The organism is Micromonospora sp. NPDC003816, assembly GCF_042874705.1.
In the GTDB taxonomy this organism is placed as follows: Bacteria; Actinomycetota; Actinomycetes; order Mycobacteriales; family Micromonosporaceae; genus Micromonospora.
Genome location: NZ_JBIANP010000001.1, coordinates 1,152,613 through 1,209,519, shown reverse-complemented (window position 1 = coordinate 1,209,519; position 56,907 = coordinate 1,152,613). Strand labels below are relative to the sequence as shown.

The window sequence follows — 56,907 nt, the reverse complement described above, 5'->3', positions numbered from 1 at the left end:
GACGCCCGGGGGGCGCTCGCGGCGCTGCCGCACCGTGTCGGCGTCGCCCGAGCCGACCTCGCCGAGCACCGCGGCGAGGAACGCCGCCGGGTCGGCGGTCGTGCGGGCGTCGGCCCGCAACTCGTACAGCGGGACCCTGCTCTCGATCGGGTCGGGTCCCACCCAGCCGATCCACGCGTCCTCGGCGGGCTGTTCCACCGCGGGCATCCACGGCACCGGGTGGTCCAGTACGACGACGACGTCGAACTGGTCCAGCGGCGCGCTGGTGTGCCACGGGTTGTCGTCGGGCAGGTTGACCCGGTAGCGGGAGGCGCGCACCTCCACGCCCAGGGTGTCGGCCAGTTCGGCGAGCAGCCGCACCGCGCGGGGGTTCTCGCCGACCCGGTCGGTGACCACCACCGGGCGGCGGGCGGTCCGCAGGCGGCGGGCCACCTCGCTGACCATGCCGGGGTCGCCGGGACCCAGGGTCGGCACGCCGAGCGCCTGGGCGCTGGGCACCCGGTCGCCGACGGGCACCGGGTGGCGTCCCACCTCCTCCGGCATCGCCAGATAGACCGGCCCGCGTCGGGGTGCCAGCGCGACCTGCAGGCCACGCGCCACGACCAGGGCGGCGTCGTCGAGGGCGGAGAGCTTGTAGTCCCACTTGACGTACTGGCGCACGATCGCGCCCTGGTCCCAGCGCTGCTGCTTCCAGAACACCGGCGAGGTACGCGATTCCGCGCGGGTCGGCGGATACCCCGACATGATCATGATGGGGTGGTCGCCCCACATGGCGTTGTGGATCGCGCCGCCGTGGTGCAGCAGACCGAGGTCGGCGTGGGCGGCCGTCATGCTGGGTCCACCGGAGACCATGGTCTCGCCCATCGCGGCGGTCAGCGCGACGTGCTCGTGCGGACAGGTGATGATCTCCGGGGTCGGCTCGCCCTTCTGGCGTGCCTGCGCGCCGGCCTCCTGGAAGGAGGTCAGCTCGGAGCCGCTGTTGAACCAGAGCCGGCGCACCCCGCTGGCGGCCGCCGCCGCGAGGACCGCGGCGGCGCCACCGACGGCGGCCGGGTCGGCCGTCACAGCTCCCTCGCGCGGGCGAGGTAGTCCGGGTAGATGAGCTTCTCGATCGGCGCGGCGGAGTTGACCAGCTTGGCCTTGACCAGGCTCTCCTGGCCGGTGAGCCAGGTCTGCGGGTTCATCTGCAGGGTGTTCTCCGGGCCGGCGGCCTGCCAGCTCTCCACCAGCAGGGGCAGCTCGGCGCGGGCCTGGGCGGCGTCCGCCTCCGGGTTGTACTTGCGCAGGTCGTTGATGACCTGCTCCCAGTTCTCCTCCTTGCTGGCGTAGTCGATGGCCTTGAGTACACCGGCCAGGAACCGCACCGGCATGTCGCTGTCCGACTCGACCATCTTGAGGCTGGTGTTGTACGAGTCCGAGGGCATCGGCGCGTGCTCGTCGGTGCTGAAGAAGACGACCTCGCCGATCTCCTTCTGGATGGTGGCCCGGTCGGTGTTGACGCAGATCCAGGCGTCCACCTCGCCCCGGCGCGCCAACTCGTACGCGGCGGTGCCGACACCGGTGACCGGACGCTGCACCGACCCGGGGTCGATGCCCGCGTTGATCAGCATCACGTCGAGCAGGTTCTCGGTGGCGCCGCCGGTGGAGACGATGCCGCAGGTGCGTCCGGCGAGCTGGGCCGGGCTGCGGATCGGGTCGTCGGGCAGGGACACCACCTCGAACTGCGACTTCTGCCGGACGCTGGCGATGCTGACGAACGGCGCGTCCTCGTTGGCCACCGCGATGATCGCGTTGATGCCGTTGGCGCGGGTCATGTCCGCCGAGCCGCCGAGGACGGCCTGGATGGCGGTGGCGGTGCCCTGCCCGCCCTTGATGTCCAGGTTGAGGCCGTGCTCGGCGAAGTAGCCGCGCTCCTTGGCGACCATCGTCTCCACGAAGCTCAACGTCAGGCCGGAGGCGGTCATGTACGAGCCGTTCAGGCTGCCGTCGGCGTTGACCTGGTTGTCGTCGCCGCCGCAGCCGCTGAGCATCAGGGTCATGCCGCCGGCGGTGGGCAGCAGCAGCCCGGCGGAGGCGCCGAACCGCAGGAGCGAGCGCCGGGAGACCGGCGCGCCGAAGGAGGGGTTATGTGTCACGGAGGACTCCCGGGGCGAGGAAGGTACGGATGGGTGACGGATTTGGGCAAGGAGAGGTCCGCCAGTGCCGCGTCGCGGCGCCGACCGGGTCGTGTGGTGTGTCAGGTGAGAGCCGGGCCGTCGGTCAGGGGCGGCGGCGCGGCTGCACGGACTCGTGCCAGGGGATCAGCAACCGGCGAGCGCCGGTGACGATGCTGTAGAGGGTGAAGCCGAACAGGGCCATGATCAGGATCGCGCCGAACAGCTTGTCGACCTGGAGGTTGTTCTGCAGGTTGACCGCGTACCGGCCGAGGCCCTTGTCACCGCCGAGGTACTCGCCGACGATCGCGCCGATGGTCGCCTGGACGACCGCCAGCTCCATGCCGGCCAGGATGAAGGGCATCGTGTACGGCAGGTCGGCCTTCCAGAACCGTGTCCACCGCGACGCCTTGAGCGTCGTCATCAGGTCGTGCATGGAGCCCGGCACCGACCGGACACCGAACGAGGTGTTGATCAGCAGCGGGAAGAAGGCCAGCAGCGCGGCGATGACCACCTTGGAGGAGGGGCCGAAGCCGAGCCAGAGGATGAACAGCGGCACCAGCGCGACTTTCGGCACCACCTGGGTGGCGACGATGAACGGCCGGACGATCCGGTCGAACAGCGGCGACTTGCCGATCATCAGGCCGAGCCCGACGCCCAGCACGATCGCCAGCGCCAGACCCATCATGACCTCGTAGAAGGTCGTCCAGATGTGGGTCCGCCAGACGAACGGGTCGACGATCTGCTCGCTGAACGCCTTGAACACCGCCTCCGGCGGCGGCAGCACGAAGCGGGACAGGTCGGTGACCTCGACGTAGATCTTCCACGCCACGAGGAACAGCGCGATCAGCAGGGGGCTGGTGTAGAAGGACAGCCACCGGTTGTTGCGCAGCCGCTCTTTCCAGGTCGGCGGTGGTGGCTTCAGCAACTCTTCGGCGGAGGGTGTCGGCGCCGGCTGGCGCTCTTGAGTGGCAGTCACTGTGCGGCACCTCGGTATGCGGTCAGGCCGAGACGGCGGATCGGTTGTCGGGGTCCTGCACCGCGCCGATCTGTCGACGCAGCTCGGCGGCGAGATGGCGGAACTCGGCGGTCTCGGTCATGTCGATGGTGCGCGGCCGGGGCAGCGTCACCTCGGTGATGGAGTGGATGTGGCCGGGCTTGGTCCCCAGCATCACGATGCGGTCGGCGAGGAACACCGCCTCGGAGACGGAGTGCGTCACGAAGACGACCGTCTTGCGGTTCTCCAGCCAGATGCGCTGCAGCTCGGAGTTCATCATGTCGCGGGTCTGCGCGTCGAGCGCGCCGAACGGCTCGTCCATGAGCAGCACCTGCGGGTCGTGTGCCAACGCGCGGGCGATGGAGACCCGCTGGCGCATGCCGCCCGACAACTGGTGCGGGTGCTTTCCCTCGGCCTCCGGCAGGCCGACGAGTTCGAGCATCTCGCGGACCCGCGCGGTGCGTTCCCGGCGGCCGACGCCGGCCATCTCCAGCGGCAGGGCCACGTTGGCGGCGGCGGTCCGCCAGGGCATCAGGGTGGCCTCCTGGAAGACGAAGCCCAGAGGGCGGTCGCCGTCGGACCGCGTGCCGTGGTCGAGGCTCACCCGGCCGACGGTCGGGCTCTCCAACTGACCGATGATGCGCAGCAGGGTGGTCTTGCCGCACCCGGAGGGCCCGAGCAGCACGACGAACTCGCCGTCGGCGATGTCGAGCGAGACGTCGCTCAGGGCGAGCATCGACTGCCCGCCGGCGCCGGCGAAGACCTTGCTGACGCCCTCCACTTTGATCGCACTCATGGGCTACCCCTGTCACCGACCGGCCCGCGTTTGATCGCGAGATTGTTCGCTTGTGCAGTACGCCGTTCTGTTGGTGCGAACGTAAGCTATGTTCGGCGGCAAGGTCAATGGCCTGTAGGACCCGACTCGGCATCATCGATCCGGATCAATCCCCTGATTTGGGAGAAAACCTCATGAAGTACCCCCCGTGGCGGACCGCGGTGCTGGTCATCGACATGCAGAACGACTTCTGCTCCCCCGCCGGGGCCATGGCGACGCTCGGCGCCGACGTCGGTGTCAACGCCGATCTGGCCCGCCGGCTGCCCGGATTCCTGGACCCGGCGCGGACCGCCGGCTGCCTCGTCGTCTGGGTCCGGCAGGCCGCCCACGACCAGCTCGTGTCACCGGCCCGCCGGGCCCGCGCCGAGGCGATGGGCCGCAGCCCGCTCAGCGTCTGCGAGGCGGGCTCCTGGGGCGCCGAACTGGCCGACGGGCTACGCCCCGCGCCCGGCGACTGCCACCTGGAGAAGACGCGCTACAGCGCCTTCGTCGGCACGCCCCTGCACAACCTGCTGCGGGCACACGAACGCGACCACGTGGTGGTGGTCGGCACGGCGGCCAACGTCTGCGTCGACTCGACCGTGCGCGAGGCGTACATGGCCGACCTGGCCGTCACCCTGCCGACGGACATGGTCGGCTGGACCCGCCCGGACCTGGCCGAGCCGGCGATCCGCAACCTCGGGTTCTACTTCTGCGAGACCACGACCTCGGCCGAGCTGCTGTCGGGCTGGTCGGCCGAGGCACGGGCCACCTGACGGCGAGGACTGCGACGCTTGGCCGGTGGCGCGGCCTCGGCCGACTCCGGGGCGGACTGGTAACCCAGCTCGGCGCTGACCTGGCGGGCCGCGTCGGCCACCAGATCGCCGTACTCGGTCAGCAGGCGCGAGGAGAAACGGTCCTGCGGGCCGCAGAGCGACAACGACCCGTAGACCTCGCCGGAGGCGAGCCGGATGGCCGCCGCCACGCTCGCCGCACCCGCCTGCCGTTCACCCCGGCTCACCGCGTAGCCCTGCCCGCGTACCGCCCGCAGGTCCTCCCAGAGCTGCTCGACGGAGGTGATGGTGGCCGACGTCATCGACACCAGCTCATGCGTGGACAGATACTCGGACACCTCGGCGTCGGGCAACGCCGCCAGGATCGCCTTGGACGACGAGCCGGCGACCAGCGAGTGCCGGGAACCGAGCGTGACCGACATCCGGATCTCGTGCGGCGAGAGCACCTGGTCGGTGTAGACGCGCACCCAGCCCTGCCGCATCGACAGCGTGGCCGTCTCCCCGGTGATCTCCACCAACCGTCGCATGTGCCGGTTGGTGGTCGCCTGCACGTCGATGGCGCGCAGCGCGGCCAGACCGGCGGCCAGCGCCCCCGGTCCCAGGCGGTAGCGCCGGGTCTCCTCGTCGAAGGTGACGAACTGGTTGGCCGTGAGCTCCTTGAGGATGCGGTGGGCCACCGCCTTGGGCAGACTCAGGTCCCGCGCGACGGTGGAGACCCCGACCATCTCGGGGCTGCGTTCGGCGAGCAGGTCGATCACGGCCAGCGCGCGACCCAGGCCGCTCGCGGTGTAACGGTGGCCGTCCGCCGGCTCACTCACCGGCACCGCTGACTCCATTCGACAGTGACCTCTCGTGCGTGCCGTCGGGCGGGCACCGGCGTGCGGCGCCTAGTGCTGGATCCCGAGCATACTGACCCGCCGCAGATACGCTCGGGCCTCCTCGGCGTTGTCGGCCACCGCCCGCAGCCGGACCAGCCGCTCCCGGCGCCCGGCCAGGTCGGCCGCGTCCGCCGAGGTGCGGTTCTCGGTGGTGGTCGGCTGCACGAAGCGCTCGGCGATCGAGCGGCGTCGCTGCGCGTACGCGGTGGTCGCGGTCTCCTGGTCGGACTCGGCCAGCGCGGCGGCCACCGCCATCGCGTCGTGGATGCCGGAGTTCAGGCCCATGCCCCCGGTCGTGCTGCTCAGGTGGGCGGCGTCGCCGGCCAGCAGGACCCGACCGATCCGGAACGAGTCGGCCAGCCGTTGGTGGCTGCGGTACATCTGGTGCTGGTGCAGCGGCAGCAACCCGTCCGGCGGCGTCGGCGAGCCCAGCAGCAGCTCCACGGCGGCCAGGAAGTCCGGGTGCGTGCCGGTCGGCGGTTCGTCGTCGACCCCGGTGTTCGTCGACAGCGCGGCGCGCCAGATGTCCGGGGTGCGGATCAGCGAGAACCGGCCGCGCGGGCCGGACCAGTAGCCGACCTCGCTCAGGTCGGGCACCGCGTCCTCGAACCGGAACGGCGTGGCCACCACCAGGCTCATCGACGGGTACGTGAAACCGGGGAACGGCACGTCGAGCAGCTTGCGGGCGATGCTGTGCGCCCCGTCGGCGGCCACCGCCCAGTGGCACGACACGGTACGCCGCCCGCCGTCGACGGCCACCTCCAGCTCGACGCCGGTGTCGTCCTGGCGCAGCCCGACCACCTCGTGGCCGAAACGCAGGTCCACGTTCGGTGTCTCGGCGACCGCCCGACGCAACTGCCGGACCAGCTTGTACTGCTCGTACTGGAGCCGGAACGGGTAGCGTGTCTCGCCCTCCAGCAGGTCGTAGGAGAACTGGGCGGACTCGGTCAGTTCGAGGTCGCGGTAGTCCAGCCGGCGTACCCGGACGGCCTCGGCGAGCACCGGCGCGGCCAGGTCCAGCTCGTCGAGCAGTTCGAGCGTCGGCGGGTGCACCGTCGAGCCGCGCCACTCCGAGCGCACCTCGTCATGGCCCTGTTCCAGCACGACCACACCGATGTCGTAGCGGGCCAGCGCGAGGGCGGTCACCATGCCCACCGGTCCGCCGCCGAGGACGACGACCGGTGCCTGCACCGAGTGGCTTGGCGGCACGTTCACTCCTTCCGGCCGGCGGGACCGCCGGCGATCTGCGTCGGGGCGGTGCCGTCCAGGACGGCGGCCAGGTGCCGCAGCGCCGGACTCGGCGACTGCGTCGCCAGGTGCGAGGCCCCAGCGGTCCGCAACGACTGCCAGGCACCGGCCAGGTTCGAGGAGAGCACCGGCACGGGTGAGCGCGGCACGACGTCGTCGAGTACGTCCAGGCTCGGCGCGCCGGTGCCGGTCAGCAGCACCGCGTGCCCGTCGGCGGCGGTCGCACCGAGCGTGTCCAGCACGCGGTGCACGGTGTCGCCGACCGTCGTCGAGGAGAGGTCGTAGATGGCGCCCGTGCCGGGCACGGCCACCACCTCGGTGACCGTACGGCCGGTCGTCCGCCAGAACGCCGCCGCCTGCGCGGTGAGCCAGTCCGGGTACGGCGACACCAGGGTCAGTGACCGTACGGCGAGACGGTCGAGCACCTGCCGCACGGCGCTCGCGGCACCGACGACCGGGCTGCCGAGCCGGTCGCCGGCGGTCCGGTCGACGTGGTCGGCGTCGGCGTGCCGGGGCCGGTAGTAGCAGCCGGTGCAGGCGACGTAGGTGGCCCGCAGATCCAGTCCCCGCAGCGTGGCGGCGGTCTCCGGCAGCAGGTCGGCGTACCGGTCGAGCCGGTCGGCGAGGGAGCCGTCGACGACCGGGAGCCGGGCCACGTGGTAGCGCAGCCGTGGCGGCAGCAGGCGGCGCAGTTCGGGCTCGACGGTCGGGTTGGCCGGCGGGACGATGACGCCCAGAGCGGTCTCGACCACGACACCCCCATCAGAATGTTCGACTGAGCCGTACGCCGTTCGACGCACTGGAACGATAGGGGGTGCGGCGGGACGTGGTCAACCCACCTGACGGGCGCGTCCGCGCACGCCAGAGCAGGGGTGAGGACGGGGAGAGGTCAGAGACCGCCGCCGACGCGCAGCACCGCGCCGCTGGTGTAGGAGGCGTCCGGGCCGAGCAGCCAGGCGATGGCGGCGGCGACCTCGTCGGGTTCCCCGGGACGACCCAGCGGGATCCGGCCGGCGGCACGCTCGGGCCGGTCCGGTTGCCCGGAGAGGGCGTGGATGTCGGTGCGGATGATGCCCGGCGCCACCGCGTTGACGCGGATGCCCCGGGGGGCCAACTCCTTGGCCAGGCCGACGGTGAGCGCGTCGGTGCCGGCCTTGACCGCGGCGTAGTGGACGTACTCGCCGGGACCGCCGAGGGTGGCGGCGACCGAGGAGATGTTGACGATCGCGCCGCCGGCCGCCATCCGCCGGGCGGCCTGCTGCGCGCAGAGCACGTAGCCGACCAGGTTGACGTCGACCACCTCCCGCAGGTCGTCCAGGCGCAGCTCGGTGAAGGGGCCGATCGGGCTGGTGACGCCGGCGTTGTTCACCAGGCCGGTGAGCGGGCCGAGGGCCTCGGCGGCGTCGAACAGGGCGGCCACCTGGTCGGGCTCGCGGGTGTCGGCGGGCACCGCGACGGCACGTACCCCGGTGGCGTGCAGCTCGGTCACGACGGCGTCGGCGGCGGCGTGGTCGCGACGGTAACCGAGAGCGAGGTGGTGGCCCACGCGGGCCAGCCGCCGGGCGGTGGCCGCGCCGATGCCGCGACCGCCGCCGGTGATGACGGTGACCGGTGCCATTGATCGTCTCCCCTGCCCCGAGCCGGTGTCGGCGACGTTACCGGGGCGCTGACCGGCGCCGGTAGCCGGGTGTGGCCGAGGACACGGCCGGTGATGGGGCGTGGCATACGCTCTCGCCGACGACGGTGTCGAGTGAGGAGCGCACATGGCGGGTGTGAGTGTCGGGGAACTGGTCGAGGACTTCGCGCTGCCGGACGAGACCGGCCGCCTCCGACGGCTGTCGGAGTTCCTGGCGGACGGGCCGGTGGTGCTGTTCTTCTACCCGGCCGCGATGACGCGCGGCTGCACCGCGCAGAGCTGCCACTTCCGTGACCTGGCGGCGGAGTTCGCCGCGGTGGGCGCGCAACGGGTGGGCATCAGCCGGGACCCGGTGCAGCGGCAGGCCGAGTTCTCCCGCCGCAACGACTTCGACTTTCCCCTGCTGTCCGACCCCGACGGCGCGGTGGCGGACCGGTTCGGGGTACGACGGCGGCTGCCGTTGGGCGCGTTGAGCACCCGACGGATGACCTTCGTGATCGGCACCGATCGACGTGTCGTCGAGGTGGTGCACAGTGAACTGGACATGAACCAGCACGCGGACCGGGCGCTGAAGGCGTTGGGGGGCTGATCTTCAGGTTGTCGCCGGGGACTGGTATCAAAGCAGGCGACTGAACACGTGTACGACGGATGAGGGAGCGCGATGGGTGTCGCTGGCCAGGGTTTGTCCGATGACGAGGTGCGCGGCATCCGAGAGGCGTTGGCCGCGGGACGCAAGCCGAAGGTGGTGTTCACGGCCTCGGCCGGTCAGATCGCCGGGCAGATCGGCCAGGTGGTCGAGCTGACCGACCCGGCGGTGTCCGACGAGTACGTGGTGGTGCGCTTCGGCCGCGACGAGTTGCCCTTCTCCCCCGGCGACGTGGCGGTGGCGCCCCGGGGTGCCGGCCGCCGACCGGCCGAGCCGAAGGTGGAGCCGGCGCCGGTCGAGCCGCCGGCGGCGGAGCCGGAGTTCGTGCTGGACCGGGTGCCGCAGCCCCGGCGCGAGGAGCCGGGTCGACAGGAGGAGCCGAAGGTGGAGACGGTCGAGTCCAAGCCCGCTGCGCGGCGGCCGGTCAAGGCGGCCAAGCCGAAGGGACCGGCCGGATTGACGGTCACCCTGGCGTACGCCGAGGGCGAGTGGACGGTGGCCGCGCAACAGGGCGGCAAGGTGCTGGCCAAGCCGTACGTGCTCAAGCCGGCCGAGGCGCTGCGGATGGTGGCGCTGGTCGACGTGCCCGGTGTGCACGAGGCGGTGGAGCAGATCCTGACGTCGGAGCGGTCCGAGGCCGAGCGGCAGGCCGAGAAGCTGCGGGCCGAGCTGGCCGAGATCGAGGCCCGGCTGGCGGAACTGCGCGAGGCGGGCTGAGTCCGGTACAGGTGAACGTGGGGCCCGGGACGGCGGTCGTCCCGGGCCCCACGTGTCTGCTCGCCCGGTCAGGCCGTGACGGTGCTCGGCTCGTGCCGGACCGGGAAGTTCACCGAGTTGGCGATGAAACAGACCCGGTGTGCGTGGTCGTGCAGTGCGGTCGCGGTGTCGGTGTCGGCGGGGTCGGCGAGGGTGACCCGGGGACGCAGGACGGCCTCGGTGAAGTGGCCGCTGCCCGTGGCGTTGTCGGTGGTCATGCTGCCGGTGGCGGTGTCGACGTAGTCGGTGACGACGATGCCGTTGTCGGCGCAGAGGTGCAGGTAGGCCAGCATGTGGCACTGGGACAGCGCGGCCAGCAGGAGCTGCTCGGGGTTCCACCGGGTGCGGTCGCCACGGAAGGTCGGGTCGGAGCTGCCGGCGATCGGGGGCGGGCCGTCGGCGGTGACGTCGTGGTCGCGTCGGTAGGCGCGGTAGCCGCTGGTGCCGGTGCCGAGGTTGCCGGTCCAGGTGACGGTGGTGCGGTAGGCGTGCTGGTGGGGCATCAGGTCATGGTGCCGGATCGGCCCGGGACGCGGGGTCCCGGGCCGATCCGGTCAGTGCTGCGGGATGTGCTTGACGCCGATGCGCTTGCGGAAGACCCAGTACGTCCAGCCCTGGTAGGCCAGCACGATCGGGGTGAAGAACACCGCCACCCAGGTCATGATCCTCAGCGTGTAGGGGGTCGAGGCGGCGTTGGTGGCGGTCAGCGTGCCGGCCGGGTCCAGCGTGGAGGGCATCACGATGGGGAACAGAGCGGCGAACAGGGTCGCCACGGCCAGGCCGATGGCCAGCGCGGTGCCGGTGAAGGCCCAGCCCTCACGACGGACGCGGGCGGCGGCGAGACCGCCGAGCAGTGCCAGGGCGGCGCCGGTGGCGAGCACCACGGCGGTGGGGCTGGAGCGGATGGTCAGGGTCCAGGTGAGGAACGCGACCGCCAGCACGGCGCTGACCACGCCGAGGCGTACGGCGAGGGTGGCGGCACGGCCCCGGATGTCGCCGACGGTCTTGAGGGCGATGAAGACGGCGCCGTGGGTGGCGAACAGCGCCGCGGTGGTCGCGCCGCCGAGCAGCGCGTACGGGTGCAGCAGGTCGACCAGTCCGCCGACGAACTCGTGGTCGGCGTCGAGGGGTACGCCGCGCAGGATGTTGGCGAAGGCCACGCCCCACAGGATCGCCGGGATGAGCGAGCCGAAGACGATGGCGTTGTCCCAGCGGCGCTTCCAGGACGCCTCGGGGCGTTTGTGGCGGTACTCGAAGGCGACGCCCCGGGCGATCAGGGCCAGCAGGATGAGCAGCAGCGGCAGATAGAAACCGGAGAAGAGGGTGGCGTACCACTCGGGGAAGGCGGCGAACATCGCGCCACCGGCGGTGATCAGCCAGACCTCGTTGCCGTCCCAGACCGGCCCGATCGTGTTGATCATGACCCGGCGTTCGCGGTCGTCGCGTCCCAGGACGGGTAGCAGCATGCCGACGCCGAAGTCGAAGCCCTCCAGGATGAAGTAGCCGGTGAACAGCACGGCGACGAGGAGAAACCAGATGGTGGTCAGTTCCACGGTGGGGCTCCGGGTCAGTAGGCGAACGCGAGCGGACGGTCCGCGTCGTCGTTGGTGTCGTCGGGTTCCGGGTCGGGCGTGACGTCGGGGACGCCGGCCTTCGCGTACCGGATCAGCAGTTTCACCTCGACCACGGCGAGGACGGCGTAGATGATCGTGAAGGCGGCGAAGCTGGTGAGCACCTCACCCAGGGAGACGCTGCGGGACACGCCGTCGCGGGTGAGCATCTCGCCGAAGACGATCCAGGGCTGGCGGCCCATCTCGGTGAAGATCCAGCCGAAGGAGTTGGCCAGCAGCGGCAGGACCGGCATGACCAGGCCGGCGCGGAGCAGCCACCTGCCGCGCGGCGTACGCCCCCTGCGCTGCGACCAGAGCACGAGCAGCGCGATGGCGGCGGCGGCGAGCCCGAAGCCGATCATGAATCGGAAGCTCCAGTAGGTGACCGGGATGATCGGCGTGTAGCTGCCGGGGCCGTACTGGGCGGTGTAGAGAGCCTGGAGGTCGTTGATGCCGTGCACGGTGCCGTTGGGGTCGCCGGTGCCCAGGTACGACAGCAGGTACGGGATCTTGATGGCGAACAGTTCCCGGCTGCCGTCGAGGCTGCCGATGGTGAGCACGGAGAACGAGGCGGGGCTCTCGGTGTCGTAGAGGCCCTCGGCGGCGGCCATCTTCATCGGCTGCACCTCGGTCATGATCTTGCCCTGGATGTCGCCGGTGATCACCACGACGGCGGCGGCGACCAGGGTGACCCAGGAGCCGAAGCGGGCCGCGAACCGGTACGCCGGGGTGTCCTCGCTGTCGGGGCGGCGGATCAGGTGCCACAGGGCGACCGCCACCAACAGTGATCCGGCGACCAGGAATGCACCGGCGATGGTGTGCGGGAAGGTGATCAGGGCGACCTTGTTGGTGAGCACGGCGACGAAGTCGGTCAGTTCGGCGCGCCCGGTCTCCGGGTTGATCCAGTAGCCGACCGGGTTCTGCATGAACGAGTTGGCGGCGAGGATGAAGTACGCCGACAGGTTGGTGCCGATCGCGGCGGCCCAGATGCTGGCCAGGTGCAGGCGTTTCGGCAGCCGGTCCCAGCCGAAGATCCACAGGCCGATGAAGGTGGATTCGAGGAAGAAGGCGACCAGTGCCTCGATGGCGAGCGGGGCGCCGAAGATGTCGCCGACGAAGCGGGAGTAGTCGCTCCAGTTCATGCCGAACTGGAACTCCTGCACGATGCCGGTGACCACGCCCATCGCGAAGTTGATCAGGAACAGCTTGCCGTAGAACTTGGTGAGCTTGAGGTACTTCTCGTCCCCGGTGCGGTGCCAGAGGGTCTGCAGGATGGCGACCAGGACGGAGAGTCCGATGGTCAGCGGTACGAAGAGAAAGTGGTAGACGGTGGTGACACCGAACTGCCAGCGGGCGACGTCCAACGCGTCCACCTGCGACCCCCAGGGCTGCTGATACTACGAGACGTAGTAAATACTACAGCCCGTCGTACGACGTGAGGTAGGGGCTGGCGACCCGAACCGTCCCGGGACCAATGACCCTGATCACCTCTGCCGTGCGACCCCCCTGTCCGGCACCGGTGGCTCCCGCCGTGCGACCATCACCGGCTGTGGACCACGCCCACTCCCCCTGGCAGCCGCCACTGATCTGGCGTACCGCCCAGTTGCTCGCCCGCGTCGTGGTCGGCGCGCTGGCCCGGCTGGAGGTCACCGGCGACATCCCCGCGCACCTGCGCGACGGGCCGCTGATCCTGGCCGCCAACCACCTCAGCCCGTTCGACCCGATCGTGCTCGCCGCCGCCTGCCGCAGCCGGCGGGTGGCGCCCCGGATCATGGCCACCGGGGGGCTGTTCCGCGCCCCGGTGATCGGCGCCGCCATGCGCCGCGCCGGGCACATCCGGGTCGACCGGGGCACCACCGGCGTCCACCGGGCCCTGGACGACGCCGCCGCCGCGGTCGCCGCAGGCGCGCCCATCCTGGTCTACCCCGAGGGACGGATCGGCCTCGACCCGGGCCTGTGGCCCGAACGCGGCAAGACCGGCACCGCCCGTCTGGCGCTGACCTGCGGCGCGCCCGTCGTGCCGGTGGCGCAGTGGGGCTCGCACGAGGTGCTGCCGTACCAGGCGCCCAAGGGTCTGCTCGGCGGCGTCGCCCGCGCGCTGGTCCGCCGTCCCACCGTCCGGGTGCACTTCGGCGACCCGGTCGACCTGACCGACCTGCGTCCGGGTACGCCCGGCGTCGCCCGCCTGGCCACCGACCGGATCATCGACGCCCTCACCGACACCCTCGTGCCGCTGCGCCGGGACGAACCCGACCGGCCCCGGCACGTCGACCCGGGCCGCCCGGTGGACACCAGCCGCTCCCACCGACGCCGCCCCGCCCCCGGCTGACCGCCACCGCCCGGTGCGCGCCGCTGTCCGGCGGGTGGCGAGGCCGGATCAGCCGGCCTGCTGGATCGCGCGCAACACCTCGGTGACCGCCGAGGCCACCGGCGCGACCGGCGTCGCCAGCGCCGCCAGGCGCTGCAGCAACGCCGTCACCCGCGCCGGTTCCGGATGCGGCCGGGCCAGTTGCGCCCGCAGCTCCGTGGCGACCGCGCGGGCCGGTTCGTCCAACTCGTCCCGGTGCCGGTCGAGCACCTCCACCAGCCGGGTCACCAGCGCCGGGACGTCCACGCCGGGCGCGGTGGCCCAGAGCGCGCCGCCGACCGCCGACGCACCCGGGCCGACGGCCTGGTTACCGACCTGACTGACCCCGCCGGACTGCTGGATGCCGTAGTTCGCCGACGTCTCCGACATGCGCCTCTCCCCTGTGTCTCACACCGGCCGTGGCCGCTCACCGCCACCGGCCGGTGGCGGCTGGCCGTGCTGTTCGGCCCGGGCACCGGACCCCACCGCCTGGTTGCCGACCACGCTGAGGCCGCCGGTCTGGACGATGCCCTGGTTGAGGATCATCGTCTGGCGGCTGCGGAACTCGGCGGTGTCCAGGCCCCGCTCGTCGAGGAAGTCCACGATCGCGGCGAGAACGTGCCGCTCCACCACCTTCAGGTGCTTCGCCGCGTCGAGCACCTGGAAGTAGTTGTGGTAGTCGGTGCCGGTCGCCAACTCCCGCACCCCGACCCGGGCGCCGTGGTCGTACCCGAGGTCCTCACGGGCCAACCGCCGCAGCCGCGCCTGTCGCGCCCGGTGCCGCAGCGCGTGACCCAGGTCGGTCAGCAACCGGCCGGCGGCACCGACGGCGGTCGGCACCAGCCGGTCGGTGGCGACCGCGAGCATCTGCACCAACTGCCGCGCCGACATCCAGTCGGTCAGCCGGTCCACCTCGTGGTACGCCCACCGGGGCGGCTCCAGCACCGTGCGGGCGCACTCCAGATAGAGCAGCTTCCCGTCGGTGGAGAAGTGCAGGAACGTGCCCGCCACCACCTCCGCGCCCCAGGACGGCACCAGCGCGCAGAGGTAGTGCCGGGCCGCGCCCTGCGGGTTCGCCGCCACCTGGCGGATCTCCTCCGGGGTGAAGCGCTGACGCGGCGCCCGTTCCTGGTCCGGCAGCAACCGGTGGTCCCCGGTCAGCAGGTGGCCGCCGACGAAGACCCGGTCCTCCAGCGTCAGCCCGGCCAGCCGGTCCGCCCCCAGGCCGGCGTCGAGCGAGGCCAGCCGCCCGCGTACGTGGTCGATCAGCTCCAGCACGGTGAACGGCGCCGGCTCCGGTCGGCTCAGCCCGGTGACGTGCTCGGCCGGGCGGATCGGTAGCGCGAACGACCATCCGGCCACCGGTGTGCCGTGCCCGACGAACGGCACGTACCCGCCGTAGACGGTGACGTTGCCGTGCTGGGCCTCGTCGACGGCGGCCAGCCGGTCGGCGTAGCGGGACGGCAGGGACACCTCGTCGGGCGCCGTCGCCAGGAACCGGTCCCGCCGCAACCGGGTCAGCAGCAGCCAGCGGGTGCCGTGCAGATGGATCGCGAGTGCCAGGAACGCGGCGATCCCGGCCGGCAACGCCAGCCACGGTCGCCCGACCAGCCACCCGGCCGGGCTGGACTCCACGACGGTGACCAGGTGGAACTGGATCAGCAGCACCAGGGCGCTCAGCGCGACGACGATCATGCCCAGCAGCGGACCGAGCATCCGCTCCCGGGTCGGGCGGAACGGAGTCAGGGAGGTGCCGACCCGCATCGCGCCGATCACCAACAGGGTCCACAGCGGGGCGAGCAGCACCGCCAGGCCACCGAAGACCAACAGCCGCAGGTCCCGGCGACGACGCCGGTGGCGGGCCACCAGGCAGTGCCGCAGCACCGGCGAGACGTCGAAGCCCACCGAGGGCGCCACCGCCCGCAACTCGTCGCCGAGCACCTCGTCGAGCACCCGTTCGGCGAACCGCTCGTCGGTGTGCGCGGCCACGCACAGGTAGCGGGTCGCCTCACTGTGCACCGGCGGCGGCGACGGGCGTTGCCCCGGCACCAGCGGATCCGTCCGTGCGGTCATCCCGGCCAACCCCCGTCCACCCGGCGCGGACGCGCCTCGGATCGTGTCGCGGCCACCGCCAGCAGCGGGCCGTAGAACAGCCCGGCCTGCAGCGCGTCGGTGACCGTCACGCTCATCCACCGCTGCGGGTCGCTGGACAACACGAGATCGTCGGGCACGAGCAGCATGCCGACGAGCGCCCCGCCGAACGCGGCGAGCACCGTGGCCACGCCGACCACGCCGACGACCGCGCACATCCGGTAGACCGCAGACGGCGCGGGTCGGTCCGCCAGCCAGCGCAGCAGCCACACCGTGCCGGCGACGAACAGCAGCGTGCGCAGGTTCTCCGAGATCCAGTAACCGACCATCGGAGGCTGCGCCGGTGCCAGCTCCCACCGGGGCCAGGTCACCGCCCAGAGCAGGACGCGAAGCAACTCCGCCGCCAGCCCCGGCACCCCGTCGGCGGTGGGTAGGTCGGCGGCCCACCCTCGGACCAGTTCGGCGCCCCACCGGCTCCCGCCGGCCACCGCCACCGCCACGAACAACCAGGCGCCGGCGGGTGTCCGGCGCGGCTGCGGCGACTGGTCCGGCGGGGTGACCCGGGGCGGCAGCGGATCGACCGGGTGCGCGGTCAGCGTCGACCGGGGCGCCGTCGGCGGCCCGGGCTGTGGGAACGGCTGCCACGGCATCACTGCCCCATGGTGACCGTCGCGCAGCGCGTTAGGATGATCACTGTCCGGAATCCGGCACCGGCGACGGGCACCCGTCGGTCACCGGTCGGTCGTCCGCAGGCCACCGGCGGCGGGCATACTGCGCTGCGTGCCCTCCGGTCACCCGTACCTCGACGCCCCGACGCCGCTGGCCTTCGCGCACCGGGGCGGTGCCGGCGACGGCGACGAGAACACCACGGCCGCCTTCGCCCGCGCCGTCGAGCTGGGCTACCGGTATGTGGAGACCGACGTGCACGGCACCGCCGACGGCGTCGCGGTGGTGTTCCACGACCACACCCTCGAACGGCTCACCGGGCAGCGCGGCCGGCTCTCCGCGCTGCGCTGGGCCGACCTGGCCACGGTACGCGTCGGCGGGGCCGCCGCCGTGCCCCGCCTGGACGAGGTGCTCGACGCCTGGCCGCAGGTGCGCTTCAACATCGACGTGAAGTCCGACCTGGGCGTGGCACCGACGGTGTCCACCGTGGCGCGGGCCGGCGCCGGTGACCGGGTGCTGCTGGCCTCGTTCAGCGACGCCCGGCTGACCCGGCTGCGCGCCCTCACCCACGGTCGGGTCGCCACCAGCCTCGGCGTACGCGGAGTGGCCCGGCTGCGCTGGTCCTCGCTGACCGGTCGGCCGCTGCGGCTACCGCCGTCGGTGGTGGCCGCCCAGGTGCCGGTGCGCTTCGGCCGGATCCCGGTGGTGGACCGCCGCCTGCTGCGCACCGCCCATCGACTCGGCGTGCAGGTGCACGTCTGGACGATCGACGAACCTGACGAGATGCACGAGTTACTTGATCTCGGTGTGGATGGCATCATGACCGACCACGTCGGCGTGCTGCGCGACGTCTACCGCAGCCGCGGCCACTGGGCCGCCTGAACACCCCGGGCAAAGGACCCCACATGGCCGAGACGGCGACCCCTGCCGCGCAGGACGACACCCCGCAACCCGCCAGTACGCGTCGCGAGCGCACCGGCTGGTACATCTACGACTGGGCCAACTCGGCCTTCCAGACCACCGTCATCACGGTGTTCCTCGGGCCGTTCCTGACCAGCGTGGCCAAGATGGCCGCCGGCTGCGAACTCGGCGCCGACGACTGCAGCGGGTACGTCTACCCGCTGGGCATCAAGGTGGCCGCCGGCTCGTACTACCCGTACCTGATCTCGCTGTCGGTGCTGCTGACCGTCTTCGTGCTGCCGGTGATCGGCGCGATCGCCGACCGGTCGCTGCACAAGAAGCGGCTGCTGGCCGCCACCGCGTTCACCGGCGCCGGCGCGACCATCGGGATGCTCTTCGTCACCGGCGACCGGTACCTCCTCGGCGGCGCCCTGTTCATGATCGCCAACATCAGCTTCGGTGCGGCGATCGTGGTCTACAACTCGTTCCTGCCGCAGTTGGGCGGGCCGGACGAACGCGACGGCATCTCCAGTCGCGGCTGGGCGCTGGGCTACCTCGGCGGTGGCCTGCTGCTGGCGTTCAACCTGGTCGCGGTGCAGTCGTTCGACAACGGCACCCCGGAACGCACCCTCGACCTGGCCCGCTGGTCCATCGTCTCGGCGGGCGTGTGGTGGGCGGTGTTCACCCTGGTGCCGCTGCGCTGGTTGCGCGAGCGTCCCACCGCCGCCGCGGTCGCCGCCGGTCCCGGCGGCAACGTGCTCACCGACGGGTTCCGGCAACTGGGCCGCACCCTGCGGGAGATCAAGGCGTACCCGCTGACGCTGTTCTTCCTGCTGGCGTTCCTGGTCTACAACGACGGCATCCAGACCGTCATCACCCTGGCCAGCCAGTACGGCACCGAGGAACTGCGGCTGGACCAGAGCACCCTGATCGTGACGATCCTGCTGGTGCAGTTCCTGGCGTTCGGGGGCGCGCTCGGCCTCGGCTGGCTGGCCGGGCGGATCGGCGCGTGGAAGACGATCCTGCTGAGCCTGGTGCTGTGGACCGCGGTGATCCTCGGCGCGTTCCGGCTGCCGGCCGAGGCACCGGTGCCGTTCATGGTGCTCGGCGCCGCCATCGGCCTGGTCCTCGGCGGCAGCCAGGCGCTGAGCCGATCGCTGTTCAGCCAGCTCATCCCCGCCGGCAAGGAGGGCGAGTACTACGGCTTCTACGAGATCAGCGACAAGGGCACCAGTTGGTTGGGGCCGCTCGCGTTCGGTCTGGTGTTCCAGCTCACCAACTCCTACCGGGTGGGCCTGGTCTCCTTGCTGATCTTCTTCGTGGTCGGGTTCCTGCTGCTGCTGGCGGTGCCGATCCGGCGGGCGATCGTGGCCGCCGGCAACACGCCGCCACGGGTGCTGTGAGGCACACCGGCGGGCCGTCGGTGGACCGGTGGGCGCCGTCGATCGGCTAGGCTGCCGGTCCGTGACGAGCGCCGGAGACCCCGTACCCACCTGCCTGGCCCGCCCCCGGATGGCCGGTCCGGGCGATCCGTCGGCCGGGTGCGTGGCCGCCCGTGGCGTCGACGGGCGGCCGGCACACGCCGCCGCGCTGCGCTTCTACTGGGGTCCGATGGACTGCGGCAAGTCCACGATGGCGTTGCAGATGAACTACAACCACTCCCGGCAGGGCCGCCGGGGACTGGTCACCACCCGCATCGACCGTTCCCTGGGCCCGCAGGTCACCACCCGCATCGGGCTGGCGCACGAGGCGATCGAGGTCACCGACGCGCTCGACCTGCGCGCCCTGGTCCGCGACGCCTGGGCCGACGGGGTACGGGTGGACTACCTGATCTGCGACGAGGCCAGCTTCTACTCCGTCGAGCACGTCGAGCAGATGGCCGACCTGGTCGACAGCTACGACGTCGACGTGTACGCCTTCGGACTGGCCACCGACTTCCGGTCCTGCCTCTTCCCGGCCGCCCGACGGCTGTTCGAACTGGCCGACTCGGTGGCACGGATCCAGGTCGAGGTGCTCTGCTGGTGCGGCCGGGAGGGTCTGCTCAACGCCCGGGTCGCGGGCGGGCGGATCGTCCGCGAGGGCGAGCAGGTGGTGATCGGCGACACCGTCGACGACGCCGACGTGCGATACCAGGTGCTGTGCCGCCGCCACCACCGCAACGGCGACCTCGGTCCACGCGCCACCGCCTGCGCCGACTCCTGAACCGCCGCCGAGGCGTCGGATAACGAAACGATCACTGCTGCGAACCTTTTCCGGGGGCCTGCCGCTTCTGGTGCGTGACGAGAAGCGCACACGGGCCGCACCGGCCCGCGTACCGGCGGGGGTGCAGGACGGATGAGGTTCGCGTGGCGGCGTGCCCGGGGCACGAGGGGCCTGCTGCTCGCCGCGGCCGGAGCGGCACTGGTGGCGACCCTCGCCCTGACCGGCCTGGCCGCCTACAACCGGGACGTGGTCGACTCGGGCACCCGCAACGTGCTCGCCGAGGCCACCGCGGCGGAACGGTCGCTGCTGGTCCGGGCCTCCGCCGGCCGCACCGCCGACGCGCTGCGCGACCGCGACGCCGCACTGCGCGCCCAGGTCGACACCGACCTGGGCGGGTTGCCCGCGCAGGTCACCGCCGCCGGGTACGCGGCCGGACGGCAGTTGCGCGGCGACACCGGGAACGCCGTCGCCGACCGCACCGGCACCACGTACGCGTCGGTGATGTTCCTCGACGACCTGCCCGCGCACGCCCGGCTGGCCGCCGGCACCTGGCCGCAGGCCGGAGCGGACCCGGTGCAGACCGCCCTCGCCGAGGCGGCGGCCCGCACCCTCCGGGTCGACGTCGGTGACCGCGTCCCGATCACCGACGGGCTCACCGGACAGATCACCGAGGTGACCGTCACCGGGCTGTTCACGCCGCTGGACCCGGACGCCGCGTACTGGCGGCTGGCACCCGAGACGGCCACCGGCGCGTTGCCGCAGTCGGCCACGTACGGGCCGATGACGGTGGCCCGCGACGACTTCGTCACCCACTTCCTGCCCAACGCCTCCGCCGGCTGGCTGGTCGAACCCGACCTGACCGCGGTCGGCCCCGCCGCCCTGGACCAGGTGGCCGAGGCCGCCGGCCGGATCACCACCAGCACTCCGGCCGAGGCCGGACTGGGCGAGTCGGCGATGGCCACCAGCGACCTCGCCACCCTGGTACGCCGGCTGCAACAGGCCACCCTCGTCGGCCGGTCGGCGTTGGTCACCCCGATGCTGCTGGTGGTGGTACTCGGCGGGTACGCGTTGCTGCTCGTCGCCGTGCTGCTCACCGAGCACCGCCGGGGCGAGACCGCGCTGCTGCGGGCCCGGGGTGCCGCCCGGCGGCAACTGGCCGGGCTGACCGCCCGGGAGGCCACCCTGGTCGTGCTGCCGGCTGCGGTGCTCGCGCCGCTGCTCGCCGGGCAGGTGCTCGGGCTCGCCGGCCGCCTGCCGTGGCTCAGCGCGGTGTCGCTGCGGCCGGACGTCGTGCCCGGCGCGACGGTGTGGTTGGTCGCCGGGGCGGCGGCGGCCGGCTGTGCGCTGGCGATGATCGGGCCGAGCCTGCGCCGGGGCGACAGCTACGTCGCCGACCTGGCCAGCCGGTCCCGGCCCCGCCGTCGCGGCATGGTGCAGCGGGCCGGCCTGGACGTGCTGCTGGTCGGGCTGGCCCTGCTCGCCTGGTATCAGCTCAGCCGCTACTCCTCACCGTTGTCCCGGTCCCGGGGCGGTGACCTGGGGGTGGATCCGCTGCTGGCCGCCGCACCCACGCTCGGGGTCCTGGCCGGCGCGGTGCTGGCGCTGCGTCTGCTGCCGCCGCTGGTCCGGCTCGCCGAACGGTGGGTGGACCGCAAACCGTGGACCGCCGTCATGCTCGGCACCTGGCAGGCCGGGCGACGGCCGCACGCCGGCCCGGTGCTGCTGCTGGCCCTCGCCGTCGCGGTCGGCACCCTCGCCTGGTCCCTGGCCGGCACCTCCCGTCGGTCGCTGGACGACCAGGCAGCGCACCTGGTCGGCGCCGATCTGCGCCTCACCGAGGTCAACGGCGCAGCCGCCGCCGAGCGGGCCGACCGACTCGCCGGGCTGCCGGGCGTGCAGGTGCCGCTGCCGGCCTGGCGCGACACGGTACGACTCGGGCCGGCCGCCGCCCCGGCCACCATGCTGGCGGTCGACGCCGACGCCGCCGGCCCGGTGGTGCGGCTGCGGGCCGACCTGGCCGGCGGCTCCACCGCCGACCTGCTCGACACGCTCACCGCCGGCCGGGTCGAGGCTCCCGGCACGGTGCTGCCGGCGGGCACCCGGCGGTTGACCGGCCAGGTGAGCACCCGGATCGCCGACACCGAGACGAACTCCCCGGTGCGCCACCACGTGGTGCTGCTCGACCCGCACGGCACGCACCGCAGGCTGGCACTGGGCTCCGGCGACCGGGACGGCACGCCGCTGCGGTTCGCCGTCGACCTGCCGACCGGTCCCGGCCCGTGGCGGTTGGCCGGTTTCGCCACGGAGACCCTCGGGGCGCCACGGATGAGCCTCGACTGGCGCCTGTCCGACCTGCGGGCCAGCCCGGACGGATCCCCCGGCACCCCGGTCGCGCTGACCGGGGACGGCGCCTGGCACCTGGTCGACCGGACCGGTGCCGCCACCGGGTCGACCGCCTCCGACGCCGGACTGACCGCCCGTTACGCGCGGGACGTGCCGGGCGGCTGGTTCGCCCGCAGTACGCCGGTGCAACTGGCCGTGGCACGCACCGCCGCCCCGACCCGGGTGCCGGTGGTGGCCACCACGGCGGCCCTCGACGCGTTGCGCCTGGACGTGGGTGCGCAGACCCGGCTGTTCCTGGGCGGGGCCGAGGTGGACGTGGTGGTCGTCGACGCCGTGGCGGCGCTGCCCGGTGACACCGAGGCCGCCGCGTTGCTGGTGGACCTGCCCTCACTGGGTGCCCGGCTCTTCCACGACCACGGTCTCGTCCGGTCACCGCAGGAGTGGTGGCTGGCGGTAAGGCCCGGTGAGACGGAGAGCGTGGCCGAGGCCGCCGTCGCGCTCGGCGGCCTGACCGTGCTGGCCCGCGAGGACGTCGCCGCCGAGTTGGCCCGCGACCCGTTCGGGGTGGGCGCGCGAGGTGCCCTCTTCGCCGCCGCGCTGGCCGCGGTGCTGCTGGCCGCCGTGGGCGTGGCCGTGGACGTCAGCGCCACCGCGCGGCGGCGGGCCACCGAACTGGCGGTGCTGCACACCCTCGGCGCCGGTCAGCGCCTGGTGGCCCGCTCCCTGCTGGCCGAGCAGGCCTTCCTCGCCGGGATGGGGGTGCTGGTCGGCCTGCTGGTGGGCGTCGGGGTGGCCGCGACCATGGCACCCCTGGTCATCCTGACCCCGTCCGCCGAACGCCCCCATCCACCACCGCTGCTGAGCGTCGACTGGCCACCGGTGCTCGCCACCGGCGTGGGCCTGCTCGCCCTGGCACTGGCGTTCAGCGCCGCCGTCTCCACCGGCATGCGCCGTCGCCTGACCGTCACGGATGGAGCGACCCGATGACGGGCCGGATCAGGGTGTACGCGGGCCAGGTGGCGCTGCTGGCGCTGTTGGGTCTGGTCGCGGCGATGCTGGTGACCGCCGCGCCGCGCCTCGCCGACGGGTACGCCGACCGGGGGCTGCGCGCCGACGTCGCGCACCTGCCGCACCTGGTCCGTGACATCTCCTTCGGCGTGGCGCGGCCCGCGCCGGCCGCCGCCGGGCAGGCCGAGCTGGACCGGTACGCCGCCGCGCTGCCGCAGCCACTGCCCGACCTGGTGGACCGCCGGTGGTACGCGTCCTCGATCGACCCGGAGCACCTGCTCGCGTACGGCGACGCACCACCCATGGACGGCGGGGCGCGGAAGCTGTTCGGGGTACGCGCCCAGACCGGCGTCGAGGAGGCGGTCGAGGTGACCGCCGGGCGGTGGCCGCGTACGCAGGCGGGCGGCCCGGCGGAGTTGGCGGTGTCGGTGGAGGTGGCCGAGACGCTGTCCCTGCGGCCCGGCACCGACCTGCGGTTCGGGGGCGGGAACCGGCAGGCCCGGGTACGTGTCGTCGGGGTGTTCACGCCGCGCGACGCCGCCGACCCGGTCTGGGACGACCTGCGGCAGGCACTGAGCCCGACCGTGCCGCTGCTCGACGGCGACCCGTACGTGGTGGCGGGTGTGACCGACTGGGCCGGGATGGACGTGGTCTCGGCCGGTGCCGGGGTGCCGGCGGTGAGCGGCTGGCGGTACCGGCTCGACGAACGGCGGTTGGACACCGGGGTGCTCGACGCGGTCACCGCGGCGGTGGCCGAGACCCGCCGCTCCGAGACGGTCCCGGGCGCGCTGGTGCAGACCTCGCTGGACACCGCGCTGGTGCGCTTCGCCGACGCGCTGCGGTCGGTGCGGGCGTTGCTGGCCGTCGTGCAGACCGGGCTGCTCGCCAGCCTGCTCGGGCTGATCGTGCTGGCGGCCCGGCTCGCGGTCCGGCGCCGACGGGCGGAACTCACGCTGCTGCGGGCGCGGGGTGCCTCGCTGGCCACGATCGGTCGCCGGCTGCTCGCCGAGGCGGTGCCGGTGCAGCCGCTCGCGGTGCTGCTGGGTGCCCTGGCCGGGGCGGCGGTGCCGGGCCGCTCGACCGGGGTGCCCTGGCTGGTGCCGGTGCTGGCGGTACTCACCACCGTCGTGGTGCCGGTGCTGGCGGTGCTCGCGTACCGGCGGGTCGGTGTGGTCGCCGGCCGCGCGGACGTGGTGGCGCAGCGCCCGAGCGCACGCCGGCTCACGCTGGAGGCGGGCGTGCTGGTGCTCGCCGGTCTCGGCGTGGTGCTGCTGCGCCGCCGGGGCCTGGACGTGGCCGGCGGCGTCGACGCGTACCTCAGTGCGGTGCCGGTGCTGGTCGCGGTCGCCGCCGCGCTGGTGGCGATCCGGTTGCTGCCGTGGCCGCTGCGGTTGGTCGGCCGCTTCGCCACGCGGTCCCGGGGCGCGATGCTGTTCCTCGGCGTGGCCCGCGCCGGTCGGGGTGCGCCGGTGGCGTGGGGGCCGTTGGCGGTGCTGATCGTCGCGGTCAGCACCGGCGTCTTCGGCGGCGTGGTGACGACCACGGTGGCCGACGCCCGGGACCGGGCGGCGACCCTGAGCATCCCGGCCGACGCCTGGTTGACCGGCTACACCTTCGCCCCGGACGCCGCCGACGAGATCGGGACGGTGCCCGGGGTGCAGGCGGTGGCCCGGGTCTGGGTGGAGTCGAACCGGCGGCTGCTCTCCGAGAGCGGCCCGGGGGCACGTCAGCTCGGTCAGGCCCGGGTGCTGGTGGTGGACGCCCCGGCGTTCGCCGAGGTCGTGGCGCGCAGCGGGGTGGACGTCGACGTGCCGGCCGCGTTGCGCGACGCGGCCCGTGGGGACGGGCCGGTGCCGGCGGTGGTCTCGCCCCGGGTGGCGGCGGAGATCGGCGACGGCGCGGTGGCCGACGTGCAGAGCCGGTGGTACGCCTTCCAGGTCGCCGGCATCGCCGACGCCTTCCCCGGCGTGGGGCCCGGCGTCGAGCGGTTCGTGGTGCTGCCGTGGCAGGCGCTGCCCGAGTACGAGTACACCCCGATCGTGCCCAACCGGTACTTGCTCGCCACCGACGGCGTGGACGAGGCGCGGTTGCTGGCGGTGGCCGACGAGACGCAGCGGCGGCGGCAGTCCGACGTGCTCGGCAGGGAGGTCACGCGGACCCAGGTGCCGGCGGCCCTCCAGACCCGGCAGGCGTACCGGGAGGGGTTGGAGCGTACCGGGGCCAACGAGGTGTTGACCCTGGCGTTCACCGTGGGTGCGGCCGGTGGCACCGCGCTGGCGGTCCTGGCCGTCGGGTTCGCGGTGGTCGCCGACGCCGCCGGTCGGGGGCGGACGCTGTCGCGGCTGCGCACCCTGGGCCTGTCGGCGGCGGGCGGTCGGCGGCTTCTCGTGTACGAGCTGGTGCCGCTGGTGGTGGTTGCGGCGTCGACCGGCGCGGCGGTGGGGGTGGCCCTGCCCCGGCTGCTCGGTCCGACCCTGGGGCTGGCCGCGTTCGCCCCCGGGGTCCCGATCCGCGACCACCTGGATCCGCTGGTCGTGGGCGGGGTGCTGGTGCTGGTGGTGCTCGGCCTGCTGGCCGGGCTGGTGGTGGAGAACCTGGTGAACCGGCGGATGCGCCTCGGTGAGGTGCTGCGCCTGGGAGAGGAGAACCCGTGAGCGAGCGTCAGCGAGCGGATCGTGGACCGGTGTCCCACGCCGGCGCGCGGCGGAGCGGAGAGCCGGCATGACCGTGGTGGAGCCGGGTCCGGATCTGGCGACGTTGCAGCGACGGGCGGCAGAGCGTGCCGCCGCCCGCGCCGGTGGCGCGGACCGGCTACGCGGGCACATCGTCTGCGACGGCCTGGTGCGGATCTTCACCAGTGAGGGCGTGGAGGTCGTCGCGTTGCAGGGGCTCGACCTGGTCGTGGATCGGGGCGAGCTGGTGGCGATCGTGGGTGCCTCCGGGTCCGGCAAGTCCACCGTGCTCAACATCCTGTCCGGGCTGGACACCCCGACCGCCGGGATCGCCCGGGTGGCCGGCTACGACCTGTTGACCATGTCGGCCCGCAGGCGGCTGCGGTACCGGCGGCACACGGTCGGGTTCGTGTGGCAGCAGACCGGCCGCAACCTGCTGCCGTACCTGTCGGCGCGGGAGAACGTGGAACTGCCGATGCGGTTGGCCGGTCGGGGTGGCCGGGCCGGTCGGCGCCGCGCGACGGAGCTGCTGGACATGGTCGGCGTCGGCTCCTGCGCGGACCGTCGGCCGGGGCAGATGAGCGGCGGTGAGCAGCAGCGGTGCGCGGTCGCGGTGGCGGTCGCCAACGACCCGGAGGTCCTCTTCGCCGACGAGCCGACCGGTGAGCTGGACGAGGCGACGGCGGCGGAGGTGTTCGGGGCGCTGCGCACCATCAACGCCGAGTTGGGCGTGACGGTGGTGGTGGTCACCCACGACCCGCAGGTCGCCACGCAGGTCCGTCGGACCGTCTCGATCCGCGACGGGCGGACCGCCTCGGAGGTGCACCGCACCGCGCGGGTCGGCGTCGACGGTGTGGAGGAACTGGTCACCGAGGAGTACGCGGTGCTGGACCGGGCCGGGCGGATGCAGCTGCCCGCCGGGTTCGTCGACGCGTTGGCGCTGAAGGACCGGGTGAAGCTGACCCTGGAGCCGGACCACGTGCAGGTCCGCGCGGGCGACGGGAGGGACGCGACGTGAGCGAGGACCTGGTACGCGTCGAGGGGTTGTGCCGCGACTACGGCAGCGGCGACCGGATGGTCCACGCGGTACGGGACGTGTCGTTGCGGGCCGGTCGCGGTGAGCTGGTCGCGGTGCGGGGCCGCTCGGGTGCCGGCAAGACCACGCTGCTGAACCTGATCGGCGGCCTGGACCGGCCCACGTCGGGACGGGTGTGGGTGGCCGGTCGCGAGGTGACCGCCGCCGGTGAGCAGGAACTGCTGCGGCTGCGCCGGGACACGGTCGGGTTCGTCTTCCAGTCCTTCGGGCTGATCCCGATCCTCTCCGCCGCCGAGAACGTCGGGGTGCCGATGCGGTTGGCGAAGACCCCGGCCGCGCAACGCGAGGAACGGGTGTCGGTGCTGCTGGAACTGGTCGGGCTGGGCGGGCAGGCCGCGCAACGCCCGTACGAGATGTCCGGTGGACAGCAGCAGCGGGTGGCGATCGCCCGCGCGTTGGCCAACGACCCCGAGCTGCTGATCGCCGACGAACCCACCGGCCAGTTGGACTCGGAGACCGGCCGGGCGGTGATGGACCTGCTGCGGGCGCTGGTGCACGCGCGGGGAATGACCGCGCTGGTGGCCACGCACGATCCGACGCTGGTGGAGATGGCCGACCGGGTGCTGGTGCTGCGCGACGGTCGGCTGGTCGAGTCGACCGAGCCGGCCGGGGTATGAGATCAGTACGGGTCGCCGCAGACCCGCCACCCGTCCTCCCGCACCACCGACAGTTCACGTTGCTCGGTGGCGCCGCTCTCGCGGGTCAGCCGGACAGTGACGGTGCCGTGCGGTTTGCCCCGGTCGGTGGCGACCGACACGTCGACGATCTCGTAGTCGCGCACGGTCGGCGGGGTGCGGACCCAACTGGTGAAGCCCAGCTCGCTCCACCGGCTGCGCGAGTCGGCGCAGAGCCGCTCGTACGCGCTGTCGGTGTCGCCCGTGGTCACCTCCCGCAGGAACCCCTCGGCGGTCTCCCGCACCGGGCCGGCGGCCTGGGTGACCACCTGCACGTTCCAGGCGCCGAGACCGGCGACACCGATGCAGCACAGCGCCACACCGGCGCCGGCGAAGACGAGTCCGACCCGGACCGGGTGGCGTCGCCGGGCCGGCCTGCTCCACGGCTGCGCCTCGCCCACACCATCCGACCGTAGAGAATCGGGCGCGTCGGCGGGCGGAAAGCCGTCCGGTGCCGCGTCAGGTCCGGCGGCGGGCCCGGGCGGCCCAGATGGCGTACGCGGGATCGCGGTCGAGGTTGTGCCGGTCGCGGTCGTAGCGTCGGGTGGTACGCGGGTCGGCGTGCCCCATCGCGTCCTGCACGTCCTCCAGCGGTACGCCCTCGGCGCGGGCGGTGGTGGCGAACGCGTGCCGCAGCGAGTGCGGCGACAGGCGGGCCCACGCCGGGATGCCCGCGTCCCGGGCGAGCCGCCGGATCAGCCGGAACACCGAGTGCCGGTCGAGTCGGGCGCCGCTGGCGGTGACCAGCAGTGCCCCGGTGAGCTGGTGTGCCGCCACGCCCTGCTCGGCGGCGCGCTGGGTCAGGTAGGCGTCCACGGCGTAGGCGGTGGAGGGGGTGAGGGCCCGGCGGCGGGACTTGCCGCCCTTGCCGGTGAAGCGCACGCTGCGGTGTCCGCGTTCGGTGCCGAGGTCGGCGACGTCCAGGGAGACCAGTTCCCCCACCCGCAGACCGAGGTCGGCCAGGAGGGTGACGGCGGCGCGGTTGCGGGCGGCGGTCGGCCCGGTGTCGGTCTCGACGGCGGCGAGCAGCGCGTCCACCTCGTCGGGGGCCAGGCCCACCGTGCTCGAATGGTCGCGGTCGATGCGGGGCCGGTCGGCGTCGGAGACCGGGTTGGCGTGCACCGCCTGGAGCTTGACCAGGAAGTCGTACCAGCTGGACATCGCGGACAGCTTGCGGGCCACGGTCGCCGGGGTCAGCGGCTTGCCGGTCCGCGCGGCCAGGGTGCTCTCCAGCGTTCGCGCGTACTCGTTGACGTGCAGGAAGTTCGCCCGCAGCGGGTCCAGGTGGCGGGCGTCGCACCAGCTCAACCAGCCGGCGACGTCCCGCCGGTACGCGTCACGGGTGTGTTCACTCAACCGCCGGTTACGCAGCCACGCGTCGGTGACGGCCATCGGCCCCCCGGGCAGGGCGGGATGGGCCGGCGGGCGGTACAACACCGGGGTCTCGGTCGAACGCATGCGAAAAATGTTCTCAGCCGTGTTTCAGGATGACGAACAGGCGCGCCGACGCGTCATGATCGCACACCGCCGGACCGTACGGCCGCCGCACGCGGCCGGGCGGGAACACCTCCCGCCCGGCCGTCACGGGTGTCAGGCGTTGATCTGCCGTCGGCCGGTGCCGGTCGCGCTGACGGTGACCTTGCGCGGCTTGGCCCGCTCGGCCACCGGGATCCGCAACGTCAACACGCCGTTCTCGTACCCGGCCTCCAGCTTGTCCGTGTCGAGCGTGTCGCCGAGGAAGAGCTGCCGGCTGAACACGCCCATCGGGCGCTCGGCGGCGACGAGTTCGACGGTGTCACCGGCGGGCCGGCGACGCTCGGCCCGGACGGTCAGGACGTTGCGCTGGACGGTGCAGTCGATGCTGTCCGGGTCCACTCCCGGCAGGTCGAAGGCGGCGTAGAAGTGGTCGCCGTCGCGGTAGGCGTCCATGTGCATGACCGCCGGGCGGCTGGTGGTGCCGAAGAACTGCTCGGCGAGCCGGTCGATCTCACGGAACGGGTCGGTGCGCATCAGCATCTCGTGCCTCCTCGGGTCCTCTGCGCCGAAGGTTCGGAAGTAGTTGAGCCTTGGCGACTCAACTTTCTGTCTTCTTATTTAGCGCGCCGGGCGCGCGTCGTCAACTCCCGTGCGGTGGTCGTCGAAGGCGGCCAGCAGGCGACGACCGACGTGTCCTCTCGGCGCCCGCGTTCACGCCGGGTGACGGGCGTCATCGAGCCGAGCCACCTCGGCGGAGCGCGCGGGTTAGGGTGCTGCGATGGGTACACACACCGCTGCGGTCGAGGCGCTCAAGGCCGACCCGGCGACCGCCGGGCTACGCCGGTCGCTGGAGGTCTACTACGGCGACCCCGGGCGGGACGCGGCGATGGACGCCTTCTACGCCCGCTTCGTCCGACCCGGCGACCTGGTCTTCGACATCGGCTCCCACGTCGGCGACCACATCGGCAGCTTCCGCCGCCTCGGCGCCCGGGTCGTCGCGGTCGAACCGCAGCCGCTGTGCCTGCGGGCGCTGCGCACCATCTACGCCGACGACGACCAGGTCACCCTGGTCGAGGCGGCCTGCGGGGCACAACCGGGACGGATCGGTTTCCTGGTCAACTCCGCCAACCCCACCGTCTCCACCGCCTCCACCGACTTCGTCAGTGCGGCGGCCGGGGCCGGCGGCTGGGAGGGGCAGGTCTGGGACGGTCAGATCGAGGTCCCGGTCACCACCGTGGACGCCCTCATCGCCGAACACGGCACGCCAGCCTTTGCCAAGATCGATGTGGAGGGCTTCGAGGACGCCGTGCTGGCCGGGCTGAGCGGCACGCTGCCCGCGCTGTCGTTCGAGTTCACCACGATCGAACGCGAGGTGGCGCTGCGCTGCCTGGACCGGTTGACCGCGCTCGGTTTCGGCGGCTTCGACGTGGCGCTCGGCGACCACAAGGAGCTGACCCTTGGCCGCTGGGCCACCGCCGAGGAGATGGCGGCGTACCTGACCGAGTTGCCGCACGAGGCCAACTCCGGCGACATCTACTGCCTGCCGTCGCCGTCCCGCTGACACCCCGGCCCACGGATCGCCGGTCCCCCGCTGGTGACCGCCGCCGTACCCTGACCGGGTGCTGTCCCAGATCACCGGCCTGTCCCGACACTTCACCGAGGACACGCTGCGGGCGTACCTGCTGAGCCGTTCGACCCGCACCGACAGCGGATGCCTCGTCGTCCGTGGCTACGGCACCCGGCGGGGCGTACACCAGAAGTTGGCGGGCCGGGCCTGGGCACACATTGCGGCCTACGTGGTCTTCGTCGGGGACTACGATCCGGCGCTGGAGATCCACCACGACTGTGCAGTGCCGGACTGCATCGAGCCGACGCACCTGCGCCAACTCCGCCACGCGGACACCTGCCGAGAACGCCGCCAGGCCCCGCTGTGCCGCAACGGGCACGAGCGGGAGATCGAGCCGGCGACCGGCCGCTACCGACGCGTCTGCCGGACCTGCAACCGCGAGGCGCAGAAGCGTTGGCGCGAGCGCCAGGCCGCCGAGGTCGCCGCAGCCCGCGCGACGTACCGGCCGACGCCCTCCTGACGCCCCGAGAGTCCTGACCAGGCGGCACAGTACGTGGACTACACCAGCGTAAGTCCTTACGCACCTTAACAGTCATTATGATGCGTGGTGCCTTTGCCCGATTTGTGGCGAGTAATTATTGGATTGCTGTTACTGGTTATCCATTAATTACTCGCCACCCTCTCCGGGTTCGGTGGGACAGCTCCCGAGCGGAGAGGTGTGCGGGTCGAGGAGGACACCCGACGGCCGTGCAAAGACGGCAGGCGTCTGTCGAGTGGCGTGGGCCGGGGTGTGTCGCGCGATGGCGCAGAGTGCCGGCGTATGAGGCGGCGGGACGGTGGGAGCGCGAAGCGCAAGGGCATCCCGTGCCGCCACCTTGACCGTACAGCTCACCCCGGGGCTTGCGGCAAGACCCCGGCCGGGGCGCACAATCGGGCGCCGAAGCCAGGAGCTGCGGAAACAAGGGGAATTTCATGGTCGACGTGATCGTCGCCGGGGCCGGACCGACCGGCCTGATGCTGGCCGCCGAACTACGACTGCACGGCGTGCGCGTACTCGTGGTGGAGAAGGAACCCGAGCCGCCCGCCTTCGTACGCGCACTCGGCCTGCACGTCCGCAGCATCGAGGTGCTGGACCAGCGGGGCCTGCTGGAACGCTTCCTCGCGTACGGCCGGCGGCGCCCGCTCACAGGGTTCTTCGCCGGCCTCGACACGCCCGCACCCGTACGGCTGGACACCGCACATCCCTACGTTCTCGGCATCCCGCAGCCCGTCACCGACCGGTTGCTGGCCGAGCGCGCCACGGAACTCGGTGCCGAGATCCGGCGCGGCGGCGAACTGGTCGGGCTGAGCCAGGACGAGCAGGGTGTCACCGTCGAACTGACCGACGGCACCCGACTGCGCTCGCGCTACCTGGTCGGCTGCGACGGTGGACGCAGCAGCGTCCGCAGACTGCTCGGTGTGGACTTCCCCGGTGAACCGAGCCGGGTCGACACGCTGCTGGGCGAGATGCGGGTGACCACACCGACGGAGACGCTGGCCGCTGTCGTGGCCGACGTACGCAGGACCCAGAAGCGGTTCGGTGTCGGCCCGGTCGGGGACGGGATGTGCCGCGTCGTCGTACCCGCCGAGAAGGTGGCCGAGGATCGGGCCGTCCCGCCGACCCTCGACGACTTCCGGCGTCAACTGCGGGCGTACGCCGGCACCGACTTCGGCGTGCACTCGCCCCGCTGGATGTCGCGCTTCGGCGACGCCACCCGGCTGGTCACGCGGTACCGGACCGGGCGGGTGCTGCTGGCCGGCGACGCCGCGCACATCCACCCGCCCGTCGGCGGGCAGGGCCTCAACCTCGGCATCCAGGACGCCGTCAACCTCGGTTGGAAGCTGGCCGCAGAGGTGGGTGGCTGGGCGCCGGAAGGGCTGTTGGACAGTTACCACACGGAACGGCACCCGGTGGCCGCCGACGTCCTCGACAGCACCCGCGCGCAGATGGAGCTGCTCTCCACCGAGCCGGGTCCGCTCGCGGTGCGACGGCTGCTGTCGCACCTGATGGAGTTCGAGGAGGTCAATCGGTACCTAATCGAGAAGATCACCGCGATCTCGATCCGGTACGACGTCGGTGCGGGTCACGAACTGCTCGGCCGCCGGATGCGGGACGTACGCCTGGGCCGGGGGCGTCTCTACGAGCTGACGCGCACCGGACGCGGACTCCTGCTCGACCAGACCGGCCGGCTCTCGGTCGACGGTTGGGCGGACCGCGTCGACCATGTCGTCGACGTGAGCGAGGAACTGGACGTGCCGGCCGTGCTGCTGCGGCCGGACGGCCACGTGGTGTGGGTCGGTGCCGAGCAGCGGAGTCTGCGGGACCACCTGCCCCGGTGGTTCGGGTCGGCGCGGTGACAGCCTGCCGCGCGGAGGCCCTCGACACCGTCGAGCAGGATCGCCACGGGACGGATCAGGCGGCGCGGCGTCGGCGGAACGGGAACCAGGACCACCGGGGTGCGGACGGCGGGGCGGCCAGGGGGACCGCCGGGTCGGCGGCGGCGCGACGCGCGGCCCGCCACGTCGACACCACGGTGTCGGCGTCGACCGGGCGCACCACGACGCGAGGGCCGGACGGGTTGCGCAGCCAGGCCATCACCTCGGCGTTCAGGTCGGCGACGCAGGAGCGTACGGCCTGCTCGGTGGGGAGGTCGCGGACCTCGTCGGGCAGGCGCTCGATGCGGCGGCGCAGCAGCAGCGGGGTGGGTAGCAGCAGGTCGGTGGGGAGCTTCTCGCGTTCCATGAAGCTCTTGATCCACCAGGACTCGTCGTAGGGCATCCCCCGGCCCGGGATCGGGCGGCCCGCGCCGGGCAGGTCGTCGAACTCCCCGCGTTCCTGCGCCGAGCGGATCTGCGCCTCGACCGACGCCTCCCACATCCTGTCCACGCGTTCCACCTCCCCGTTCCCCCAGGGTACCGGGGCGGTGGAAGCGTTCTTCCTGCTCGACGACTTGCGTCCCGCGTCACCACCTCGGCAAGCTTCCCGGATGCCCGCAGCCCACGCGTACCACGACCAGGCCGGTGACGTCTTCGCGGCGCACGCCGCTGACAGTCCGCACAATGCCTACACGGACCGGCCGGCCATGCTCACGCTCGCCGGTGACGTGGCCGGTCTGCGGGTCCTGGACGCCGGCTGTGGTGGCGGCCACTACGCGGCCGAGTTTGTCGCCCGGGGAGCCGAGGTGGTGGCGGTCGACGGCAGCGCCACGCTGGTCGAGCACGCCCGGGCCGTGCTCGGCGATCGCGCCGACGTCCGCCAGCACGACTTGGACTCCCCGCTGGAATTCGCGGCCGACGCGTCGTTCGACGGGGCCGTCTGCGCGCTGGTCCTGCACCACCTGACCGACCGCGTCCGGTTCCTCGGCGAGGTGCGGCGAGTGCTGCGGCCGGGCGGTTGGTTCCTGCTGTCGACGACACATCCGGCGTCGGACTGGCGGTACTACGGCGGATCGTACTTCGACGAGAGCTGGGTCGAGTTCCCGATGGCGGACGGGATCACCATGCGCTTGCAGCGGATGACCCTTGAGTCCCTGATAACCGAGGTGCTCGACGCGGGGTTCGTGCTGGAGCGGCTGGTCGAGCCGAGGGCGGTCGAGACGCTGCGCACCACCGACCCGGAGCGCTACGCGCGACTGACCGAGCGCCCGAGCTTCGTGGCCCTGCGGCTGCGCCGCCCCTGACGACGCTCACCGCGACTCGTACGCAGGCCCACGACTGCCGCCAGTGCGCTCAGCACCATGAGGACTGCGGCGACGGCGTAGCTACTGCCGACCGCTCCGGCAAGCTGGGGTTCGAGCTCGGCACGGGCGGACAGGTCGAGGGCGAGCATCGCCGCGAGCCCACCGGTGTCGGTGGTGGCCAGTTCGGGCACCCGGGCGGACACCACCACGGTGAGGGTGGTGGCCACGAGGGCGACACCGACCGCGCTGGCCATCTGCTGGACAAGCGCGAGCAGCGTCGTACCGCGTGGGGTGTCCTCGTGTTCCAGGTCGCGTACGGCCACGGTCATGGTCGGCATCAGGGTGGCGCCGGATCCGACGCCGAGAACGGCCGCCGCGGCGGCGATCATCGGGTACGACGCGCCGCTCGTCGTCGTGATCAGGAGTGCGATGCTGCCGAGCAGGCCCAACGTGACGCCGGTGAACACGATGCGTGCCGGTCGCACTCGGTCGACCAGTCGGGTGGCGATCTGCAGGGTCACTCCGACGGCGAGAGCCATCGGGATGGTGATGGTGCCGGCCAGGGCGGCGGGGTCGCCACGGACACCTTGGACGTAGATCGGCAGGATCGACATCGCTCCGAAGTAGGCGGCACCGAAACACACCAGCACCGCCAGGCCGGCGGCGAGGGGGCGGTGTCGCAGCAGCCGCAGGTCCACCAGCGGGGCATCCGTCCGCAGGGCGCGGACGACGAACGCGGCCAGGAGCGACATCCCCGCGCCGAGCGCGGCGGCTACCTCGATGGTCATCTCGCCGGTCTCTCCGATGAGGGTGCACCCCAGCACGAGCAGCACGGCGCCGCCGGACACCTGCGCCAGGCCGGTCCAGTCCATCCGCGCGGGCGGGGCCGGGTCGGCGGGTTGGGGTGGCAGCAGCCGCGTGCACAGCAGCACGGCGGCGGCGCCGATCGGCACGTTGAGAAGGAAGATCCAGCGCCAGGAGGCGGCGTCGACGAGCCAGCCGGCAAGTGGTGGGCCGAGGACGGGACCGATGACGACGGGCAGGCCCAGCAGGCTCATCAATCGACCGCGGAATTCGCGGGGCACGGCGCGCAGGCCGATGGCCGTACCCACGGGGTTGAGCAGGCCGCCGCCGAGCCCTTGCAGGATCCGGAACACGGTGAGCGACCCGGCGTCCCAGGCCAGGCCGGCCAGAGCCGAGGAGACGGTGAAGATCACCAGCGCGGTCACGTACACGCGGCGGGCACCGTAGCGGTTCGCCGCCCAGCCGGCGAGCGGTGTCACCGCGACGACGCCGAGCAGGTAGCCGCTGGTGACCCACTGCACCGCAGGCAGGGTCGAATCGAGGTCCGCGACGATCGCGGGGACCGCCACCAGAGTGACGGTGGTGTCGACGGTGACCATCAGCCCACCGAGGGCGAGCACCAGGCCGATGACACGTGCGCGACGATCCATGTCGGCCATGCTCGACCTTCAACCTCAGGTGAAGTCAAGCCTCCGGGTGAGCACCGCAGTACGCCCAGATCCAGCAGGTTTGAGACCGCCTCGCCCACGGCGAAGTGTGTTACCGCTTCGGGCTGGACGCCACGCTTGCTGGGACCGATCAGGTCGTAGTCTCCGCCTGGACAGTTCCGGTCAGCTCCTCGCGCAGCACGGCCACCCCGCCGGGGGACAGAGTCACCGCCTCGTCGACCTCGGCGTCGGTGAGCAGGTCCCGGCCGCAGGCCGGTACGCGCTGCGCGCGGTCGGTGTGGTTGAGCAGGAACAGCCAGCTCACCCCGTCACCGAGGCGACGGACCGCCTCGACCCCGGCGGGTGCGCCCGGACAGACCGGGGTGACACCGGCGGCGCGGGCGGCGGTGTCCAGCAACCGGCGGTAGGTGGCGTCGTCGGGGCGGGTGGAGACGTACCAGGCGGTGCCGGCGCCGTGCCGGTGCCGCGTGATCGCCGGTGACCCGTCGAGCACCCCGCCGACGTACGCGGTGATGGTCTCCGCGCCGGTCAGGTGGACCGTCTCGGCCCAGATCCGGCCGGTGCCGCCGTCGTCGAGTCGGACGTGGTCGCCGTCGGCGAGCGGGTGGAACTCCTCCACCCGTACGCCGAGCACGTCGCGCAGGGCGCCTGGGTAACCGCCGAGCCGGACCCGGGCGTACCCGTCGGCGGTGCCGCTGAGGTACGTGGCCAGCAGGTGACCGCCGTGGTGGACGTACTCGCCGATCCACTCGGCGGTGGTGTCGTCGGTGAGGTAGAGCGCGGGCAGGACGAGCAGCCTGTACCCGTCGAGGGGGTCGCCGGGGGCGACCGTGTCGCAGCCGTGGCCGGTGTGCCACAGGGCCCGGTGGGCGGCGGCGAGTTCCTGCTGGTGGTCGAGTCGGGTCGAGGGCATGCCCGGGTGGCGTAGCGCCCAGCCACTCGGGGCGTCGACGGCCAGCGCCACGGACGCCTCGACCCGGCCGCGTACCTCGGTGAGCCGTTCCAGCGCCGCGCCGAGCTCGACCGCCTCGCGGAACGCACGGCTGTCCGGGCCGGCGTGCGGCACCAGGGCGGAGTGGAAGCGTTCGGCGCCACCGGCGGGTGCCCGCCACTGGAAGAACATCGCGCCGTGCGAGCCGCGGGCCACGTGCGCCAGGCTGTGGCGCAGCATCCGTCCCGGCTCCTTGGTGTGTGACCGGCCGGTGGTGTGGATCTGCTGGGCGGCGCTCTCCATCAGCAACCAGGTCGGGTCGGCGGTGGTGTGCCGGGCCCAGCCCCGGGCCAGGTCGCCGACGAGCGCGGTCTGTTCCTCGGCGCCGCCGTCGACGGCCGACGGGTAGTGGTCGACGGCGACCAGGTCCACCTCGCGGGCCCAGCGGGCGTGGTCGACCGGCACCCAGTCGCCGAGTACGTAGTTGGTGGTGACCGGGGTCTGCGGTGCGGCGAGGCGCAGCAGGTCCCGCTGTTCGGCGTACGCGGCGAGCAGCGTGTCGGACCAGAAGCGGCGGAAGTCCAGGAGTTGGCCGGGGTTGCCGAGGTACTGGGTGGCGCGGGGGGTGCTGATCTGCGCCCAGTCGGAGTAGTGCTGGCTCCAGAAGCTGGTGACCCAGGCGTCGTTGAGGGCGGCCAGGTCGCCGTAGCGTCCGGCCAGCCACCGTCGGAAGGCGCGGGCGGTGTGCTCGCAGTGGCAGGTGGTGCCGTACTCGTTGTGCACCCGCCACAGCGCCACGGCCGGGTGGTGGGCGTACCGGTCGGCGAGGGCGGCGGTGATGCGGCGGGCGGCGGAGCGGTAGGCGGGGGCGGCGGCGCAGTAGGTGTCGCGGCTGCCGTGGTGCAGGCGGACGCCGTCGGCGGTGACCGGCAGGGCGCCCGGGTGGGCGAGGGAGAACCAGGGTGGCGGGGAGGCGGTGGGGGTGGCCAGGGCGACCCGGATGCCGCCGTCGTGCAGCAGGTCGAGGACCTGGTCGAGCCAGTCGAAGGTGTACCGGCCGGGGGCCGGTTCGAGGCGGGACCAGGCGAACACGCCGACGGTGACCAGGGTGATCCCGGCCCGACGCATCAGCGCGACGTCCTCGGCCCAGACCTCCGCCGGCCACTGCTCCGGGTTGTAGTCACCGCCGTAGCAGAGCCGACCGTCGTGCCACATCGTCCACCATCCGTCGGATTAGTTGATGATCTGTCCAAACTATGGAGGCGGTTTGCCCATGTCAACGGCGCCGATAGTTTCGGCATCGATGATCCTCGTTGACAGTTCGTTGGGTAATTAAAGAAACTATCCGCACCGCCGTACCGTCGCTGAGGAGAGCCGATGCCGTACCGACCGCCGTTGGTGCCGTACGAGACGTTCGTGGCCGACCCACCCGACCTGCCCGCCCGCTCCCCCGGTGAGGGTGGGACCGCGGTGGTGGGCCGGGCCGAGTTCGTCGGCGGCGACACGTCCGGGGCCACCTTCAAGGCGGCGCTGGCCGACGGGGTGACGGCGGTGGTCCGGGTGGAGGCGGCCGGTGACGGCGTGATCCGGGTCCGGCTCGCCGAGGACCCCCAGGCCCGGACCCGCTCCGCGCGCGCGGTGACGCTGGTCCGCCCGGAGGTGCGGCCGGCCACCGTGACCGGCGACGACCGGTGGGTACGCGTCGACGCCGGAGCGGTGGTCGCCGAGATCAGCCTCGACCCGTGGCGGATCCGGTTCCTGCGCCCCGATGGCACCGTCCTGCTGGAACAGGACCCCGGCACGGTCGACATCAGCGGCCGGCGGCGCACCCTGCCCTTCGGCCGCTCCACCGTCGACGGGGTCCGCGTCGCCTGGCACGAGAGCTTCGTCGCGCCCGGTGACGAACGGTTCGTCGGCTTCGGGGAGAAGTTCACCCTGCTGGACAAGCGCGGCCAGCGGGCGTTGATGTGGAACTTCGACGCCTTCGGCAGCGAGTCCGACCGGTCGCACAAGAACGTGCCGTTCTATCTGTCCAACCGGGGCTACGGGCTGCTGGTCGACAGCGGCCTGCCGGTGCAGTTCGACGTCTGCCAGTCCACCCACAGCACGGTCCAGATCCTGGTCCCCGACGACCTGCTGGACTACTACGTGCTGGCCGGACCGACCCCCGCCGAGGTGCTGGACCGGTTCGACCGGCTCACCGGTCGGCCGTACCTGCCGCCCCGCTGGGCGTTCGGCGCCTGGATCTCCTCCGGCTTCTATCCGGACAGTCAGGACCAGGTGCTGGAACGGGCCCGTCGCATCCGTGAGCGCGACATCCCCTGCGACGTGCTGCACCTGGACTGCTACTGGCAGGTCGCCGGGAACTGGTCGGACCTGCGGTGGGACGCCGAGGCGTTCCCCGACCCGGCCGGGATGCTGCGGACCCTCGGCGAGCAGGGCTTCCGGGTCTGCCTCTGGATGAACCCGTACCTGATGACCGGCAGCCCGCTGTACGCCGAGGCGGACCGGGCCGGCTACTTCCTGCGCCGCCCCGACGGCAGCACGTACGTCGCCGACGTGTGGCACGGCAGCTACCCGGTCAGCGCCATCGTGGACCTGACCAACCCGGCCGCCGTCGACTGGTTCACCGGCCTGCTGCGGCCCCTGCTGGAACAGGGCGTGGCCGTGTTCAAGACGGACTTCGCCGAGGGGGTGCCGGCCGACGCGGTGGCCCACAACGGGATGACCGGCGTCGAACTGCACAACGTCTACAGCCTGCTCTTCAACGACGTGGTCGCCCAGGTCACCCAGGAGGTGGCCGGTCACCGGGCGGTGTGGGCGCGCTCGTCGTACCTGGGCGGGCAGCGGCACAGCGCACAGTGGAGCGGCGACGTCAACGCCACCTGGCCGGCGCTGGCCAGCACGCTGCGCGGCGGGCTGTCGCACGGCCTGTCCGGGGTGCCGTTCTGGAGCCACGACACCGGCGGTTTCCACGGCACCCCGGAACCCGACCTGTACGTCCGCTGGTCGCAGTTCGGGGCGTTGTCGCCGCTGCTGCGGCTGCACGGCACCACCAGCCGGCTGCCCTGGGACTTCCCCGCCGAGACCGAACGACACGCGGTCGCCGCGCTGCGGCTGCGGTACCGGCTCATGCCGTACCTGTGGTCGGCGGCGGTGCAGGCGGCCCGTACCGGCGTGCCGATGATGCGTGCCCTGCTGGTCGACACCCCGCAGGACCCGACGGCCTGGACCACCGACCTGCAGTACCGCCTCGGCACCGACCTGCTGGTGGCGCCGGTGCTGGACCCGACCGGGCAGCGGGACGTCTATCTCCCCGTCGGGGACGACTGGATCGACGCGGCCACCGGCGAGCGGCACCCGGGCGGGCGGCACCTGCGGGTCACCGTGCCGCTGTCGCGCACCCCGCTGTACGTGCGTCACGGCACGCTGTTGCCGCTGGTCGCGCCGCACCCGACCGTCGGTGACCGGCCCTTCCGCGACGTCACGCTGGTCAGCTGGGGTGCCGTCGAGGGGCGCACGGTGGTGCACGACGTCGACGGCGACACCGTCATCGAGGCGTTCCGCGACGGCGACGAGTTGCGGATCAGGACGCGAGGGCCACTGCTGGTGGGGCAGTTGGCCTTCGCCGGGGTCGGTGAGTCCGACCTGCCGGCCCGGCCACTGCTCAACGGTGCGGCGGTGACCGTCGTGCCCTTCGCGGGTCTGTTCCCCGCGTAGGGCCGGCCGTCGCGCGGGGGGCCCGGCTGGACGGAGTCGGGCCCCCCGCGTGACGGGGCCGGACCCACCTCGGTGGGTCCGGCCCCTGCCGGGCGGCCGCACCGCGCCCGGTCAGCCCTTCACCGCGCCGGTGATCACACCCTTGGTGAAGTGCCGTTGCACGAACGGATAGATGATCACGGCGGGGATGACCGTCACGATCACCACGGCCATCTTGACCGCGAGCGTCGGCGGGTACGCGGTCACGCCGGGCAGGCTCACCGACGCGCCGGAGACGTTCGGTGACTGTCCGGCCAGGATGTAGCTCTGCAGCACCCGCTGGATCGGGAACTTGTCGTTGGAGTCGATGTAGAGCACCGCGTTGAAGTACGCGTTCCAGTAGCCGACCGCGTAGAAGAGGCCGACCACGGCGATCACCGCCTTGGACAGCGGCAGCACGATCCGGGTGAGGATGCGCACTTCGCCCGCGCCGTCGATGCGGGCGCTGTCGAGCAGTTCGGCCGGCACGTTCATGAAGAACGCGCGGATCACCACCAGGTTGAACACGCTGATCGCACTGGGCAGGATCAGTGACCAGATGCTGTCCTTGAGACCCATGCCGGTCACCACCAGATAGCTCGGCACCAGCCCCGGGAAGATCAGGAACGTCAGCAGGAAGTAGAACAGCAGTCCACGGTGGCCGACCGAACCGGGCCGGGACAGCCCGTACGCGGCCAGCACGGTGAGCAGCAGGCTGACCGTGGTGCCGAGCACGGTCACCAGGGTGCTGATCCACACCGCTCGGGTGACGTCACCGCCGCTGAAGATGGTGATGTACGCCGACGGGTCGATCTCCCGGGGGATGACGACCATGCCGCCCGCGTCGTCGATGGTGCCGCGCGAGGCGAGACTGGTGACCAGCACCGCCCAGAGCGGCACCAGCACCGCCGCGACCAGCAGGGTGAGCACGACGCCCTTGCCGATGGTCAGGGACGTCGAGGGGCGGCCCGCCCACACCGGACGACCGGGGTGGCGTCGCCGGGGCGGCGGTCCGGGTGGCCCCGCCGTCGTCGGTGCCACGGGCACCGGTCCGGCACCACTGAGCTGCGCGGTCATGATTTCGCGTACACCCCCTGCTCGCCGAGCCGGTGCGCGACCTTGTTCGCGGTGATGATCAGCGCCAGGCCGACCACCGCCTTGAACAGGCCCGCCGCGGCGCCGAGGCCCCACTGCTGGGTACTGATCGCCTGGTAGTAGACGAAGGTGTCGAGCACTTCCGCGGCCTCCCGGCCGACCGCCTCACGTTGCAGGATGAACTGCTCGAAGCCGACCGAGAGCGCGTCGCCGAGCCGCATGATGAGCAGCAGCACGATCACCGGACGCAGACCGGGCAGGGTGATGTGCCACAGTCGCCGCCACCGCCCGGCGCCGTCGGCCGCCGCCGCCTCGTACAGGTTCTGGTCGATCGCGGAGAGCGCGGCCAGGAAGACGATCGCGCCCCAACCCAGGTCCTTCCAGACCGCCTCGGCGGTGACCAGCACGATGAACGTGTCCGGGTTGGTCATGATCTCCCAGGGCTGCATACCGGCCTGGCGCATCTCCTGGGCCAGCAGCCCGGCCCCGCCGAACATCTGCACGAAGAACGTCACCACCAGCACCCAGCTGAAGAAGTGCGGCAGGTAGACGACGCTCTGCACGAAGCCGCGCAGCCGCCCGGAGACCACGCTGTTGAGGATGAGCGCCAGCAGGATCGGCAGCGGGAAGAAGAACACCAACTGGAAGGCGGTGATGCTCAGCGTGTTGCGGACCGCGTCCCAGAACAGCGGGTCGCGGAAGAGTGCCTCGAAGTTGCCGAAGCCGATCCACTCGCTGTTGAGGAAGGCGTCCAGCGGGTCGTCGCCGACGAACGGGTTGTAGTCCTGGAAGGCGATGACGTTGCCCAGCGTGGGCAGGTAGTGGAAGACCAGCAGCAGCAGCGCCGCCGGGGCGGCCATCGCCAGCAGCGGCCAGTCGCGGCGCAGCCGGGCCCGCAGGCTGCGCCGCCCACCGCGCCGGGGACGCCGCGGTGGCGGCGTACGTCCGGCGGGTGGTCGCTCCTCGACGGTGCCGGGGGCGCTCACGCCGGTCCCCCGACACCGCTCGCGCGCCCGGTTGTCCGCCCGCTCATCGGCCGTTGTCGGCGAGCGCCTTCTCGTGGAACGCGCGGCCCTCCTCGCCGCCGGTGTCGAGGAACTCCTTGCGTACCTGGGCAAGGTCGCTGACCGGGCGACGGCCGCGCAGGATGTCGCGGATCTTGTCGTCGGTCGGCTGGATGATCTTCGACCAGTTCGCCGGCAGTTCCAGCTTGATCCCGGCGAACAGGTCCTTCTCGATCGAGGCGATGTTGGTGCGGTAGTAGCCGAGGTAGTCCTGCACGAAGTTGGGCGTGTCGCCACTGCGCACCTTGACCGGCACCCGACCGCCGATGTGGGTGTACTGCGCCCCCAGCTCGGTCCGTCCGCGCTCGGTCAGCGTCGGCGTGCCGTCGGCGCCCCGGCTGAAGTGCTGTCCCTCCACGCCGTACTCGCGCAGTTCGAACTCCCGGCTGCCGAACGGGGCGGCACACCAGTTGAGCACCCGCAGCACCTCGTCGACCCGCTCGGCGGACAGGTCCTTCTTGAGGAAGGTGTAGAAGATCGGCTTCTCGCTGCCCCAGATGACCGGCTGGGCACCCTGCGCGCCGAAGACCGGCAGCGGCTGCATATTGAAGGTGGGCAGCTCCTTGGCCCGTTCGCTCTGCATGCCCTGCCAGGCGCCGAGGCCGTCGCGGTACATCAGGATCTTGCCGGAGTTGAACAGCTGCTTCTCGTCGGCGCCCTTGCTGGCCACCGTGTCCGGGTGCACCAGACCCTCGGCGAACAGCCGCGCGGTGAACGCCAGCGCCGCCTCGAAGGCCGGGTCCTCGAACTTGTGCTGCAGGCCGCCGTCGGGCTTCTTGCGCCAGGTCTGGTGGCAGCCGAAGTACTGCTGCACCATCTCGAAGACACTGCCGAAGGCCCACACGCCCTTGGCCGGGTCGGTGGCCTTCTTGCCGAACTCGTACAGCTCGTCGGGGCTGGCCGGGGCGGCCAGGCCGGCGGCGTCGAGCAGGTCCTTGCGATAGAACATGGCCCACGCGAACGGGCCGTCGGTGGGGAACGGCACGGCGTAGAGCCGGCCGGCCCAGACCGAGTACTCCCAGGCGCCGCTGGGCAGCGCCGCCAGGTACGGGTACTTCGCCGCGTTGTCGCCCTGGAGGTGGTCGGTCAGGTCGGTGAACAACGCCTTGACCGCGTCGGAGAAGCGGGCGACCTTGTCCACCTCCCAGTTCGGCGCGGACAGCAGCTCCGGCACGTCGCGGGCGCCGAGCATGGCGTTGAGTTTGTCGGCGTAGGTCAGGCCGTCCTGCAGGCTCGGGTTGACCTCCACGCCGAGCTTGCCGTTGACCGCGGCGAGGTAGGAGTTGCGGCCCAGCGGCGGTGGCGTCGGGCCCCACCACGGGCTCATCGTCTGGATCGGCGGGCCGCCCCGGCCGGGCTGCTCGGTGACCGCATCGACGAGCTCGCGCGGGTAGCTGAGGTAGCCGTCCGGGATCGGGCCCTCACCGGGGATGTCCGGCTTGAGCAGCTCGGCCCGCTGGTAGGTGGGCAGCACCGCCTTGATGGCGTCGGCGCTGGTGGCGCTGCCCTGGCTCCCGGCTTCCTTGCTGCATCCGGCCAGGGCGCCGCCGCCCACGGTCGCGGCGGCACCGAGGCCGACCAACCGCAGCATGGTCCGGCGGTCGGTGGATGTGCGCGCAAGAGGCGTCACGGCGCACTCCCTTCGTCGTCGTCGATAACGGTTTGCGGAGCGGGGGACTCCGGCTAGGATTAGTTGGGGTTCTAGCCGAACAAACTAATCGACGGCTATCCCGTCCCACAAGACAGGGCGTGCCGGCGGCCCGGACGGCGTGGTCGGTCCCGCCACGGCGGTACGCGATGATGGACGCGCGCGCCACGACACCGGCGCAGGGAGCGGGCAGATCGTGATCAGCATCCAGAACGAGCCGCAGCCGACCGACCTCGGTGACGTGCGGGTCGCCAACCGCGCGGTGGTCCTGCGGCACGTCCGACTGCACGCCCCCTGCTCGCGCGCCGACATCGCCGCCCGCACCGGCCTGAACAAGGCCACCGTCTCCAGCCTCGTCACCGAACTCATCGACCAGCGGCTGGTCCGCGAGACCGGCCTCACCGAGAACCGGGTCGGCCGCCCGGCGACGATGCTGGTGCTCGACGGCGAACCGTACGCCGCCCTCGGTCTGCAACTGGGCGCCGACGAACTGGTGGCGGTCGCCATCGACCTCGGCGGCAACCGGCTGCTCACCTGGCGACGGGCCTTCGCCGCCGACACGGTCTCCCCCGCCGAGACCCTGCGTGCACTGACCGCCCTGGCCCGCCGCGCGATCGGCCGGGTCACCGCACAGGGCCGCACCATGCTCGGCCTCACCCTCGGGGTGCCCGGGCTGGTCGACCCCGGCGGGGCGGTCCCGCTGTCCGACGCTCTCGGCTGGCGGGACGTGCCGGTCGCCGCCGACCTGCGCGCGGCCCTCCGGGAACCGGCCTTCACCGTCACCGTGGACAGTGTCGCCAACCTCGCGGCCCTGGCCGAGCAGCGCCACGGCGCGTATGCGGGCACCGCCGACCTGGTGCACCTCAGTGGCGGCATCACCGTCGGTGCCGGGATCATCGCCGCAGGCCGACTGTTGCGCGGCGGACGCGGCTTCGCCGGCGGCATCGGCCACCTGCCCGTGGACCCGGCCGGGCCGCCCTGCGACTGCGGCGGCCGGGGCTGCCTGACCGCGCTGGTCGGCCTGCCCGCCGTGGTACGCCGGCTGCTGCCCGACGCGGAGGCCGACGGCCCGGTCACCGACTACCTGCCCGAGCTGACCCGGATCGTGGCGCTGGCCCGCCAGGACGACCCGACCGTGTGCAGCGGCCTGGCCGAGACCGGCCGGCACCTCGGTCGTGGCGTGGCCGTCCTGGCCGACCTGCTCAACCCGGAGGCGGTGGTCCTCGGCGACCACTTCGCGACGCTGGCGCCCTGGCTGCTGCCGGCGGCCCGCTCCGAACTCGCCGCGCGGGCCCACGCCCCCGGCGCCGGGGGCGTCCGACTCGACGCCTCCACCCTGGACACCGCCGCGGCGCTCGGCGGCGCCACCGCGGCCCTGGCCGTCATCGAGGCGGGACGCCTGCCGACCCGCTGACCTGGGCGCCGCGTCCCGAGTCTTGACCGGACCGGTCGATGGTGCCAACCTCGAAGCGAGCCGCTCCGCTCGGGCACCCGGGGCGGCTTGCTTTCCGCGGTTCGTCGAAGCGCTTCACCTGCGTCCGGGACGGCGACCGTCACCCCACCGTCACCTGCGATGCCGCTCGGCCATCCGCCGTCGAAGCGCTTCGACCTCCGGCGCGCCGGGCACTGGAAGGCGATCCACCATGACCGACCGCACCCTGCCCGCACCCCGGGACCGGATCGATGACCTGCTGGCCCGGCTCACCATGCCCGAGAAGATCGGCCTGCTGCACCAGTGGCAGGCCCCGGTCCCCCGGCTCGGCCTGCGCCCGTTCAAGACCGGCACCGAAGCGCTGCACGGCGTCGCCTGGCTCGGCCAGGCCACCGTGTTCCCCCAGGTCATCGGCCTGGCCAGCAGTTGGAACCCGGACCTGATCCGGGCCGTCGGCGCGGCCACCGGCACCGAGGTACGCGCCAAGAACCACGCCGACCCCGACCGCGTCGGCCTCAACGTGTGGGCCCCCGTGGTCAACCCGCTGCGCGACCCCCGCTGGGGCCGCAACGAGGAAGGCTGGTCGGAGGACCCGTGGCTGACCGGGCGGCTCGCCACCGCGTACGCGCGGGGGCTGTGCGGCGACCATCCCGACCGGCTGCGGACCGCCCCCACGGTCAAGCACTTCCTCGCCTACAACAACGAGACCGACCGGGCCACCACCTCCAGCGACCTGCCGCCCCGGGTGCTGCACGAGTACGAACTGCCCGCCTTCCGCGCCCCGATCGCCGCCGGTGCCGCCCTCGGCGCGATGGCGTCGTACAACCTGGTCGACGGCGTGCCCGCGCACCTGAGCCCGCTGATCGACGACGAGTTGCGCAGCTGGTCACCGGACGAACTGCTGGTGGTCGGCGACGCCGGCGCGATCGGCAACCTCACCGACCTGCAGGGCCAGACACCCGACCACGTGCACGGGTTCGCCGCCGCGCTGCGCGCCGGCATCGACAGCTTCACCGAGAACCACACCGACAGCGCCCCCACCCGGCGGCGGCTGACCGAGGCACTCGACCGGGGCCTGATCACCGCCTCCGACGTGGACCGGGCGGTACGGCGCATCCTGTCCGTACGGCTGCGCCTGGGTGACCTGGATCCCCCGCACGACGACCCGTACGCCGCGACACCCGCCGACGTCGTCGACTGCCCGGCGCACCGCGACCTGGCCCGGCAGGCCGCCCGCGACTCCGTGGTGCTGCTGCACAACACGGGTCTGCTGCCCCTGCCCGCCGGTACGCGGGTCGCCGTGCTCGGCCCGCTGGCCGACACCGTCCACGAGGACTGGTACAGCGGCACCCTGCCGTACGCGGTCACCACCTACCAGGGTCTGGCCGGGCGGCTGCCGCAGGTCACCACGCACCCGGGCACCGACCGGGTCGCGCTGCGGGTCGGCGACCGGCACGTGGGCTGCCCGGACACCGCCGACGGCGGCCCGTTGACCCTCGGCGCCGACGCCGCCCGGTTCGACGTGTTCGACTGGGGACGCGACACGGTGGCGCTGCGGGCCGTCGGCAACGGCCGGCACGTCGGCGTCGACGACGACGGCGCCCTGCGCAACGACCGGCCCGGCCCGGGCGGCTGGGTGGTGCGCGAGACGTTCCAGTTCGACCCGCTGCCCGCCGGCACCGTGCTGCTGCGGCACCTGGCCACCGACCGGTACGTCACCGTCGACGACCAGGGGCGGCTGCGGGTCGACGGCGACGACCGGCAGACCGCCACCGCCTTCGGCATCGACCTGGTGATCGACGGTGCGGCCGAGGCCGCCGCGTTGGCCGCCGACGCCGACGTCGCGGTGGTGACGGTGGGCAACCACCCGATGGTCAACGGCCGTGAGACCGAGGACCGGGTGGACCTGGCCCTGCCCGCCCGGCAGGAGGCCATGCTGCGTGCCGTACACGCCGCCAACCCGCGCACGGTGCTGGTGCTGACCAGCAGTTACCCGTACGCCATCGGGTGGGCGCAGCAGCACCTGCCGGCGGTGCTCTGGTCCGCCCACGGCGGGCAGGAACACGGCCGGGCCCTGGCCGACGTGCTGCTCGGCGACGCCGACCCGGCCGGCCGGCTCACCCAGACCTGGTACGCCGACACCGCCGACCTGCCCGACCTGCTCGACTACGACGTGATCGGCGCCGACTCCACCTACCTGTACTTCCGGGGCGACCCGCTGTACCCGTTCGGGCACGGCCTGTCCTACGCCCGCTTCGACTACGCCGACCTGCGGTTGAGCGTCGACACCGCGACGGTCGGTGAGACGGTCGAGGTGAGCGTGGACGTCACCAACAGCGGCACCCGGCCCGGCGTGGAGGTGGTGCAGCTCTACACCCGGCAACGCCGCTCCCGGGTCAAGCAGCCGCTGCGGCAACTGCGCGACTTCGACCGGATCACGCTGGCCCCCGGGGAACACCGGACCGTCACGCTGCGGCTGCACACCGCCGAGCTGGGCTGGTGGGACGCCGACCGGGGCGCGCTCGTGGTGGAGGACGCCACGCACAGCGTGCTGGTCGGACGCTCCGCCACCGACGTGCGGCTGGTCGGCGCGCTGGCGGTACGCGGCGACGCGGCGCCCCGGTCGACGCGGCTGCACAGCGCGAGCGGGGCCCGGTGAGCCGGCGCGCGTCGGGCCAACCCACCATCGCCGACGTGGCCCGGCACGCGGGTGTCGCGGTGAGCACCGTGTCGTACGTACTCAGCGGCAAACGGGCCATCTCGGAGCTGACCCGCAACCGGGTCCTGGCCAGCATCCGGGTGCTCGGCTACCACCCGAACGCCGGGGCACGGGCGTTGGCCAGCCGTCGCTCCAACGTGATCGCCCTGGTGCTGCCGCTGCGCTCGGGCATCCAGGTGCCGGTGGTGATGCAGTTCGCCACGGCGGTGGTGACCTCGGCCCGCCGCCACGACCACGACGTGCTGCTGGTGACCTCCGACGAGGGCCCGGAGGGGCTGCGTCGGGTCGCCGCCGGGGCGCTGGTCGACGGGGTGCTGGTGATGGACGTGGAGCTGCGCGACGCGCGGGTGCCGCTGCTGCGGGGCCTGGGCCGACCCAGTGTCCTGATCGGTGTACCCGCCGACACCGTCGGCCTGACCTGCGTGGACCTGGACTTCCACCGGGCCGGTCAGGTGTGCGTGGAGCACCTGGCCGGTCTCGGGCACCGGCGGGTGGCGCTGCTGGGCGCGCCGGCCGCCGTCTACGACCGGGGCACCGGGTTCGCGCACCGGACCCGCGCCGGGGTGGTGGAGGCGGCGGCCCGGCACGGCGTCGAGGCGGTGACGATGCCGTGCGAGGAGAACGCGACCGACGTCCGCCGCCGGGTGGTGGAGCTGTTCGCCCGGCACCCCGACCTGTCCGGCCTGGTGGTGCAGAACGAGGCGGCCGTCTCTGCGGTGCAGGCGGCGCTGGCCGGATTGGGGCGGCGGGTGCCGCACGACGTGTCGATGGTGGCGGTCTGCCCGGACCAGTTCGCCGAGCACGCCGGTCCCCGGCTCACCTCGGTGCCGGTGCCCGCCGAGGAGATCGGCCGGCAGGCGGTGGCGTTGCTGATGCGCAAGCTGGCCGAGGAACCGGTGCCGGAGACGACGCTGCTGGCTCCCCGCCTGACGGTGCGGGACAGCACGGCCCCTCCGGTGGTCGACACGGCGTCGTACGGCGGTCCGGCGCCGGTGCGGTGACGGGCCGGCGGGGCGGCCCCGGGCGGCTCACTAGACTGCCCGTTCGATGGACGTCCAGCCCGCCCCCACCGCCGACACCCGCCCCTGCGCCCACTGCGGCCGCGACGTGCCGCAGCGCGTCGGCGCGGGCCGTCCGTTCCGGTACTGCCGCGACAACGACGGTGCCTGCCAGCGGGCCTCCCGCAACAACCGGATGCGCCACCGCAACGCCCCCGGTCTGCCCGGCCAGGTGGCCCGCACGTGGGAGGCGGTGGACCGACTCGACCAGATCGTCGAGACGCTGACCGAGTCCCTGCACGCCGAACTGTCCCCGTCCGGGGTGCAGCGTCAGGTGGCGCAGGTCCGCGCCGAGACCGCCGGTGAGGTCGCGGCGGCGCAGGCCGAGCGGGACGAGGCGCTGCGGGCCGCCGAGGACGCCGCCGCCCGCGCCGAACGGGAGCGCCGGGCGGCCGAGTCCGCCGCCGTCGACCGGGACGCCGCCCGCGCCGAGTCCGCCGAGTCCAGCGCCCGGGCCGCCGCCGCCGACCAGCGGGCCGAGTCCGCCGAGTCGGCCCGCGACGAGGCACGGCGCGCGGCGGTGGCCGCCGAGGCGCTGCGAGCGCAGGCCGAGGCCGACCGGGACGCGGCCCGCGCGCAGGCCACCACCCTGCGGGCCGACCTGGACGCCGCCGCGCGGCGGGTCGCCGACCTCACCGCCGAGCGGGACACCGCCCGCGCCGAGGCCGAGCGGAGCACCCGTGCTCTCGTCGAGGCCGGCGTCGAGGCCGAGCGGCTGCGGACCGAGGCGGATCGGGCACGGGCCGCCGCCGACCAGGCCCAGACCCACCTGGCCCAGGCCCGGTCCGACGTGGAGCAGGCCCGCGCGGACCTGGAACAGGCGCGGTCCGAGGCCGCGCAGGCGCGGGCCGCCGCCGACGCCGACCGCGCCCAGGTCGCGGCGGCCCAGGCGGAGGTGGCGGCGGTGCGGGCCGAGATCGAGCGGACCCGTACCCAGGCCACCGCCGACCGGGACCGCGCCCAGGCGGTGGCCCGGCAGGCCGCCGGGGACCTGGCCGCCGCGCTCGCCGACGTCAGCACGCTGCGCGCCGACCTGGCCGCCGCCCGCGCCGCCGCGAGCACCGCCGAGCGGGGGCTCGACGACGTGACGGTACGCCTGCGCGCCACCGAGGCCGACCGGGACGACGCCCGCCAGCGGGTGGCCCAGTTGGCCGCCCAGGTGGCAGACCTGGCCACCGCCCTGACCCGCCGCACCCCCTCCTGACCTCCCGCCCCCTGTCCCCCGCCCCCCTGTCCCTGTCCCCCGCCCTCCTGCGCTCGCCGAACGACCTCGACGCCCGCACACCCTTGTTGATCAAGAGGTTTCGGCGGAATCTGGCCACCATTCGCGCGCAAACTTCTTGATCAACGCGGCGGTCCCGGGGCCGGTGGGACCGGTGGGGGCTCGGTGGGGGCGGGGCCTGTCGAGCTGAACCGTTCGTGCTGTCGCACGTCGGGGGGTGTCGAGGGCTGGGATGGGGGCAGCGGGGTGGGTGGGGGCTCGCCGATGATGGGCGGATGGGGAAGACGTACGCGCGCATCGAGGGTCGACTGCGGGACTTCATCGAGGCCCAGCCGATGTTCTTCACCGCGACCGCGCCGCTGGCCGGCGACGGCACGGTCAACCTGTCGCCGAAGGGGCTGCGCGGGTGCCTGGCGGTGCTCGACGAGCAGACGGTGGTCTACCTGGACTTCGCCGGCAGCAACGCCGAGACCATCGCCCACCTGCGGGAGAACGGCCGGATCACGCTGATGTGGTGCGCCTTCTCCGGTCCGCCGACGATCGTGCGGGTGCACGGGCGGGGTGAGCCGGTGTTCCGCGACGATCCGCGTTTCCCGGAGTTGCTAGCCCGTTTCCCGGACATCGACAGCGCCGACCACGGGCTGCGGGCGATCATCGTGGTGCACGCCGGGCTGATCCGCGACACCTGCGGCTACGCGGTGCCGCTGATGACCTACGACGCCGACCGGGACCTGCACGGCCGCCGGTTCGCCCGAGAGGACGACGCGTCGCTGGACGCCTACTTCGCCGGCAAGGACGACGTCGCCACCAGCATCGACGGCCTGCCCGGCCTGCCGTTGCCCCTGCCGCCGACGCCCCGGGCCGGTTGATCACGGCGCGCCGCCACCCACCGGGCCCGCCCGGGTGCGCGCGACGGCTACGATTCCCGCTGGCGGCGACGGTCCGCCGAGACGACCCGGCGGGCGGACCCGACCGGGTACGCGCTACGGCCCGCTACCCTTGACCCCGTACCCGCCGTGCTGCGGGACGCCGAGACGCGGCCACGGGGAATGGCGCGGCGCCGGCGGACCGTTACACCGATAGGACCAGCACCACCACAGAGGGGAAGTCGATCATGGGCGAGCGCATGCTGCGCGGTAGCCGACTGGGCGCGGTCAGCTACGAATCCGATCGCAACACGGAGCTCGCGCCGCGGCAGACCCGCGAGTACCTGTGCGCCAAGGGTCACCAGTTCGAGGTGCCGTTCGCCGTCGACGCCGAGGTGCCCACCACCTGGGAGTGCAAGTTCGACGGCAGCGTGGCCCGGCTGGTCGACGGCAACGAGCCGGAGCAGAAGAAGGCCAAGCCGCCGCGTACGCACTGGGACATGCTGCTGGAGCGGCGCTCCATCGCGGAGCTGGAGGACATCCTCGCCGAGCGGCTCCAGGAGGTCCGGACCCGCCGCGGTCGCGCCTGACCAGTCACCACCGGCGCCCCGGGAGATCATCTCCCGGGGCGCCGTCGTGCGTGCGGTGGCGTGCTCTCAGCGCGGCTCCACGATCTCGCCCTCGATGGCGCGGCCGTCGTCCACCAGCGGCGGCGTCACCGGCTGCTGCGGCGGCGCGGGCTGCGGTGCGCCGGCGGGCTGCGGTGCGCCGGCGGGCTGCGGTGCGCCGGCGGGCTGCGGTGCGCCGGCGGGCTGCTCGCCGGCCGGCTGCTGCGGCGCACCCCGGTACACGTGCACCCGACGCGGCCCGAACAGGTCACCGGCGGCCATCGACGACACCCGCCGCTCCGCGGACCGCTGCACGCCGCCCCGGGCGATGCGGCGCACCGGCGGCACCAGTAGCACCAACCCCACCACGCCGCTGACCAGCCCCGGGGTGGCCAGCAGCAGCGCGCCGAGCAGTCCGATCAGCCCGTCGGTGACCTGACCTCCGGGCGGCCGGCCGGACTGTGCGGCGTCCCGGAAGCCTCGCCAGGCCCGAATCCCCTCGCGGCGTAGCAGGACCAGTCCCAGCAGCGAGGCCGCGAACACCAGCAGGGTCGCCGCGCCGAAGCCGATCGCCCGGCCCACCACCACGAACACGGCCAGTTCCGCTGCCAGGGACAGCAGCAGGGCCAACGGTACGAACTTCACTGTCCGGCGCATCTCACCCCATCCGCCTCACGGCGCTCGTCATCGGACGGCGCACCCGGCGGGGCGCAGCCGTCCCGTCCGTCCAGCATGACACGCTCCGGCTCACGGCCAGCGGGCCCGCCCCACCGTCGCCGCCTGCCAACCCTGCCGCACCGCCGTCCGCCGGTCGCGTACCGCCCAGCCGGTGATGCGCCACAGCGCCTCGGCCACGATCAGCGGACTCATCTTGCTGTCGCCGCGTTCCCGCTCGGCGAACGTGATCGGCACCTCGACGATCCGCGCCCCGGCGCGGTGCGCCAACCGGGACAGCTCCACCTGGAACGAGTACCCCTGCGAGCACACCGACTCCAGGTCCAGGGCGTCGAGCACACCGGCCCGGTACACGCGGTAGCCGCCGGTGGCGTCGGCCACCGGCATGCCCAGCGCCAGGCGCGCGTACAGGTTGCCGCACCGCGACAGCAGCAGCCGCCGCAGCGGCCAGTTCAGCACCCGGGCACCCCGGGTCCACCGCGACCCGATCACCACGTCGGCGTGCCGGGCGGCGTTCAACAGCGCCGGCAGGTCCTCCGGGGCGTGTGAACCGTCGGCGTCCATCTCCACCACCGCGTCGTAGCCGCGGTGCCGCGCCCACGCGAACCCCGCCAGGTACGCCGCGCCGAGTCCCTGCTTGCCCTCCCGGTGCAACACGTGCACGTGGGTGTCGCCGCGCGCCAGCCCATCGGCGATACGGCCGGTGCCGTCGGGACTGTTGTCGTCGGCGACGAGGATCTCCACCTGCGGCGCGGCGGCACGGACCCGCCGCACGATCGCGCTGACGTTGTCGGCCTCGTTGAAGGTCGGGATGACCACCAGCACCCGACCCACGCCGGGCACCCCGGTCGCGGCCGGGCGGATCTCGGTCCTGCGCATCACCGCTGCCCCTCTCCGGGCAGCCGCCGGTCATCCGGCTCGGCCGCCCCACCGGCGCCGCACCAGGGCCGCCCCGACCAACGCGGCCACGGCCAGCCCGGCCAGCACCACCTCGGGCAGCACCCCGACCCGGGTGGCGAGGGTGCGCCCCTCGGTCAGTCGCAGCTCACGCACCACGACCGCCTGGGTGTTGAACCCGGTGGCGTCGCTTACCCGCCCGTCCGGGGAGACGAACCCGGACACTCCGACCGTGGAGGCCATCAACGCGGGCCGACCGTGCTCGACGGCCCGCAACCGGACCATGGCCAACTGCTGGCGGGCCTCGGCCACGTCGAAGGTGGCGTTGTTGGTCTGCACCACCAGCAGCTGCGCCCCACCGACGACGGTGTCGCGGACCAGCCCGTCGTAGGCCACCTCGAAGCAGATCACGTCGCCGAGCACCGCCGCCGGGGTCCGCACCACCCCCGGTGCGGTGCCGGCCACGAAGTCGGCCCGGACCCGGTCGACCTGGTCGCTGACCATCCGGGCGATCCGCCGCAACGGCACGTACTCGGCGAACGGCACCGGATGCCGCTTGATGTAGAGCTGCTCCAGGTCGGGGCCGCTGCCCGGCCGCCACAGCAGCCCCGCGTTGCGCACCTGGCCCTGCTCGGGGCCGGTCAGCACCGCACCGACCAGGATCGGTACGCCGATCGCGTCGGCGGCCTCGGAGATGCGGATGTTGGCCGACTGGTTGCGCAGCGGGTCGATGTCGCTGGAGTTCTCCGGCCACACCACCAGGTCCGGTCGGGCCCGGGTGCCGGCGGCCACCTCACCGGCCAGGGCGATGGTGGCGTCCACGTGGTTGTTCAGCACCGCCTGCCGTTGGGCGTTGAAGTCCAACCCGAGGCGCGGCACGTTGCCCTGCACGATGGCGACGGTCACTGTGTCACCGGTGGCCGTGGTGCTCACCGGCACCAGCAGCCCCCCGCCGACCAACAGCACCAGCGCCGCCGCGCATCCGGCGGCCGGGGTCCACCAGACCCGGCGGACCCGCAGCGTCCACCACACGCCGGTCAGCAGCAGCCCACCGGCGGTGGCGACGGCGAACGTGACCAGCGGGGCACCGCCGACGGCGGCCAGCCCCAGCAGCGGCGAGCCGTCCTGACCGAAGGCCAACCGCCCCCACGGGAACCCCCCGAACGGGGTCCGGTCCCGCAGCGCCTCCTGCCCCACCCACAGCACACCGGTCAGCGCCGGCCACACCGCCGGATACCGGTCGGCCAGCGGCGACACCCACGCGGTGGCCAGACCCAGCAGCGCCAGATAGCCCGCCTGCAACAGCGACAGCAGCACCCACGGCAGGTAGCCGGTGTGCAGGTTCGTCCAGGACAGCAGCGGCGCGAACAGCGCCAACCCGGCGAGGAAACCCAGACCCGCGCCGGCCCGCAGTCGACGCCGGTGCGTCGCGGCGACCAGCAGCGCCACCCCGACCGGTGCCAGCGGCCACCACCCGTACGGCGGGAACGCCAGCAGCAGCGCCAGCCCGGCGGTGACCGCCATCGCCACCGCCACCGGCAGGGGCAACGGCCGGGGTGCGCCGTCGGGCCGGCGGACGTCGGCGGGCGCGTCGGCGCGGTCCGTGGTCGTCACGGGGGCGTCAGGCGGGGTCACGCGCCGAAGGCTACCCGCCCGGCGTCCCCGGACGCCGACGCGGTCACCGGCGGTGGGCGATCCTCCCGCCCGGCCGCCGACCGCGTCGGCGTGTCCGTTTCGCGGCGGGTGTCTCAGCGGCGGCGGGCCACCAGCACCGCGTCGTGGATGACCACCTCCCGGCCGTCGTGCACCGCCGAGCGGGGGCGGCTCTGCGTCACCAGCACCTCGAAGCGCTGCGGGTCCAGGTCCGCGGCGACCTGCTCGGCGGTGAACATCATCTCCGGGTAGTGGGCGCGGTGACCACCGACGTGCGTGTCCCCCGGGTCGTGCCCGACGATCAGCAGCCGCCCGCCGGGCGCCACCGCCTCGGCCAGCCGCGCGAACATCTCCCGCCGAGGTTCCGGCGGAAGCTGCATGAACTGCGCCGACACCAGGTCGTACGCGCCCACCGGCGGCGCCCAGCTCAGCAGGTCCGCGTGCGTGAACTCGATGCGGTCGGCGACCTGCGCACCGGCGGCCCGGGCGTGCGCGGCGGCCCGCTCCAGGGCGGTGGCGGAGATGTCCACACCGGTGACGTGCCAGCCCTGTTCGGCCAGCCACACCGCGTCGGCGCCCTCACCGCTGCCCACGTCCAACGCCCGGCCCGGCGTGGTGCCCGCCACCTCGGCGACGAGCTGCGGGTTGGGTCGGCCGCTCCACATCGACGCCCTCGACCGGTACCGCTCCTCCCAGGCCGCCTCGGTGAACATCTCCTCGCGCTGCCGCCGACGCGCGGCCACCGCGCGCCGGGTGTCCTCCTCGACCAGGTCGGCGTTGATCGCCGCCCCGGCCGTCAGGCCCGCCCCGGCGGCCCGGATCACCTGCGCGGACACATCGGTGACGTTGCCCGCCACCCACACCCCCGCCACGTCGGTGGCGCCGGTCGCGTCGGCCGCGATGCGCCGACCGATCACGTGCCCGGACATCTCCACGTCCTGCGGGACCAGCCCGAGCGACTCCAGCAGCGCCGACCGGGCGGTCATCGCCGTCGCCACCACCAGCGCGTCCAGCGGCACCTCCGCACCGGAGGCCAGCGTCACACCGGTCAGCCGGTCCTCGGCCACCGTCACACCGCGCACCGCACCCGGCACCACGCCGATGCCGCGCGCGGCCAACCGCTCGGCCTGCTCGGCGTCGGGTGCCGGCCCCTCATGGGCCAGGAACACCACGTGCGGGCTCCACTGCCGCCACAACAGCGCCTGATGCACCGCCAGGGGCCCGGTCGCCAGCACCCCGACGCGCCGGTCGCGCACCTCCCACCCGTGGCAGTACGGGCAGTGCAGCACGTCCCGACCCCACCGCGGCGCCAACCCCGGCACCTGCGGCAGTTCGTCGACCAGGCCGGTGGTCACCAGCAGCCGCCGGGCCCGTACCCGCCGGTCGCCGTCGACGTCCACCACGAAGTCGTCCCCGTCGCGGGTCACCGCCTCGACGCGCCCGTCCACGACGTGCCCGCCGTGCCCGGTGACCTCGGCGCGACCCGTCGCCGTCAACTCCGCCGGCGGCGTACCCTCCCGCCCCAGGTAGTTGTGC

Annotated in this window: 49 protein-coding genes (2 of these 49 cut by a window edge); 22 read left to right on the top strand and 27 right to left on the bottom strand. The window is 73.1% G+C overall.

Annotated features, from left to right (window positions below):
- The 4 genes from ACFYTT_RS05150 to ACFYTT_RS05135 all read right to left on the bottom strand — a co-directional run.
- A protein-coding gene (locus ACFYTT_RS05150) for a thiamine pyrophosphate-dependent enzyme (protein ID WP_387257843.1) crosses the window boundary here: on the bottom strand, window positions 1-1,065 show its 5' portion. It extends 666 nt beyond the left edge of the window; only the first 1,065 of its 1,731 coding nucleotides appear in the window; it begins with the start codon at window positions 1,063-1,065; the stop codon falls past the left edge of the window.
- Complete coding sequence (locus ACFYTT_RS05145) at window positions 1,062-2,135, bottom strand: ABC transporter substrate-binding protein (protein ID WP_176094144.1); 1,074 nt, start codon at window positions 2,133-2,135, stop codon at window positions 1,062-1,064. Before ACFYTT_RS05145 ends, ACFYTT_RS05150 begins: the two co-directional genes overlap by 4 nt.
- Window positions 2,136-2,259: 124 nt before the next feature.
- The gene (locus ACFYTT_RS05140; protein WP_176094143.1) at window positions 2,260-3,132 is read right to left on the bottom strand and encodes an ABC transporter permease; all 873 of its coding nucleotides are present in this window, start codon (window positions 3,130-3,132) and stop codon (window positions 2,260-2,262) included.
- Window positions 3,133-3,154: 22 nt separating this feature from the next.
- Window positions 3,155-3,946, bottom strand: coding sequence for an ABC transporter ATP-binding protein (locus tag ACFYTT_RS05135; RefSeq protein WP_176094142.1), 792 nt, complete (start codon window positions 3,944-3,946; stop codon window positions 3,155-3,157).
- A gap of 173 nt (window positions 3,947-4,119) precedes the next feature.
- On the opposite strand from ACFYTT_RS05135, the gene ACFYTT_RS05130 reads away from it, so the two are divergent.
- Window positions 4,120-4,740 (top strand): cysteine hydrolase family protein, encoded by a 621-nt coding sequence (locus ACFYTT_RS05130; protein WP_161594922.1) that lies wholly within the window; start codon window positions 4,120-4,122, stop codon window positions 4,738-4,740.
- Here ACFYTT_RS05130 and ACFYTT_RS05125 read toward each other — a convergent pair.
- The 4 genes from ACFYTT_RS05125 to ACFYTT_RS05110 form a co-directional block, all read right to left on the bottom strand.
- Window positions 4,671-5,582, bottom strand: coding sequence for an IclR family transcriptional regulator (locus ACFYTT_RS05125; protein ID WP_236145642.1), 912 nt, complete (start codon window positions 5,580-5,582; stop codon window positions 4,671-4,673). The two genes, ACFYTT_RS05130 and ACFYTT_RS05125, sit on opposite strands and share 70 nt — an antisense overlap.
- Window positions 5,583-5,645: 63 nt before the next feature.
- Window positions 5,646-6,845 carry an NAD(P)/FAD-dependent oxidoreductase gene (locus tag ACFYTT_RS05120; RefSeq protein ID WP_176094141.1) on the bottom strand — a complete coding sequence of 400 codons (1,200 nt, stop codon included), beginning with the start codon at window positions 6,843-6,845 and terminating at the stop codon, window positions 5,646-5,648.
- Window positions 6,846-6,847: 2 nt separating this feature from the next.
- Window positions 6,848-7,636, bottom strand: coding sequence for a hypothetical protein (locus ACFYTT_RS05115; protein ID WP_131052281.1), 789 nt, complete (start codon window positions 7,634-7,636; stop codon window positions 6,848-6,850).
- A 137-nt stretch (window positions 7,637-7,773) separates the two neighbouring features.
- Window positions 7,774-8,502 (bottom strand): SDR family NAD(P)-dependent oxidoreductase, encoded by a 729-nt coding sequence (locus ACFYTT_RS05110; protein WP_387257842.1) that lies wholly within the window; start codon window positions 8,500-8,502, stop codon window positions 7,774-7,776.
- A 145-nt stretch (window positions 8,503-8,647) separates the two neighbouring features.
- Here ACFYTT_RS05110 and ACFYTT_RS05105 point away from each other — a divergent pair, with 145 nt between their 5' ends.
- Together ACFYTT_RS05105 and ACFYTT_RS05100 are read left to right on the top strand one after the other, a co-directional pair.
- Window positions 8,648-9,109, top strand: a complete 462-nt coding sequence (locus tag ACFYTT_RS05105) for a peroxiredoxin (protein WP_131052279.1) — start codon at window positions 8,648-8,650, stop codon at window positions 9,107-9,109.
- Window positions 9,110-9,181: 72 nt separating this feature from the next.
- The gene (locus ACFYTT_RS05100) at window positions 9,182-9,883 is read left to right on the top strand and encodes a hypothetical protein (protein ID WP_387257841.1); all 702 of its coding nucleotides are present in this window, start codon (window positions 9,182-9,184) and stop codon (window positions 9,881-9,883) included.
- Between the two features lie 68 nt (window positions 9,884-9,951).
- On the opposite strand, the gene ACFYTT_RS05095 is transcribed toward ACFYTT_RS05100, so the two are convergent.
- The 3 genes from ACFYTT_RS05095 to ACFYTT_RS05085 are packed head-to-tail and all read right to left on the bottom strand — an operon-like array spanning window position 9,952 to window position 12,905.
- Window positions 9,952-10,425, bottom strand: coding sequence for an OsmC family protein (locus ACFYTT_RS05095; RefSeq protein ID WP_387257840.1), 474 nt, complete (start codon window positions 10,423-10,425; stop codon window positions 9,952-9,954).
- Window positions 10,426-10,476: 51 nt separating this feature from the next.
- Entirely contained in the window at window positions 10,477-11,475 is a 999-nt protein-coding gene (cydB, locus tag ACFYTT_RS05090; RefSeq protein ID WP_387257839.1) for a cytochrome d ubiquinol oxidase subunit II, read from the bottom strand.
- 14 nt (window positions 11,476-11,489) lie between these two features.
- On the bottom strand, window positions 11,490-12,905 hold the full coding sequence (locus ACFYTT_RS05085; protein ID WP_387257838.1) for a cytochrome ubiquinol oxidase subunit I: 1,416 nt from the start codon (window positions 12,903-12,905) through the stop codon (window positions 11,490-11,492).
- 176 nt (window positions 12,906-13,081) lie between these two features.
- On the opposite strand from ACFYTT_RS05085, the gene ACFYTT_RS05080 reads away from it, so the two are divergent.
- Window positions 13,082-13,861 (top strand): lysophospholipid acyltransferase family protein, encoded by a 780-nt coding sequence (locus ACFYTT_RS05080; RefSeq protein WP_357213513.1) that lies wholly within the window; start codon window positions 13,082-13,084, stop codon window positions 13,859-13,861.
- A 48-nt stretch (window positions 13,862-13,909) separates the two neighbouring features.
- Here ACFYTT_RS05080 and ACFYTT_RS05075 read toward each other — a convergent pair whose 3' ends face one another.
- From ACFYTT_RS05075 to ACFYTT_RS05065, 3 genes are read right to left on the bottom strand one after another with little or no spacing between them, the layout of a single operon-like run.
- Window positions 13,910-14,269, bottom strand: a complete 360-nt coding sequence (locus ACFYTT_RS05075; protein WP_176094134.1) for a hypothetical protein — start codon at window positions 14,267-14,269, stop codon at window positions 13,910-13,912.
- Between the two features lie 18 nt (window positions 14,270-14,287).
- Window positions 14,288-15,952, bottom strand: coding sequence for a hypothetical protein (locus ACFYTT_RS05070; RefSeq protein ID WP_176094133.1), 1,665 nt, complete (start codon window positions 15,950-15,952; stop codon window positions 14,288-14,290).
- Window positions 15,949-16,620: a hypothetical protein gene (locus tag ACFYTT_RS05065; RefSeq protein ID WP_387257837.1), complete on the bottom strand. Its 672-nt coding sequence runs from the start codon at window positions 16,618-16,620 to the stop codon at window positions 15,949-15,951. Before ACFYTT_RS05065 ends, ACFYTT_RS05070 begins: the two co-directional genes overlap by 4 nt.
- 130 nt (window positions 16,621-16,750) lie before the next feature.
- Between ACFYTT_RS05065 and ACFYTT_RS05060 the strand changes: the two genes are divergently transcribed.
- From ACFYTT_RS05060 to ACFYTT_RS05030, 7 genes are all read left to right on the top strand, one after another.
- The gene (locus ACFYTT_RS05060; protein WP_176094131.1) at window positions 16,751-17,518 is read left to right on the top strand and encodes a glycerophosphodiester phosphodiesterase; all 768 of its coding nucleotides are present in this window, start codon (window positions 16,751-16,753) and stop codon (window positions 17,516-17,518) included.
- A gap of 23 nt (window positions 17,519-17,541) precedes the next feature.
- Window positions 17,542-18,939: an MFS transporter gene (locus ACFYTT_RS05055; RefSeq protein ID WP_176094130.1), complete on the top strand. Its 1,398-nt coding sequence runs from the start codon at window positions 17,542-17,544 to the stop codon at window positions 18,937-18,939.
- A 109-nt stretch (window positions 18,940-19,048) separates the two neighbouring features.
- Window positions 19,049-19,738, top strand: a complete 690-nt coding sequence (locus ACFYTT_RS05050) for a thymidine kinase (RefSeq protein WP_176095847.1) — start codon at window positions 19,049-19,051, stop codon at window positions 19,736-19,738.
- A gap of 132 nt (window positions 19,739-19,870) precedes the next feature.
- On the top strand, window positions 19,871-23,068 hold the full coding sequence (locus ACFYTT_RS05045; protein ID WP_387257836.1) for an FtsX-like permease family protein: 3,198 nt from the start codon (window positions 19,871-19,873) through the stop codon (window positions 23,066-23,068).
- A complete protein-coding gene (locus tag ACFYTT_RS05040) occupies window positions 23,065-25,743 on the top strand; it encodes an ABC transporter permease (RefSeq protein WP_387257835.1) in 2,679 nt (892 codons plus the stop codon). Before ACFYTT_RS05045 ends, ACFYTT_RS05040 begins: the two co-directional genes overlap by 4 nt.
- 67 nt (window positions 25,744-25,810) lie before the next feature.
- Window positions 25,811-26,779: an ABC transporter ATP-binding protein gene (locus tag ACFYTT_RS05035; RefSeq protein WP_131054178.1), complete on the top strand. Its 969-nt coding sequence runs from the start codon at window positions 25,811-25,813 to the stop codon at window positions 26,777-26,779.
- Window positions 26,776-27,474, top strand: a complete 699-nt coding sequence (locus ACFYTT_RS05030) for an ABC transporter ATP-binding protein (RefSeq protein ID WP_387257832.1) — start codon at window positions 26,776-26,778, stop codon at window positions 27,472-27,474. Before ACFYTT_RS05035 ends, ACFYTT_RS05030 begins: the two co-directional genes overlap by 4 nt.
- Window positions 27,475-27,476: 2 nt before the next feature.
- On the opposite strand, the gene ACFYTT_RS05025 is transcribed toward ACFYTT_RS05030, so the two are convergent.
- From ACFYTT_RS05025 to ACFYTT_RS05015, 3 genes are all read right to left on the bottom strand, one after another.
- Window positions 27,477-27,932 (bottom strand): hypothetical protein, encoded by a 456-nt coding sequence (locus ACFYTT_RS05025; protein WP_176094126.1) that lies wholly within the window; start codon window positions 27,930-27,932, stop codon window positions 27,477-27,479.
- 58 nt (window positions 27,933-27,990) lie between these two features.
- Window positions 27,991-28,989 carry a tyrosine-type recombinase/integrase gene (locus ACFYTT_RS05020; protein ID WP_131054181.1) on the bottom strand — a complete coding sequence of 333 codons (999 nt, stop codon included), beginning with the start codon at window positions 28,987-28,989 and terminating at the stop codon, window positions 27,991-27,993.
- 132 nt (window positions 28,990-29,121) lie between these two features.
- Complete coding sequence (locus ACFYTT_RS05015; protein ID WP_131054182.1) at window positions 29,122-29,547, bottom strand: Hsp20/alpha crystallin family protein; 426 nt, start codon at window positions 29,545-29,547, stop codon at window positions 29,122-29,124.
- 238 nt (window positions 29,548-29,785) lie between these two features.
- On the opposite strand from ACFYTT_RS05015, the gene ACFYTT_RS05010 reads away from it, so the two are divergent.
- The 3 genes from ACFYTT_RS05010 (at window position 29,786) to rox (ending at window position 32,971) form a co-directional block, all read left to right on the top strand.
- Entirely contained in the window at window positions 29,786-30,568 is a 783-nt protein-coding gene (locus ACFYTT_RS05010) for an FkbM family methyltransferase (RefSeq protein ID WP_176094125.1), read from the top strand.
- Window positions 30,569-30,626: 58 nt separating this feature from the next.
- Complete coding sequence (locus ACFYTT_RS05005; protein WP_131054184.1) at window positions 30,627-31,094, top strand: HNH endonuclease; 468 nt, start codon at window positions 30,627-30,629, stop codon at window positions 31,092-31,094.
- Between the two features lie 452 nt (window positions 31,095-31,546).
- Window positions 31,547-32,971, top strand: a complete 1,425-nt coding sequence (gene rox / locus ACFYTT_RS05000; protein ID WP_387257827.1) for a rifampin monooxygenase — start codon at window positions 31,547-31,549, stop codon at window positions 32,969-32,971.
- Between the two features lie 55 nt (window positions 32,972-33,026).
- Here rox and ACFYTT_RS04995 read toward each other — a convergent pair whose 3' ends face one another.
- Window positions 33,027-33,491 (bottom strand): DUF1992 domain-containing protein, encoded by a 465-nt coding sequence (locus tag ACFYTT_RS04995; RefSeq protein ID WP_176095846.1) that lies wholly within the window; start codon window positions 33,489-33,491, stop codon window positions 33,027-33,029.
- Between the two features lie 109 nt (window positions 33,492-33,600).
- On the opposite strand from ACFYTT_RS04995, the gene ACFYTT_RS04990 reads away from it, so the two are divergent.
- Window positions 33,601-34,293 carry a class I SAM-dependent methyltransferase gene (locus ACFYTT_RS04990; RefSeq protein WP_176094122.1) on the top strand — a complete coding sequence of 231 codons (693 nt, stop codon included), beginning with the start codon at window positions 33,601-33,603 and terminating at the stop codon, window positions 34,291-34,293.
- Here the strand turns inward: ACFYTT_RS04990 and ACFYTT_RS04985 are convergent.
- Together ACFYTT_RS04985 and ACFYTT_RS04980 are read right to left on the bottom strand one after the other, a co-directional pair.
- The gene (locus ACFYTT_RS04985; protein ID WP_387257825.1) at window positions 34,236-35,747 is read right to left on the bottom strand and encodes a DHA2 family efflux MFS transporter permease subunit; all 1,512 of its coding nucleotides are present in this window, start codon (window positions 35,745-35,747) and stop codon (window positions 34,236-34,238) included. The two genes, ACFYTT_RS04990 and ACFYTT_RS04985, sit on opposite strands and share 58 nt — an antisense overlap.
- 148 nt (window positions 35,748-35,895) lie before the next feature.
- Window positions 35,896-37,911, bottom strand: a complete 2,016-nt coding sequence (locus ACFYTT_RS04980) for a beta-galactosidase (protein ID WP_387257823.1) — start codon at window positions 37,909-37,911, stop codon at window positions 35,896-35,898.
- A gap of 162 nt (window positions 37,912-38,073) precedes the next feature.
- Between ACFYTT_RS04980 and ACFYTT_RS04975 the strand changes: the two genes are divergently transcribed.
- Entirely contained in the window at window positions 38,074-40,416 is a 2,343-nt protein-coding gene (locus tag ACFYTT_RS04975) for a TIM-barrel domain-containing protein (protein WP_387257820.1), read from the top strand.
- 111 nt (window positions 40,417-40,527) lie between these two features.
- Here ACFYTT_RS04975 and ACFYTT_RS04970 read toward each other — a convergent pair whose 3' ends face one another.
- Genes ACFYTT_RS04970 through ACFYTT_RS04960 form a run of 3 tightly spaced genes read right to left on the bottom strand, consistent with a single transcriptional unit; the run spans window position 40,528 to window position 44,223 of the window.
- Window positions 40,528-41,511, bottom strand: coding sequence for a carbohydrate ABC transporter permease (locus ACFYTT_RS04970; RefSeq protein WP_387257818.1), 984 nt, complete (start codon window positions 41,509-41,511; stop codon window positions 40,528-40,530).
- Window positions 41,508-42,515, bottom strand: a complete 1,008-nt coding sequence (locus ACFYTT_RS04965; RefSeq protein WP_176094117.1) for a sugar ABC transporter permease — start codon at window positions 42,513-42,515, stop codon at window positions 41,508-41,510. The genes ACFYTT_RS04970 and ACFYTT_RS04965 overlap by 4 nt, the downstream gene beginning before the upstream one ends.
- Before the next feature lie 43 nt (window positions 42,516-42,558).
- Window positions 42,559-44,223 (bottom strand): extracellular solute-binding protein, encoded by a 1,665-nt coding sequence (locus ACFYTT_RS04960; RefSeq protein ID WP_236146043.1) that lies wholly within the window; start codon window positions 44,221-44,223, stop codon window positions 42,559-42,561.
- A gap of 214 nt (window positions 44,224-44,437) precedes the next feature.
- On the opposite strand from ACFYTT_RS04960, the gene ACFYTT_RS04955 reads away from it, so the two are divergent.
- From ACFYTT_RS04955 to ACFYTT_RS04930, 6 genes are all read left to right on the top strand, one after another.
- On the top strand, window positions 44,438-45,655 hold the full coding sequence (locus ACFYTT_RS04955; protein ID WP_387257815.1) for an ROK family protein: 1,218 nt from the start codon (window positions 44,438-44,440) through the stop codon (window positions 45,653-45,655).
- Between the two features lie 229 nt (window positions 45,656-45,884).
- Entirely contained in the window at window positions 45,885-48,332 is a 2,448-nt protein-coding gene (locus ACFYTT_RS04950) for a beta-glucosidase (RefSeq protein WP_387257813.1), read from the top strand.
- Entirely contained in the window at window positions 48,329-49,393 is a 1,065-nt protein-coding gene (locus ACFYTT_RS04945) for a LacI family DNA-binding transcriptional regulator (protein ID WP_387257811.1), read from the top strand. Before ACFYTT_RS04950 ends, ACFYTT_RS04945 begins: the two co-directional genes overlap by 4 nt.
- Window positions 49,394-49,439: 46 nt before the next feature.
- Window positions 49,440-50,654: a hypothetical protein gene (locus ACFYTT_RS04940; RefSeq protein ID WP_387257810.1), complete on the top strand. Its 1,215-nt coding sequence runs from the start codon at window positions 49,440-49,442 to the stop codon at window positions 50,652-50,654.
- A gap of 293 nt (window positions 50,655-50,947) precedes the next feature.
- A complete protein-coding gene (locus tag ACFYTT_RS04935) occupies window positions 50,948-51,541 on the top strand; it encodes a pyridoxamine 5'-phosphate oxidase family protein (protein WP_387257809.1) in 594 nt (197 codons plus the stop codon).
- A 245-nt stretch (window positions 51,542-51,786) separates the two neighbouring features.
- Window positions 51,787-52,128 (top strand): RNA polymerase-binding protein RbpA, encoded by a 342-nt coding sequence (locus ACFYTT_RS04930; protein ID WP_007460094.1) that lies wholly within the window; start codon window positions 51,787-51,789, stop codon window positions 52,126-52,128.
- A gap of 66 nt (window positions 52,129-52,194) precedes the next feature.
- Here the strand turns inward: ACFYTT_RS04930 and ACFYTT_RS04925 are convergent, their stop codons facing one another.
- From ACFYTT_RS04925 to ACFYTT_RS04910, 4 genes are all read right to left on the bottom strand, one after another.
- On the bottom strand, window positions 52,195-52,803 hold the full coding sequence (locus tag ACFYTT_RS04925; protein ID WP_387257807.1) for an FxsA family protein: 609 nt from the start codon (window positions 52,801-52,803) through the stop codon (window positions 52,195-52,197).
- Between the two features lie 90 nt (window positions 52,804-52,893).
- Window positions 52,894-53,700: a polyprenol monophosphomannose synthase gene (locus ACFYTT_RS04920; protein WP_387257969.1), complete on the bottom strand. Its 807-nt coding sequence runs from the start codon at window positions 53,698-53,700 to the stop codon at window positions 52,894-52,896.
- A gap of 30 nt (window positions 53,701-53,730) precedes the next feature.
- A complete protein-coding gene (gene lnt / locus ACFYTT_RS04915; protein ID WP_387257968.1) occupies window positions 53,731-55,332 on the bottom strand; it encodes an apolipoprotein N-acyltransferase in 1,602 nt (533 codons plus the stop codon).
- Window positions 55,333-55,466: 134 nt separating this feature from the next.
- A protein-coding gene (locus tag ACFYTT_RS04910) for an FAD-dependent oxidoreductase (protein WP_387257805.1) crosses the window boundary here: on the bottom strand, window positions 55,467-56,907 show its 3' portion. Its footprint extends 137 nt past the window's final position; the window shows 1,441 of its 1,578 coding nt (coding positions 138-1,578); its start codon lies off the right edge, out of view; it ends in the stop codon at window positions 55,467-55,469.

What these genes read in the sequence shown, in the direction of transcription:
- ACFYTT_RS05015 (WP_131054182.1), bottom strand. Translation starts at nt 29,547, where the DNA reads ATGCTGATGCGCACCGACCCGTTCCGTGAGATCGACCGGCTCGCCGAG.
- ACFYTT_RS04930 (WP_007460094.1), top strand. Translation starts at nt 51,787, where the DNA reads ATGGGCGAGCGCATGCTGCGCGGTAGCCGACTGGGCGCGGTCAGCTAC.
- ACFYTT_RS05065 (WP_387257837.1), bottom strand. Translation starts at nt 16,620, where the DNA reads ATGCCGTGGCAGCCGTTCCCACAGCCCGGGCCGCCGACGGCGCCCCGG.
- ACFYTT_RS04995 (WP_176095846.1), bottom strand. Translation starts at nt 33,491, where the DNA reads ATGTGGGAGGCGTCGGTCGAGGCGCAGATCCGCTCGGCGCAGGAACGC.
- ACFYTT_RS05045 (WP_387257836.1), top strand. Translation starts at nt 19,871, where the DNA reads ATGAGGTTCGCGTGGCGGCGTGCCCGGGGCACGAGGGGCCTGCTGCTC.
- ACFYTT_RS05010 (WP_176094125.1), top strand. Translation starts at nt 29,786, where the DNA reads ATGGGTACACACACCGCTGCGGTCGAGGCGCTCAAGGCCGACCCGGCG.
- ACFYTT_RS04985 (WP_387257825.1), bottom strand. Translation starts at nt 35,747, where the DNA reads ATGGATCGTCGCGCACGTGTCATCGGCCTGGTGCTCGCCCTCGGTGGG.
- ACFYTT_RS05055 (WP_176094130.1), top strand. Translation starts at nt 17,542, where the DNA reads ATGGCCGAGACGGCGACCCCTGCCGCGCAGGACGACACCCCGCAACCC.
- ACFYTT_RS04935 (WP_387257809.1), top strand. Translation starts at nt 50,948, where the DNA reads ATGGGGAAGACGTACGCGCGCATCGAGGGTCGACTGCGGGACTTCATC.
- ACFYTT_RS05075 (WP_176094134.1), bottom strand. Translation starts at nt 14,269, where the DNA reads ATGTCGGAGACGTCGGCGAACTACGGCATCCAGCAGTCCGGCGGGGTC.
- ACFYTT_RS04980 (WP_387257823.1), bottom strand. Translation starts at nt 37,911, where the DNA reads ATGTGGCACGACGGTCGGCTCTGCTACGGCGGTGACTACAACCCGGAG.
- ACFYTT_RS05110 (WP_387257842.1), bottom strand. Translation starts at nt 8,502, where the DNA reads ATGGCACCGGTCACCGTCATCACCGGCGGCGGTCGCGGCATCGGCGCG.
- ACFYTT_RS04940 (WP_387257810.1), top strand. Translation starts at nt 49,440, where the DNA reads ATGGACGTCCAGCCCGCCCCCACCGCCGACACCCGCCCCTGCGCCCAC.
- ACFYTT_RS05035 (WP_131054178.1), top strand. Translation starts at nt 25,811, where the DNA reads ATGACCGTGGTGGAGCCGGGTCCGGATCTGGCGACGTTGCAGCGACGG.
- ACFYTT_RS04950 (WP_387257813.1), top strand. Translation starts at nt 45,885, where the DNA reads ATGACCGACCGCACCCTGCCCGCACCCCGGGACCGGATCGATGACCTG.
- ACFYTT_RS05100 (WP_387257841.1), top strand. Translation starts at nt 9,182, where the DNA reads ATGGGTGTCGCTGGCCAGGGTTTGTCCGATGACGAGGTGCGCGGCATC.
- ACFYTT_RS05130 (WP_161594922.1), top strand. Translation starts at nt 4,120, where the DNA reads ATGAAGTACCCCCCGTGGCGGACCGCGGTGCTGGTCATCGACATGCAG.
- ACFYTT_RS05135 (WP_176094142.1), bottom strand. Translation starts at nt 3,946, where the DNA reads ATGAGTGCGATCAAAGTGGAGGGCGTCAGCAAGGTCTTCGCCGGCGCC.
- ACFYTT_RS05070 (WP_176094133.1), bottom strand. Translation starts at nt 15,952, where the DNA reads ATGACCGCACGGACGGATCCGCTGGTGCCGGGGCAACGCCCGTCGCCG.
- ACFYTT_RS04925 (WP_387257807.1), bottom strand. Translation starts at nt 52,803, where the DNA reads ATGCGCCGGACAGTGAAGTTCGTACCGTTGGCCCTGCTGCTGTCCCTG.
- ACFYTT_RS05020 (WP_131054181.1), bottom strand. Translation starts at nt 28,989, where the DNA reads ATGCGTTCGACCGAGACCCCGGTGTTGTACCGCCCGCCGGCCCATCCC.
- ACFYTT_RS05050 (WP_176095847.1), top strand. Translation starts at nt 19,049, where the DNA reads ATGGCCGGTCCGGGCGATCCGTCGGCCGGGTGCGTGGCCGCCCGTGGC.
- rox (WP_387257827.1), top strand. Translation starts at nt 31,547, where the DNA reads ATGGTCGACGTGATCGTCGCCGGGGCCGGACCGACCGGCCTGATGCTG.
- ACFYTT_RS04990 (WP_176094122.1), top strand. Translation starts at nt 33,601, where the DNA reads ATGCCCGCAGCCCACGCGTACCACGACCAGGCCGGTGACGTCTTCGCG.
- ACFYTT_RS05105 (WP_131052279.1), top strand. Translation starts at nt 8,648, where the DNA reads ATGGCGGGTGTGAGTGTCGGGGAACTGGTCGAGGACTTCGCGCTGCCG.
- ACFYTT_RS05095 (WP_387257840.1), bottom strand. Translation starts at nt 10,425, where the DNA reads ATGCCCCACCAGCACGCCTACCGCACCACCGTCACCTGGACCGGCAAC.
- ACFYTT_RS05040 (WP_387257835.1), top strand. Translation starts at nt 23,065, where the DNA reads ATGACGGGCCGGATCAGGGTGTACGCGGGCCAGGTGGCGCTGCTGGCG.
- ACFYTT_RS04975 (WP_387257820.1), top strand. Translation starts at nt 38,074, where the DNA reads ATGCCGTACCGACCGCCGTTGGTGCCGTACGAGACGTTCGTGGCCGAC.
- ACFYTT_RS04970 (WP_387257818.1), bottom strand. Translation starts at nt 41,511, where the DNA reads ATGACCGCGCAGCTCAGTGGTGCCGGACCGGTGCCCGTGGCACCGACG.
- ACFYTT_RS04920 (WP_387257969.1), bottom strand. Translation starts at nt 53,700, where the DNA reads ATGCGCAGGACCGAGATCCGCCCGGCCGCGACCGGGGTGCCCGGCGTG.